General features: G+C 46.2%; 39 protein-coding genes (1 of these 39 running past the window's edge). 21 read left to right on the top strand and 18 right to left on the bottom strand.

All coding sequences use genetic code 11. The annotated features are described in order from the left end of the window. From elbB to R7E78_RS16920, 4 genes are all read left to right on the top strand, one after another. A protein-coding gene (elbB, locus tag R7E78_RS16935) for an isoprenoid biosynthesis glyoxalase ElbB (protein WP_154203939.1) crosses the window boundary here: on the top strand, nt 1–181 show its 3' portion. Its footprint begins 470 nt before the window's first position; the window shows 181 of its 651 coding nt (coding positions 471–651); the start codon falls outside the window, past its left edge; it ends in the stop codon at nt 179–181. A gap of 333 nt (nt 182–514) precedes the next feature. Next, nucleotides 515–1,663 (top strand): L-threonine dehydrogenase, encoded by a 1,149-nt coding sequence (gene yiaY, locus R7E78_RS16930; protein ID WP_042521463.1) that lies wholly within the window; start codon nt 515–517, stop codon nt 1,661–1,663. 149 nt (nt 1,664–1,812) lie between these two features. Beyond that, nucleotides 1,813–2,889: a PQQ-dependent sugar dehydrogenase gene (locus R7E78_RS16925; RefSeq protein ID WP_213899610.1), complete on the top strand. Its 1,077-nt coding sequence runs from the start codon at nt 1,813–1,815 to the stop codon at nt 2,887–2,889. Between the two features lie 142 nt (nt 2,890–3,031). Then, entirely contained in the window at nt 3,032–3,646 is a 615-nt protein-coding gene (locus R7E78_RS16920; protein ID WP_005388252.1) for an HAD family hydrolase, read from the top strand. A gap of 108 nt (nt 3,647–3,754) precedes the next feature. Here R7E78_RS16920 and R7E78_RS16915 read toward each other — a convergent pair whose 3' ends face one another. The 4 genes from R7E78_RS16915 to R7E78_RS16900 all read right to left on the bottom strand — a co-directional run bounded on the left by R7E78_RS16915 (nt 3,755) and on the right by R7E78_RS16900 (nt 27,267). Continuing rightward, entirely contained in the window at nt 3,755–4,234 is a 480-nt protein-coding gene (locus R7E78_RS16915) for a Dps family protein (RefSeq protein WP_005388254.1), read from the bottom strand. Nucleotides 4,235–4,532: 298 nt separating this feature from the next. Then, nucleotides 4,533–6,533: a methyl-accepting chemotaxis protein gene (locus R7E78_RS16910; RefSeq protein ID WP_151515434.1), complete on the bottom strand. Its 2,001-nt coding sequence runs from the start codon at nt 6,531–6,533 to the stop codon at nt 4,533–4,535. 121 nt (nt 6,534–6,654) lie between these two features. Further along, nucleotides 6,655–7,008 carry a hypothetical protein gene (locus R7E78_RS16905; protein ID WP_005388258.1) on the bottom strand — a complete coding sequence of 118 codons (354 nt, stop codon included), beginning with the start codon at nt 7,006–7,008 and terminating at the stop codon, nt 6,655–6,657. Nucleotides 7,009–7,440: 432 nt separating this feature from the next. After that, nucleotides 7,441–27,267 (bottom strand): tandem-95 repeat protein, encoded by a 19,827-nt coding sequence (locus R7E78_RS16900; RefSeq protein WP_318058083.1) that lies wholly within the window; start codon nt 27,265–27,267, stop codon nt 7,441–7,443. A 182-nt stretch (nt 27,268–27,449) separates the two neighbouring features. Here R7E78_RS16900 and R7E78_RS16895 point away from each other — a divergent pair, with 182 nt between their 5' ends. From R7E78_RS16895 to R7E78_RS16865, 7 genes are all read left to right on the top strand, one after another. After that, nucleotides 27,450–27,818: a hypothetical protein gene (locus R7E78_RS16895; protein ID WP_031777210.1), complete on the top strand. Its 369-nt coding sequence runs from the start codon at nt 27,450–27,452 to the stop codon at nt 27,816–27,818. 9 nt (nt 27,819–27,827) lie between these two features. Further along, complete coding sequence (locus R7E78_RS16890) at nt 27,828–29,177, top strand: HlyD family type I secretion periplasmic adaptor subunit (RefSeq protein WP_033906830.1); 1,350 nt, start codon at nt 27,828–27,830, stop codon at nt 29,175–29,177. 3 nt (nt 29,178–29,180) lie between these two features. After that, the gene (locus tag R7E78_RS16885; protein WP_318058082.1) at nt 29,181–31,412 is read left to right on the top strand and encodes a response regulator; all 2,232 of its coding nucleotides are present in this window, start codon (nt 29,181–29,183) and stop codon (nt 31,410–31,412) included. After that, nucleotides 31,387–32,811: a TolC family protein gene (locus R7E78_RS16880; RefSeq protein WP_258495341.1), complete on the top strand. Its 1,425-nt coding sequence runs from the start codon at nt 31,387–31,389 to the stop codon at nt 32,809–32,811. The genes R7E78_RS16885 and R7E78_RS16880 overlap by 26 nt, the downstream gene beginning before the upstream one ends. After that, nucleotides 32,801–34,387, top strand: coding sequence for an ATP-binding cassette domain-containing protein (locus tag R7E78_RS16875; RefSeq protein WP_318058081.1), 1,587 nt, complete (start codon nt 32,801–32,803; stop codon nt 34,385–34,387). The genes R7E78_RS16880 and R7E78_RS16875 overlap by 11 nt, the downstream gene beginning before the upstream one ends. Further along, nucleotides 34,384–36,522, top strand: a complete 2,139-nt coding sequence (locus tag R7E78_RS16870) for an ATP-binding cassette domain-containing protein (RefSeq protein ID WP_053350479.1) — start codon at nt 34,384–34,386, stop codon at nt 36,520–36,522. The genes R7E78_RS16875 and R7E78_RS16870 overlap by 4 nt, the downstream gene beginning before the upstream one ends. 105 nt (nt 36,523–36,627) lie before the next feature. Next, nucleotides 36,628–37,002, top strand: coding sequence for a hypothetical protein (locus tag R7E78_RS16865; protein WP_005375619.1), 375 nt, complete (start codon nt 36,628–36,630; stop codon nt 37,000–37,002). A gap of 26 nt (nt 37,003–37,028) precedes the next feature. Here the strand turns inward: R7E78_RS16865 and R7E78_RS16860 are convergent, their stop codons facing one another. The 3 genes from R7E78_RS16860 to R7E78_RS16850 all read right to left on the bottom strand — a co-directional run bounded on the left by R7E78_RS16860 (nt 37,029) and on the right by R7E78_RS16850 (nt 40,204). Beyond that, nucleotides 37,029–37,919, bottom strand: coding sequence for an RNA polymerase sigma factor RpoD/SigA (locus R7E78_RS16860; protein ID WP_262662051.1), 891 nt, complete (start codon nt 37,917–37,919; stop codon nt 37,029–37,031). A gap of 333 nt (nt 37,920–38,252) precedes the next feature. Beyond that, the gene (locus R7E78_RS16855; protein WP_318058080.1) at nt 38,253–39,695 is read right to left on the bottom strand and encodes a sensor domain-containing diguanylate cyclase; all 1,443 of its coding nucleotides are present in this window, start codon (nt 39,693–39,695) and stop codon (nt 38,253–38,255) included. A 272-nt stretch (nt 39,696–39,967) separates the two neighbouring features. After that, nucleotides 39,968–40,204, bottom strand: coding sequence for an alternative ribosome-rescue factor A (locus R7E78_RS16850; RefSeq protein WP_115386727.1), 237 nt, complete (start codon nt 40,202–40,204; stop codon nt 39,968–39,970). Between the two features lie 364 nt (nt 40,205–40,568). Here R7E78_RS16850 and R7E78_RS16845 point away from each other — a divergent pair, with 364 nt between their 5' ends. The 4 genes from R7E78_RS16845 (at nt 40,569) to R7E78_RS16830 (ending at nt 42,413) form a co-directional block, all read left to right on the top strand. Beyond that, nucleotides 40,569–40,778, top strand: a complete 210-nt coding sequence (locus tag R7E78_RS16845) for a cold-shock protein (RefSeq protein WP_005375625.1) — start codon at nt 40,569–40,571, stop codon at nt 40,776–40,778. A gap of 89 nt (nt 40,779–40,867) precedes the next feature. Then, nucleotides 40,868–41,413 (top strand): YaeQ family protein, encoded by a 546-nt coding sequence (locus R7E78_RS16840; protein ID WP_005375627.1) that lies wholly within the window; start codon nt 40,868–40,870, stop codon nt 41,411–41,413. Further along, nucleotides 41,400–41,942 (top strand): hypothetical protein, encoded by a 543-nt coding sequence (locus R7E78_RS16835; protein ID WP_115386728.1) that lies wholly within the window; start codon nt 41,400–41,402, stop codon nt 41,940–41,942. The genes R7E78_RS16840 and R7E78_RS16835 overlap by 14 nt, the downstream gene beginning before the upstream one ends. A 111-nt stretch (nt 41,943–42,053) precedes the next feature. Next, nucleotides 42,054–42,413: a glutaredoxin family protein gene (locus R7E78_RS16830; protein ID WP_053350481.1), complete on the top strand. Its 360-nt coding sequence runs from the start codon at nt 42,054–42,056 to the stop codon at nt 42,411–42,413. Nucleotides 42,414–42,604: 191 nt separating this feature from the next. Here the strand turns inward: R7E78_RS16830 and R7E78_RS16825 are convergent, their stop codons facing one another. Beyond that, on the bottom strand, nt 42,605–43,231 hold the full coding sequence (locus R7E78_RS16825; protein WP_025768460.1) for an OmpA family protein: 627 nt from the start codon (nt 43,229–43,231) through the stop codon (nt 42,605–42,607). Nucleotides 43,232–43,513: 282 nt separating this feature from the next. Between R7E78_RS16825 and R7E78_RS16820 the strand changes: the two genes are divergently transcribed. Both R7E78_RS16820 and R7E78_RS16815 read left to right on the top strand, forming a co-directional pair. Next, entirely contained in the window at nt 43,514–44,146 is a 633-nt protein-coding gene (locus tag R7E78_RS16820; RefSeq protein ID WP_115386729.1) for a thiol:disulfide interchange protein DsbA/DsbL, read from the top strand. Nucleotides 44,147–44,159: 13 nt separating this feature from the next. Then, nucleotides 44,160–44,633 (top strand): FKBP-type peptidyl-prolyl cis-trans isomerase, encoded by a 474-nt coding sequence (locus tag R7E78_RS16815; protein ID WP_115386730.1) that lies wholly within the window; start codon nt 44,160–44,162, stop codon nt 44,631–44,633. 82 nt (nt 44,634–44,715) lie between these two features. On the opposite strand, the gene cyoE is transcribed toward R7E78_RS16815, so the two are convergent. Genes cyoE through R7E78_RS16795 form a run of 4 tightly spaced genes read right to left on the bottom strand, consistent with a single transcriptional unit; the run spans nt 44,716 to nt 47,956 of the window. Continuing rightward, complete coding sequence (gene cyoE / locus R7E78_RS16810) at nt 44,716–45,615, bottom strand: heme o synthase (protein ID WP_042521489.1); 900 nt, start codon at nt 45,613–45,615, stop codon at nt 44,716–44,718. Further along, nucleotides 45,608–46,627, bottom strand: a complete 1,020-nt coding sequence (locus R7E78_RS16805; RefSeq protein ID WP_017635865.1) for a COX15/CtaA family protein — start codon at nt 46,625–46,627, stop codon at nt 45,608–45,610. Before R7E78_RS16805 ends, cyoE begins: the two co-directional genes overlap by 8 nt. Before the next feature lie 11 nt (nt 46,628–46,638). Beyond that, nucleotides 46,639–47,175, bottom strand: a complete 537-nt coding sequence (locus R7E78_RS16800) for a hypothetical protein (protein WP_033906820.1) — start codon at nt 47,173–47,175, stop codon at nt 46,639–46,641. Continuing rightward, nucleotides 47,165–47,956, bottom strand: coding sequence for an SURF1 family protein (locus R7E78_RS16795; protein WP_181881335.1), 792 nt, complete (start codon nt 47,954–47,956; stop codon nt 47,165–47,167). The genes R7E78_RS16800 and R7E78_RS16795 overlap by 11 nt, the downstream gene beginning before the upstream one ends. On the opposite strand from R7E78_RS16795, the gene R7E78_RS16790 reads away from it, so the two are divergent. Then, nucleotides 47,955–48,191 carry a DUF2909 domain-containing protein gene (locus R7E78_RS16790; RefSeq protein WP_181881324.1) on the top strand — a complete coding sequence of 79 codons (237 nt, stop codon included), beginning with the start codon at nt 47,955–47,957 and terminating at the stop codon, nt 48,189–48,191. The genes R7E78_RS16795 and R7E78_RS16790 overlap by 2 nt on opposite strands. A gap of 24 nt (nt 48,192–48,215) precedes the next feature. Here R7E78_RS16790 and R7E78_RS16785 read toward each other — a convergent pair whose 3' ends face one another. The 4 genes from R7E78_RS16785 to coxB are packed head-to-tail and all read right to left on the bottom strand — an operon-like array spanning nt 48,216 to nt 52,503. After that, nucleotides 48,216–49,100, bottom strand: a complete 885-nt coding sequence (locus R7E78_RS16785) for a cytochrome c oxidase subunit 3 (protein ID WP_005385214.1) — start codon at nt 49,098–49,100, stop codon at nt 48,216–48,218. Nucleotides 49,101–49,151: 51 nt separating this feature from the next. Then, entirely contained in the window at nt 49,152–49,691 is a 540-nt protein-coding gene (locus R7E78_RS16780; protein ID WP_017821600.1) for a cytochrome c oxidase assembly protein, read from the bottom strand. 20 nt (nt 49,692–49,711) lie between these two features. Beyond that, entirely contained in the window at nt 49,712–51,343 is a 1,632-nt protein-coding gene (gene ctaD / locus R7E78_RS16775; RefSeq protein WP_005375510.1) for a cytochrome c oxidase subunit I, read from the bottom strand. Beyond that, nucleotides 51,340–52,503 (bottom strand): cytochrome c oxidase subunit II, encoded by a 1,164-nt coding sequence (coxB, locus tag R7E78_RS16770; RefSeq protein WP_318058079.1) that lies wholly within the window; start codon nt 52,501–52,503, stop codon nt 51,340–51,342. The genes ctaD and coxB overlap by 4 nt, the downstream gene beginning before the upstream one ends. 330 nt (nt 52,504–52,833) lie before the next feature. On the opposite strand from coxB, the gene R7E78_RS16765 reads away from it, so the two are divergent. Next, on the top strand, nt 52,834–54,528 hold the full coding sequence (locus R7E78_RS16765) for a phospho-sugar mutase (RefSeq protein WP_171344123.1): 1,695 nt from the start codon (nt 52,834–52,836) through the stop codon (nt 54,526–54,528). A 99-nt stretch (nt 54,529–54,627) separates the two neighbouring features. Here R7E78_RS16765 and R7E78_RS16760 read toward each other — a convergent pair whose 3' ends face one another. Further along, entirely contained in the window at nt 54,628–55,050 is a 423-nt protein-coding gene (locus R7E78_RS16760) for a GNAT family N-acetyltransferase (RefSeq protein ID WP_005375519.1), read from the bottom strand. Between the two features lie 79 nt (nt 55,051–55,129). Further along, on the bottom strand, nt 55,130–55,762 hold the full coding sequence (locus tag R7E78_RS16755; protein ID WP_005375522.1) for a LysE family translocator: 633 nt from the start codon (nt 55,760–55,762) through the stop codon (nt 55,130–55,132). A gap of 229 nt (nt 55,763–55,991) precedes the next feature. Between R7E78_RS16755 and R7E78_RS16750 the strand changes: the two genes are divergently transcribed. Further along, nucleotides 55,992–56,819, top strand: coding sequence for an AraC family transcriptional regulator (locus tag R7E78_RS16750; RefSeq protein WP_005385198.1), 828 nt, complete (start codon nt 55,992–55,994; stop codon nt 56,817–56,819). A gap of 79 nt (nt 56,820–56,898) precedes the next feature. Then, nucleotides 56,899–57,606 (top strand): AzlC family ABC transporter permease, encoded by a 708-nt coding sequence (locus R7E78_RS16745; RefSeq protein ID WP_318058078.1) that lies wholly within the window; start codon nt 56,899–56,901, stop codon nt 57,604–57,606. Nucleotides 57,607–57,671 lie beyond the last annotated feature (65 nt).

Raw genomic sequence — 57,671 nt, 5'->3', positions numbered from 1 at the left:
GGCAGTCTCAATAGCATTTAATCAAATGGGCGGTGAACACACCACGTGCCCTGTCGAAGACATCGTTTTTGATGAAAAACACCTCGTACTTTCAACCCCTGCTTACATGTTGGCAGAAAATATCTCTCAAGCGGCCTCAGGTATCGAAAAGTTAGTATCAAAGCTGATTAAAATAGCTTAATTATTAGTAGTTAGCTTATAAAACACTTCCCTATCCCCATTGATAATTAAGTTATTAATGGGGGTTTTTTATACTTTAGTCGAATTTAGAGATATATCCGCGTCAGAAGTCAATTTTTGCCAATCGTTTGCGTCCATAGTTTCATATTTGTTCTACTTTATATCAGTGTTGCACTTATACGTAGTGCAACAAGATCACTGTCACAGTTTTTCTCTTGCAAGTACCTCTAAGTAGGTAAACTTGCTTCAGATCAACTTCAATCTGGAAACGAATGTGCGACAGTAAATGGCAAATTAAGAAAGATTATTAAAAATAACGACGGAGCTATCCAATATGACAAGTGCATTTTTTATCCCTACGGTAAACCTAATGGGCGCTGGTTGTTTGAAAGACGCAGCAGACAGCATCCAATCTCAAGGCTTTAAAAAAGGTTTGATCGTTACGGATAAGATCCTTAACCAAATCGGTGTAGTCAAACAAGTTCAAGACCTTCTCACTGAGCGCGATGTAGCAACCGTTGTGTTTGATGGCACTCAACCAAATCCAACTATCAGCAACGTTAACGACGGCTTAGCACTTCTTACTGATAACGAATGTGACTTCGTTGTCTCTCTAGGTGGTGGTTCACCACACGACTGTGCGAAAGGTATCGCGCTTGTTGCTTCTAACGGCGGCAAAATCGCAGATTACGAAGGCGTAGACCAGTCTGCAAAACCAATGATGCCACTTATCGCAATCAACACGACGGCAGGTACTGCATCTGAAATGACGCGTTTCTGCATCATCACTGACGAAGAGCGTCACATCAAGATGGCTATCGTTGATAAGCACACAACACCGCTTATCTCGGTAAACGATCCAGAGCTAATGCTCGCTAAGCCTGCTTCGCTAACTGCGGCAACAGGTATGGATGCCCTAACTCACGCGATTGAAGCTTACGTATCTATCGCGGCAACACCAATCACTGATGCGGTAGCAATTAAAGCGATTGAGCTTATCCAGGCTTATCTACGCACAGCAGTGAAAAACGGTGAAGATCTAGAAGCTCGTGAACAAATGGCATACGCGCAGTTCATGGCGGGTATGGCATTCAACAACGCGTCTCTAGGTTACGTACACGCAATGGCACACCAGCTAGGTGGTTTCTATGACCTTCCACACGGTGTTTGTAACGCGATTCTTCTACCTCACGTACAGCGTTACAACGCGCAAGTATGTCCTGAGCGTCTACGTGACGTAGCAAAAGCAATGGGCGTAAACGTAGAAGGCATGTCTGCTGAAGCAGGTGCAGCGGCAGCAATCGACGCTATCGTTACTCTAGCGAAAGATGTGGGTATCCCAGCAGGTATCAAAGAGCTTGGTGCGAAACTAGAAGACATCCCAACACTAGCAGACAACGCACTGAAAGACGCTTGTGGTTTCACTAACCCTAAACAAGCAACTCACGAAGAAATTTCTAAGATCTTCGAAGAAGCGATGTAATCTCGCTACATAAACAATTCTCTAGCCTTAATTCAATCCCCGATCTCGTATCGGGGATTTTTTACATTCATATACAAGTGAATCTCTGCCAAACATAGTCTTTTAGTGTTAGCTTCTAAGTATTAACACGATTCATATTGGAAGGAACCATGAGAACGATTGCTGCTGCCCTACTCACTTGTTTATCCTTTTCTGCCAACGCTGCCGAATACCGCGCGAACGAGGTGGCGAATGGATTTCAGATCCCTTGGGGGATCGAGTTTTTAGATAACCAACGCGTTATTGTCAATGAAAAGAACGGTACGGTTTCGTTGCTGGATATCAGCACAGGCAAACCTCAAAAGCTGTTTAACGTCCCCAATGTGAACACCAGTGGACAAGCCGGCTTATTGGATGTCGCGCGCGCACCGAATGCCGATAAGCAAAACCCGCAACTCTTCTTTACTTACAGCAAGCGCACGAGCAAAGGCAATACGGTGGCGTTAGCGACGGCGCAATTGCAAAACAATCAACTTGTGGGTTGGAACGATCTCTTTGTTGCTGATGCCATCACCGACACAGGGCGTCACTACGGCAGTCGACTTTCATTTGTAGACGACAAAGTTTACTTCTCAATCGGTGACCGTGGCGAACGTGATAATGGGCAAGACACTCAAACCCATGCTGGCAGTATTCTTCGCCTTAACCTTGATGGTTCGGTTCCACAAGACAACCCATTCAAACCTTCCGAAGCTCGTCCTGAGATATGGAGTTACGGGCACCGCAACCCACAAGGTATGTTTTACGACGAAGCAACTAAACAGCTGTGGTCGATTGAGCATGGACCACGCGGTGGCGATGAAATTAATCTAATCAAGAAAGGCGCAAACTACGGCTGGGCAAAAGTCTCTCATGGTAAAGAATATTGGGGACCGTTGGACGTTGGGGAAGCTAAGTCGTTACCGGGAATGGAAGATCCCAAGCTGGTATACATCCCTTCTATCGCACCCAGTAATATGATTTTGTACCGTGGTGATAAATACCCAGAATTGGACGGGAAAATCCTCGCAGGCGCATTGAAACTGGCGCACATCAACGTGGTTTCTATTGATAATGGCAAGCTCACCGAATCAAAAAGATTGATGGAGAGTCTTGGTGAACGAGTAAGAGATATAACCATCAGCCCCGATGGCTATATCTATTTTTCTACCGACAGCGGCAAAATCTTTCGTCTTGAGGAAAGGTAATCAAACACTAAAATCGTTAAGGCTATTTAATTTGTGACGTACTAGTGATTTATTTTCGTACAATCTAAGCAGAAGAATCTAAACTTAACAATAACCTTTTGTTTTTTAAAACGATAGTTCGGTTAAGTTGTACGAGGTCATTATGATTCCATTCCCTTTACAGCTCGATAAAATTAAAGCCGTGGTGTTTGATTTAGACAACACCTTGGTGAGTTCTGATATGAACTTCGGCGAATTGCGACAACAGCTTGGCTGTCCGCAGAGTGAAGATCTATTGGATTTTGTCGACGCACTTGAGCACCCTCATCATCGAGAGCACGCTCATAACGTGATATTTGATTACGAGATTTCTGATGCTGAGCAGTCTGCTCCAATGATTGGCTGCCATGAATTACTCGCCCACTTGCATCAAAATGAAATCAAAACCGCTATCGTGACGCGCAACTGCCAAATCGCCACGCAGCGCAAACTAGAGCACAACCAAATCTCTGTGGAGCGAGTCATCACTCGTGAATGCTTCCCGCCCAAGCCAGACCCATTGTCTTTACAGGTGTTGGCGAAAGAGTGGCGTTTGATGCCTGATGAAGTGCTTTATGTCGGCGATTACCTTTACGACTTACAGGCAGCGTATAACGCGCAGATGCCCTCTTGCCTTGTGCACCATGGGAATCAAGAAACCTTCAATGACTCAGCCTCGTTGGCGCTTAATGAACTCAGTGATTTATTGAGCCGTTTCGAATCCTTACCACGCAAATAAAGCACACACAAAAAATACGCAAACAAAAAAAGGGGCACCAACGTGCCCCTTATGACTTATTCCCGATTGTTTCATGCGTTCCCAAGGATTGCTTGGGTGATGCGCTGCTTAGCCTTGTAGGTAAGCGTTAAGCATCCACATTAATTTTTCTTGCTCACGGATGTAGTCACCCATCAATGCCGCTGTACCTTCGTCATCTGCTTCACCCGCGTTTTGTAGAATCTCACGCTGTTTTAGAAGTAGAACGCTAAAGCCTTGAACCAGACCTTGTACACACTCCTCACCAGAAGTCGCGTTTTGATGTTCTTTAATTTCACTTGCTTCCAAGTAGTTGCTGAATGCGTGCGCTGGCGTATGACCCAAAGTTAGAATACGCTCTGCAAGCTCATCGATTTTTGTTTGTAGATCAGTGTAGATCTCTTCAAATTTTACGTGCAGTTCGAAGAATTGCGCACCTTTAATATTCCAGTGGTAACCGCGAGAGTTCATGTACAACACTTGGTAATGCGCTAGCAGTTGATTTAACTGTTGAGCTAGTTGTGCTGATTGTTCGCTGTCTAGACCAATTAGGCTTACTTGTTTGTTCATAATCTTGCTCCTAGAAGGATGATACCAATCGTAGTAACTAACAATTCTCTTACTGGGATTGGTATAAAGTTTAAAAATTCTTTTGCAGTATTTGCTGCCGATGGAGTCATATTACGACTCCGGCTCGGTGAAGAGAATTTGGTTTTAACTATGATTTAAATAGCTAAATCCAATGAGCAAGTAGACGAATATCGGCGTATCATCCAACAAAAAGCCCAACCCTTTTTGTGTAAAAAGGATTGGGCTTTTTTACTATTTGGTTAACGTTCAAAAGTAGATGAACAGACGTAAACCTTATCTACGCCGTTTTAAAAGTTGCCATCTGTTGATTCAGCTCGGTAACTTGCTCTTTTACTTGCAATGATGTCTCTGATGCACGTTGGCTGTTATTCGAAACCTCATCCACTGATTGAGTAATACCGGACATCAATCCAGTGATCGAATTGGTCGCATGAGATTGCTGCTCTGCCGCTGCCGCAAGCTCTGCCATTTGTTCATTCAAGGAACCTATTTGCTCAGTAGTAACAAGCAAACGAGTTACCGCTTTTTCAATGTGCTCAGCGCCCTGCTCCGCAAGTGATTGACTGTGTTCAATCTCCTCAACCACAGAATTGGTCGAGCGTTGAATCGCATTGATGATGCCGTTGATTTCTGTCGTCGATTGAGTAGTGCGCGTCGCTAACATGCGTACTTCGTCCGCCACAACCGCAAAGCCTCGTCCTTGGTCACCCGCACGCGCTGCTTCTATCGCGGCATTCAATGCCAGTAAGTTAGTTTGTTCTGCTAAGCCTTCAATCACCTCTGTAACTCGGCCAATGGCTTCGCTCTCTTTGCTTAACTGTGTTACTTGCGTACTCGCGGTTTCAATGCTGCCGTGCAAGCTTTCCATGGTGACTTTGTTTTGCTCTAAAGCATCACGACCTTGTTCAATCTCGCCTTTTGAGTCAGAAAGCTTCTGCACCGATTGATTGGCTTGATCTAGGGTGTTACGCGCGGCTAAAGCGATTTCATCCAATTGGCTTCCCATTTCAACAATGCTGGTCTGTTGCTGTTCAACATTCGATGAGGTGACTTGCGCCGATTCCAACAAAGCTCCCATGCTGGTATCCACTTGGTGCGCTTTCTCACTCACCCCTGCCACGATGCTCGCTAACGATTGGTTCATGCGGTTAATCGAATCGGTAAGGTCTGCCAATTCATCTTTCCCAACAACAGTGAGCGGAGGCTGAGAAACGTCTCCTGAAGCGATCGTCTTTGCACGCTCCGATAAGTTTTTCACTCGGCGACCAATGGTGTTGCCCATGTATTTTGAAATCGCTACTGCGGCAAACAAAACTAATGCTGCTGCAATCAACATAGTGGTCAGTACGTTCTTGATCGACTGATTAATACCCTGTCCACTTTGATCAGCACGACTTTGCTGAGCCAATACGATCGTTTCTAAACTTTGGTCTAGTGCATCCGCTGCTGGCAACAGTTCATTCGCCATTAACAAGTTTGATTCGTTCCATTCTGGCGATTGACGCAATGCAATCACCTGCTCTGCTAAAGGAAAGTACAGTTGCTGCATTTCTTTAAACAGTGACCACAGTGATTGGTCGTTATCGGTAAGTCTGTCGAGTTTGCTGTCGATTTCCGCCACGGACTGATTGTGGTACTTAATCAAGTCGTGGTATTTGTCCAAATGATCTTGCTGCCCGTACAACAGGAAATCTCGCAAAGCAGACAGTGCATTGGCGAGGGAGGTATAGCTGTCGGCGTAGACTTTAAACAAACGCTTTCTGTCCCCACCAAATGGGTTCCCTGACTCTTCGTTGATTAAGCTTTGAAGCTGATCAAGTGCCACTTCTGCAATGGGTGCCGCTTCGTTAATAAAGAGGTTATGCGCGGGTAAGTTCTCATCACTGTGGCTAAGTTCAATCAACTTGTTTAGAGAAACTTTTACCGCATCCCACTGGGTTTGAATCGCTTGAAAATCCTGTTCAGAGATCAAAGCCTGCAACGTTGGAAGCGACTCGTCTGTAGATGCCATGATATTGCGTACGTCCTCACTCAGACGTGCGCTCGCCTCTTCATCGCCACCTAGCAACATGTAGGCTCGAATAGAAGACAGCGACGCTTGAACGGACTGTTGGATACCGCGACTGGTGTCGACGGTCGGTAAATCGGATTTAAGTAACGAAGAGGCGTATTGCTCTACGGTAGTGACGTTGCGATACGTGAATACCGCTGATGCCATAAAAAGTACGGCTAGCAGCACAAAACTGAGCTGCAACTTCCCTGATATCGTAAGGTTCATCCATAAACTCCTGACAACGATGAGCCTTAAATATAACGATGTTTACAAAAATGTTAAATACTGGTATCAAAAGTTACTAAGAAAACCATGTAAATCACTATTTTAAGCCGATAAATAGGGCTTATTTGAAGTATGGTATGCGCTCACTACGTAAAATCAGATAATTAACGTAAGTCGTTTCTAAGCAGTCTTGATCCCACAACGAAAGAATCCGCTTAGTGGCGAAGTAGTAATCTTTATTACGCAGTAGCACACCCACCGTGCGGCTGAGCTGCTTAAAGCGCTGTTGCTCATTAGCAGAGATGTAATTGTCTTCATTTTGAATGATCGGCGCCAATCCATCGGCAAACCAATTGTTCAGAATTTCACGCATCTCTAGTTCTGACTCCGGCACATCCATACACGACAACTCACGATGCAGTGGCGGCGGTACTATGTACTTTGACGCTTTTGGCGAACTGACATAACGGTACATGTCGCTCCTCCTTGTAAATGACTCTTATACCCAAGTGACTTCAAGATGCAGGATTCAGAGCGTTGTCATTGATTCGGGGTCAAGGAAAACAACGCAGCGTAATAGTCAGCTCTTTCCAAGTTGTTTGACACAGAAGCCGAGTCAATGACACGCTCCCGAAGGGCGAGCTGTCTTGGTTTGTATACTTTGTTGTCGATTCTTGATTTAGACCCACTAGACCTTTAAATCGCCGCTGCGTCTACAAACCAAGCCATTCTCGCTGAACCTAACATCTCGAGGTTACTTGGGTATAAACTAGCTAAGAATACTTTTTTCAATTTCCAAGTTTTTTTCTAGAGCTCATAGAAAGAAGACCAACAAAAAAGCCATGCAAAGTAGGCTCTGCATGGCTTTGGTTCGGGCAGCAATGACACTGCCCTCGTCTAGGACTGGTTACATTGAGCTTTGATCGAAATCGTTGCCTTGGTCAGTACCCGTTTGAGTATCCGAGTCGAAGCTGCCAGAGTCATCCGTGAAGTCAACACCTTGATCTTGACCTCCCGCACTTGTCCAGTCGCTGCCGCCAGATTCCATACCCGCCATATCTGGTTGCTGATCTTGAGCAGAACTTTGCATGGTGTATTGATCATCGACTTCAACTTCAACTGTACCACTCGCACCTTCTACTGCGCTGCCCAATTCGTCGTAACCTTGGAATTGGATTTCGCTCGTACCTTCGTAACCTTCTGGTAGGTCAACCGATACTGGTTGGTTCAGGTTGCCACTTAATGTGAAGCTGCCATCGCCATTATCCAGTGCGTTGCTTACTGATGCACCATCAGGTAGACCGGACATTTCTGCATAATCCACCGATTCGTTACCACTGACCTCATCTGGAACCGAGATAGAAATGGTATCGCCTGGTGCTGCAGTCACATCAGCTGCGCTCTCCTCTTCACTGTCTGCACCGTTTGCTGCTTGCTCTTCAGGCTGTTGCGCTTCGCCGACTTGCTGCTCTGATGATGCTTGAGCAGTTTGGATTTGTGGCTCCTCGCTTTGCGCTGAGTCGTCCGCAACTTGGATGCTCAGATTCTGAGTCGATACCTCACCGTTGTCGTTGACCTGAACATCCATAGCCAAATTGCCATCGAAGTCATCGTTCGGCCAGTATGTCCACTCTTCATCACCTGATTTCGCGAAGAAACCTGCATCGTTTGCATCGGCGACATCCAACACTTCTGCTGAAGGGCTAATGCCAAGCTCATCAATCAACTGTGCTTCCGTTAGTGTTAGTGAACCATCATCAGCCAGTGCGTAGCCTTCGCTAGTTGTGGTTTCACTCTCACCTTGGATGTCGACATTAAAGAAGCTCTCAATGCGGTTTTCACCGTCAGTTGCAATAAAGCCAACTTGAACATCTCCGGTGTAGCCTTCTGCTGGTGTGAATTGGTAGTTACCTTGATTATCGGTCTCTATCACACCTTGACCTTCCATTAGGCTCACTGACTCAATGCTCAAGCTGTCGCCTTCTGCATCGCTCAAGGTCGATAGCATGTCATCGTTGGTGAACGACAAGGTGCCATCCGCTGCCATCTCTGTGGTAGAAATGCTGTCGATTTCTGGAGAAGCATTCTCTTGTGGTGCGTCTTCTTTCACGACCACGCCTGTTTGCTCATCATGAAGCACACCGTCTTTATCAATCACGTAAGCGATATCCGCTTCACCAGTAAAGCCTGGTGCTGGATTGAATGTCCATGTGCCATCACCGTTATCGACTATCTCACCTTGGCTGCGATCAGCTAGGTGAACGAATTTCACTTCATCACCCGCGTCAGCGTCTACGTTTTCTGCCAATCCGATTAGGTCATCAGCGGTTAGGATAACGGGTTCACCCGCTAGGGTTTCGAAGTCACCTGAATCGATACCATCTTCGAACTCTTCTGGCTCGTCACCATAATCCACCGTTGTTGCGGTCACGGTTACGAAGAACTCGCCATTAAAGTCAGCCGGAGGCGTCATTTGCAAGTCTGAAATATCCCACTCGTTCAAGTCGATGCATTGACCCGGTTCCGTAATGGTAATGGTGTTCACACCATCCGTAACTTCGAAGCCAACAGGGAAACCAGTCATCACTAGGTTACTTAGCGTTTCTGAATCGTCGATTAGACCGACATTCAAGCCTAGGTGACCCGTTTCGTCCTCACCGAAGACTAACGGACCATCATGGTCGGTTGTGATGACCGCGCCATCCGCAACAGGGCGAACAAACACTGGTACATCAAGTACTGTTTCAAACTCACCGTCACTTACCACAACTTGCAAGTCAGAAACCCCTGCAAAATCGCCAGTCGGTGTGAATGTCCAAGTACCATCACCGTTGTCTGTTACCTCACCACCATCTTCACCTTCTGCGGTGATAATGCGTGATACGACTAGGTTTTCAGTATCGATATCGCCGAACAAGTTCATCAGGTCGCCAGCGTCGAAGGTGAATGCGCCATCTTCGTCGGTTGCCATAAAGGCATTACCCACATTGAATGGAGCATCGTTGACTGGAATAACATCCACATTCAACGAGCCTTCAACCACTTCTTCACCATCCGTCGCGGTGTAGCCCAGTTCCACCAAACCATTAAAGTCTTGAGTGGTCACCAAGTGGTACATACCATCTGGTTGCTGAGTTAATGTCGCGCTTGCAGGAGCACGAACCGTGATGCTTTCTACGCTGATTTCGTCACCATCAAAATCCGTAACTTGATCAGCGATGTAAGCTGGGTCAATCACCATGACCACATCTTCTTCGCCTTGCATCTGGATGGTTGGCGCTTCTGGTGCATCGTTAACCGCTTCGACGTTTAGATTGCCTTCAACCGGCGTAACTAAATCACCATCGCTGACGCCGAACGACATTGGCACATCACCATTGAAGTTCTCTTCCGGAGTGAATGACCAAGTGCCATCACCGTTGTCTAGCAAGTCACCGTATTGCTCATCAATCACTAGGTCGACAGCAGACAGTTCATCGTAGGTGTTATCGATGTCTGTCGCGTTAGCAAGCAACATGTCCTGCGTGATAAGAATGGTGGTATCTTCGGTGCCAGCAATATTCACTGGCGTTGATTGCGGCGCATCGTTAACTGGGTTCACCGTTAGGTCAACGCCCACTTCCACGCTCGCACCATCGTTATCAATCAAGTCGAAGCTTAGGTCGATATCGCCATTGAAGTTCGCATCAGGCGTAATCGTAAAGCTACCATCTTGGTTCTCAACAACGGTTGCATTGGCAACCGCGGTTAAGTTCACCGCTTCTAGATTATCGCTGTCTACGTCACCCGCTTGAGCCAGTAACTGCTCTTGACTCAATGTGATTGAACCGTCTTCATCGACGCTGTATGCCAAATCGCCAGATACCGGAGCATCGTTGACTGGCAATACATCAATGTTCGCGTTGGTTGTCGCAGTTGCACCGTCTTCATCAGCCACTACTACGTCTAGGCTTACGCCACCGTTGAAGTTTTCATTTGGTGCGAAGCTATAAGTGCCATCGTCATTCGCCGTTAGAATGCCGTCGCTACCACTGTAAGAGACGCTTTCTAGGCTCACGTCGCCTTCCACATCGCTTGATTGCGCTAGCAGTTGCTCTTCCGTGAAGATAATGACTTCGTCTTCATTGACAGAGTAACTTGTCGCACCTGCGATTGGTGGATCGTTCACCTCAAGAACGGTAATACCCGCAGTGGTTGAGTCTGCCGCACCCTCTTCATCGACAACTACAACGTCTAGGCTAACCTCGCCATTGAAGTTCTCGTTTGGAGAGAAGGTATACGTACCATCGCCATTGTCTTGGAAGACGCCATCATTGCCACTGTAAGTCACACTACTGATGTCTACGTCGCCTTCAATATCCGACGAATTAGCCAGTAGTTGCTCGTCACTGATGGTGATCGAGTTGTCTTCATGTACGGTGTAAGACGTGCTGCCCGCCACAGGTGGATCGTTCTCCGGCGTCACACTCACATCGATATTCGCGGTCACGGTATCCGTGCCATCAGAAACATCGAAGGTAAAGTTCACATCACCATTGAAGTTCTCGTTTGGAGCAAAGCTGTAGGTCCCATCACCGTTATCGGTTAGGACACCATCAGCGCCAGTGTAAGTGACACCTTCTACCGATAGGTCATCACCATCGATATCCGTTGCGCCATCAAGCAGATCTTGGTCAGTGAAGGTCAACACACCATCTTCACCAATAGTGAACGCTTGATCTTCTGGCTGCGGTAAGTCATTAACTGGGTTAACCGTTAGGTCAGCCGTTGCAACGATAGTATCGCTGCCATCGTTGATATCGAACGTGATATCAATGTCGCCATTGAAGTTCGCGTCAGGCGTAATGGTAAAGCTACCATCGTCATTAGCCGTAACCGTCGCATCACCGTCAACCACTAGGTTAGAAGCGGTTAGTGCATCACCTTCTACATCCGTTGCTTGTGCCAACAATTGTTCTTGGCTTAGCGTGATTGAGTTGTCTTCGTCGACACTGTAAGCCAAGTCACCCGATACTGGAGCATCATTGATTGGCAGAACATCAATGTTTGCCGTCGTCGAAGCGGTCGCACCATCTTCGTCCACGACTACAACATCAAGATTCACTTCACCATTGAAGTTTTGGTTTGGTGCAAAGCTGAACGTACCATCACCATTGTCGGTAAAGATACCTTCGCTGCCACTGTAGCTCACGCTATCTAGTGCTACCTCACCTTCAATATCGGAAGAGTTTGCCAACAACTGTTCTGCACTGATGGTGATGACTTCATCTTCATCAATGGTGTAACTGGTTGTGCCTGCGATTGGCGGATCGTTCACCTCAAGTACCGTGATACCTGCGGTAGTTGAATCCGTCGCGCCATCTTCGTCGATTACAACAACATCTAGGCTCACTTCGCCATTGAAGTTCTCGTTTGGCGAGAAGGTGTACGTGCCATCACCGTTGATTTCCAGCACACCATCGTTACCGCTATAGCTCACGCTATCAATCGATACATCACCTTCAATATCCGATGAGTTCGCTAGTAGCTGTTCATCACTGATGGTGATCGAGTTATCTTCATGCACTGTGTAAGACGTGCTGCCTGCCACTGGTGGATCATTCTCTGGCGTCACACTCACATCGATATTCGCGGTCACGGTGTCCGTGCCATCGGAAACATCGAAGGTAAAGTTTACGTCGCCATTGAAGTTTTCGTTCGGTGCGAAGCTGTATGTGCCATCGCCATTGTCAGTAAGAACACCGTCCGCGCCAGTGTATGTGACACCTTCTACCGATAGGTCATCGCCATCGATATCGGTTGCACCATCCAACAGGTCTTGATCAGTAAAGGTCAACACGCCATCTTCACCAATGGTGAACGCTTGATCTTCTGGCTGTGGTAGGTCGTTAACTGGATTAACCGTTAGATCTGCCGTCGCGACCAAGGTGTCAGAACCATCACTGATATCAAACGTGATATCAATGTCGCCATTGAAGTTCGCGTCGGGCGTAATGGTAAAGCTACCATCGTCATTAGCCGTAACCGTCGCATCACCGTCAACCACTAGGTTAGAAGCGGTTAGTGCATCACCTTCTACATCCGTTGCTTGTGCCAACAATTGTTCTTGGCTTAGCGTGATTGAGTTGTCTTCGTCGACACTGTAAGCCAAGTCACCCGATACTGGAGCATCATTGATTGGCAGAACATCAATGTTTGCCGTCGTCGAAGCGGTCGCACCATCTTCGTCCACGACTACAACATCAAGATTCACTTCACCATTGAAGTTTTGGTTTGGTGCAAAGCTGAACGTACCATCACCATTGTCGGTAAAGATACCTTCGCTGCCACTGTAGCTTACGCTATCTAGTGCTACCTCACCTTCAATATCGGAAGAGTTTGCCAACAACTGTTCTGCACTGATGGTAATGACTTCATCTTCATCAATGGTGTAACTGGTTACGCCTGCGATTGGTGGATCGTTCACTTCAAGAACGGTAATTCCCGCTGTTGTTGTATCAACCGCGCCGTCCTCGTCAACCACGACAACATCAAGGCTAACATCGCCTGTAAAGTTTTCGTTTGGTGAGAAGGTGTAAGTACCATCGCCATTAATTTCGAGCACACCGTCGTTGCCACTGTAACTCACGCTACTGATCGCAACATCACCCTCGATATCAGACGAATTAGCCAGTAGTTGCTCATCACTGATGGTGATCGAGTTGTCTTCATGTACGGTGTAAGACGTGCTGCCTGCAACTGGCGGATCGTTCTCTGGCGTCACACTCACATCAATGTTGGCAGAGGTTGTATCCGTACCGTCTGATACATCAAACGTGAAGTTCACATCGCCATTGAAGTTCTCGTTAGGCGCGAAGCTGTACGTGCCATCGCCATTGTCGGTTAGGACACCGTCCGTGCCAGTGTAAGTCACGCCTTCAACTGTTAGGTTGTCACCTTCTACATCCGTCGCGCCTGTTAACAAGTCTGCGTCTGTGAAGGTAAGAAGACCATCCTCACCCACGGTGAACGCTTGATCTTGTGGCTCTGGAGCGTCATTGACTGGTGTAACGGTTAGGTCAAGACCTGCCGCGACCACTTCCTCCCCGTCTGTCACATCGTAGGTGAACTCGATATCACCGTAGAAGTTCTCGCTTGGAGTAATGGTGAAACTGCCATCCTCATTCATTTCAACCGTGGCATTTGCATCGTTGGTGCTCAGGTTGATTGCGCTTAGGTCATCGCCATCGATATCAACAGCGTGCTCAAGTAACTGCTCTTGAGTTAGCGTAATGCTGTTGTCTTCGGCAGTGACTGCGCTGATATCACCCGTCACTTCTGGTGCATCATTGGTTGGCGAGATATGAATTGTCACATCTTGCGTCGCTGTCGCCGTGGTTCCGGTATCCACATCTGTAGAGGTTGCGTTCACGATTAGCGTCACATCGCCGTTGAAGTCCGCAGAAGGAATAAACTCTAGTCCTTCTAGCTCGCCTGGTTGTAGTGACCAAGTGCCGTCCCCGTTATCAACACCCGCTGATAGCGCGCTGCCTTCTGGCACATCTTCAATCAAGATAGCGAGGTTTTCTGAACCATCTGTATCGGTTAACGCTGCATCGATATCAAGTGGCACTGGTGTATCTTCGGTACCAATGATTTGGTAATCCGCGTCCGCTACCGTGATTTCGATGTTGTCGATACCAAACGATTCATCCCAAGCGTCTTGATTCAAGGTTGAACCGAAGCCGAGTTGCAGTTCACCATCCTCGACAGGAACCGTCAGGTTGATTTGGTGAGCTTGGTCGTTCCAACCACTGAAGCCTTCACGTTGAGAGGCTCCGTGGATCACTTCACCCACTTCATTACCATCTGAGTCGTAAAGCGTTGTCGTGCCATCTTGAGTACGGAACGCGGAGTTTTCCAAGGTGGTTAGCTGTTCACCGCCCACAAAGATTTGGAACGACTCGCCATCCCAAGAATCGATTTCGTAGAAGCTAAACGAGATATTCACTTCATTAACATCGCTTGGGATCTCGTAGGTTTTGCTGACCGCTTCATTACCGCCAGTGCCACCAATACGACCCAACATGTCGCCCGTTTCGAAGCCTTGTGAGCTCTCAGTGTTCGCGTTCCAACCGTTCGAGCCAGACTCGAAGTTATCAGACGCAATCACCAAGTCCGAAGCAATCGAAAGCTCTGGCATATCAACCACAGATTGAACATCAATGTTCGCTTCTGCTGGCACGGTAGCGGTTCCATCATTGACATCAAACGTTACGTTCACGTTGCCATCGAAGTTTTCATTCGGAGCGAAGGTGTACGTGCCGTCACCGTTGTCGACTAACGTACCACTGTCAGAAGCAACGTTCTCAACCGTTAGGTTATCACTATCGATATCACCTGCATTTTGCAGCAGTTGCTCTTCGGTGAAGGTGAAACTGGTGTCTTCTTGCGTAACAAACTGTGGTTGACCAACCGTTGGTAGGTCGTTCACTGGGTTCACAGTCAGATCGGCAGTGGCTTGAATGGTCGCATCGCCGTCCGTAATGTCGAAGCTCAGATCAATGTCGCCATTGAAGTCCGCATCTGGTGTGATAATGAAGCTGCCATCGTCATTCGCAACAACGGTCGCATTGCCGTCAACAGTGAGGTTCGCCGCGGTTAGGTCATCACCATCCACGTCGCCTGCTTGTGCAAGAAGTTGCTCTTGGCTGAGAGTGATAGAACCATCTTCATCCACGCTGTAAGCCAAATCACCTGATACCGGAGCATCATTGACTGGCAATACATCAATGTTCGCGTTGGTTGTCGCAGTTGCGCCATCTTCATCGGTCACGACAACATCTAGGCTGACATCACCGTTGAAGTTTTCGTTTGGTGCGAAGCTGAATGTGCCATCGCCGTTGTCAGTAAAGATACCGTCGGAGCCGCTGTAGCTGACGCTATCAATCGCCACCTCACCTTCAACATCAGAAGCATTCGCCAATAGCTGCTCAGAGCTAATGGTGATGACTTCATCTTCGTTAACGGAGTAGCTGGTCGCGCCTGCGATTGGTGGGTCGTTCACCTCAAGAACAGTAATGCCAGCGGTGGTTGAGTCCGTCGCACCGTCTTCATCTACCACGACAACATCTAGGCTCACTTCACCATTGAAGTTCTCGTTTGGCGAGAAGGTGTAAGTACCGTCACCATTGTCTTGGAACACGCCATCTGCGCCACTGTAGCTGACGGTGTCGATTGCTACTTCACCTTCTACGTCAGATGAGTTAGCCAATAACTGCTCGTTACTGATGGTGATCGAATTGTCTTCATGCACCGTGTAAGACGTGCTGCCTGCCACTGGTGGATCGTTCTCTGGCGTCACGCTTACATCGATATTTGCGGTCACGGTATCCGTGCCATCGGAAACATCGAAGGTAAAGTTCACGTCGCCATTGAAGTTTTCGTTTGGCGCGAAGCTGTAAGTGCCATCACCATTGTCGGTTAGAACACCATCAGCGCCTGTGTAGCTCACGCCTTCAACCGATAGGTCATCGCCATCGATATCTGTTGCGCCATCAAGCAGATCCTCATCAGTGAACAACAAGACGCCATCTTCACCAATGGTGAACGCTTGATCTTCTGGCTGTGGTAGGTCGTTAACTGGATTAACCGTCAGGTCAGCTGTTGCAACAATAGCGTCGGTGCCGTCGTTGATGTCGAACGTGATATCAATGTCGCCATTGAAGTTCGCATCAGGCGTGATGGTGAAGCTACCATCATCGTTTGCCGTGACCGTTGCATCACCGTCAACCACTAGGTTAGTCGCGGTTAGCGCGTCACCTTCTACATCCGATGCTTGAGCAAGAAGCTGTTCTTGGCTTAGCGTAATTGAATTGTCTTCATCGACACTGTAAGCCAAGTTGCCCGATACTGGCGCATCGTTGATTGGCAATACATCGATGTTTGCGTTAGTTGCCGCAGTTGCACCGTCTTCATCAACAACCACAACATCTAGGCTGACATCGCCATCGAAGTTGGCGTTTGGTGCGAAGCTGAATGTACCGTCACCGTTATCGGTAAAGATACCGTCGGAGCCGCTGTAGCTGACGCTATCAATCGCAACTTCACCTTCAACATCAGAAGCGTTCGCCAATAGCTGTTCAGAGCTAATGGTGATGACTTCGTCTTCGTTCACTGAGTAGCTGGTCGCACCTGCGATTGGTGGATCGTTCACCTCAAGTACTGTAATACCTGCGGTAGTTGAATCCGTCGCACCGTCTTCATCGACCACGACAACATCTAGGCTCACTTCACCATTGAAGTTCTCGTTTGGCGAGAAGGTGTACGTACCGTCACCATTGTCTTGGAACACACCATCTGTGCCGCTGTAGCTGACGCTATCAATCGCCACTTCGCCTTCTATATCAGACGAGTTAGCCAACAGCTGTTCGTTACTAATGGTGATCGAATTGTCTTCATCAACGCTGTACGCCAAGTTACCAGATACAGGTGCATCATTGATTGGTAAGACATCGACTGTGATGTAAGTATCAACCTCTGCGCCATCTTCATCGCGAATGGTCACATCCAACTGTACTTGACCGTTGAAGTTTTCATTCGGTGCAAAGCTACAAGTGCCATCACCGTTTACTGAGAAGATACCATCTGGACCGTCGTAGCTGATGCCTACTAGCTCAACGTCGCCTTCAACATCCGAAGCATTCAGTAGCACTTGCGATTCACTAAAGGTTAGAACTTGGTCTTCATCGATAGTGTATGCGGTAGGACCTGCGATTGGTGGGTCATTTACCTCAATCACAGTAATGCCAGCAGTGGTAGAGTCCGTTGCACCTTCTTCATCGACAACGACAACATCTAGGCTCACCTCGCCGCTGAAGTTCTCGTTTGGTGAGAAGGTGTAAGTACCGTCACCGTTGATTTCTAACACACCATCGTTACCGCTGTAGCTCACGCTATCAATCAACACATCGCCTTCAATATCCGATGAGTTCGCTAATAGCTGTTCGTCACTGATGGTAATCGAATTGTCTTCATGAACGGTGTAAGCCGTGCTGCCTGCAACCGGTGGATCGTTCTCTGGCGTCACTGTTACATCGATATTCGCGGTCACAGTATCCGTTCCATCGGAAACATCGAAAGTGAAGTTCACGTCGCCATTGAAGTTCTCGTTTGGTGCGAAGCTGTAAGTACCATCACCATTGTCAGTAAGAACGCCGTCTGCGCCTGTGTAAGTGACGCCCTCAACAGATAGATCATCCCCTTCAATATCGGTAGCGCCTGTTAGCAGATCCGCATCAGTAAAGGTCAGCACACCATCTTCACCAACAGTGAACGCTTGATCTTGTGGTTCAGGCGCATCGTTAACTGGTGACACCAATAACTCAAGGTTGGTAGAGACAACATCATCGCCGTCAGACACATCGAACGTAAAGGTGATATCACCATTAAAGTCCGCATCTGGCGTTAAGGTGTAAGTACCGTCGCCATTGTCTGTGATGGTGATGTTTTCATCATCCGTTGCCAAATTCAGCGCTGTCAGTTGGTCTCCATCCAAGTCACGCGCATTAGCAAGCAAATCTTCTTGCGTAATTAGGATTGAACCATCTTCTTCAACCATCGCTGAAACAGGCAATGCTTCAGGCGCATGTTCAATGTGGGCACCTGTTGCATTGACATAGATGGTTTGAGAAACGGTTTCAGAATCATTATTTGATAGCTCTGTTGCCGTTGCCGTTACATTGATTTCTAGCTGTTGGTTAAAGTCTTCTGGCAATTGAATCTGTAGCTCTTGTTCAATTGCTGTGGTTGGAAGCGTTACAGAACCATCTGGACCGACTGTCACTTCACCGCTGTAGATCTGGCTGTTCACTTCACCTACATCAATGGTGAAGTTGAAGTCGGTGTAATCGGCATCGCCGCCACCGTAGAGATCTTCAAAGCCGTAAACCAGTTCACCGTCTTCGTTCACAGTAGTTCGGGTATGTTCAATACCATCTTGGTTCAGCTCTGAGCTTGAACCACCATGGAAGACAGCATCACCGAATTGGCTTTGAATCACGGTTTCAGAACCATCAGCGCCAACAAACACGAGTTGTGGGTCAACTGTATCCATGTTCGCAGGAGAGCCATCTGCTGCACGGAACTCGTACTGACCATCTTGCATGGACGCAAAGTCATTGAAGTTATGACCGTTAGGAATCAAGAATAGGTTGAAGCTTTCCCCTTCCGAGATTTGGAAGCTGAATTGATCTTGTCCCGGAACTAGGTCACCACCTCCGCCAACTTGAGAGGCGTTTTCGTACACCACTTCAACGCCCGTGATGTTGCCATCTTCATCGACTTTGTAGTAACCCGCTGTGTTTTGGTAACCCGCGGTTTCACCTTCAAACGTAACCGTGATTTCAGTATCGTTGAAACTGGTGATACCGTTGTCTTGATCGTTAAGCACCCCTTCGTTGTCGTAGCTGATCACCGAACCTTCAGGAACGCCATCCACGGTCACAGTCAGCGTTTCTGACAAGTCTTGGTCAACCAATGCTGCGGCAATGTTCACTTCAACAATACCGCCTGGCTCAACCAAGATCGCTTGGTCATCCACGTTTCGACCGTCGCCATCAGTGATGACTAGGTCTGGCGCATCTGCCACGGCTTCGATATGGACATTAATGTCTTGCTCAACTTCATCAGTGCCGTCAGAAACCGTAAAGCTGAACTGCAAGTCACCACTGAAGTGCTCTTCTGGTACGAAGCTAAATGTACCGTCACCGTTGTCCGTTACAGTACCTTCATCACCCGAGTAGTTAATGCTCGTAACAGTGAGGTTATCACCATCGATATCAATCGCACCGCTTAGAAGATCTTCTTGCGTGAACAGGATGCTGCCATCCTCTTCAATGTGGTACATGCCAGGCGCAACAATTGGAATGTCATTGACTGGGTTCACCGTCAACGTCATTTCATTGGCAACACTCAATTCACCGTCGCTCACTTCATAAGTAAACTCGATCTCTCCGTTGAAGTGCTGTGAAGGCGTAACGGTAAAGGTGCCGTCGCCGTTATCCACGATAGAGGCATTCGGGTCATTGGTTTCTAGTGCCGTTGCGTATAGGTCATCACCATCTTGATCGCTGGCGTTTTCAAGCAGCATTTCTTGTGTCACGAGGATAGAGCCATCCTCGTCAACGTCTGCCACGATTGGCGCTGCTTCTGGTGCATCGTTGACGAACTCAACTTTCAAGTCGATGTTTGCCGCCACCACATCGGTGCCATCGCTCACATCAAACGTGAGGTCAACATTACCAAAGAAGCCTTGCTCTGGCGTTAACGTGTAAGTGCCATCGCCATTGTCTGTTACTTGAACCGTATCGCTTAAACTCGTCACGTTAACAACAGACAGGTCATCGCCTTCGATGTCCGTTGCTTGAGCCAGCAGCTCTGCTTCAGTAATCGTGATAGCTTCGCCGTCTTCTGTGGTGAAGGACAAATCAGGCACATCTGGTAGGTCGTTCACTGGGTTAACGGTGAGGTTTAGATCCGCGGCGACGGTTTCAATCGCGTCAGTTACGTCATAAGTAAATTCGATTTCACCAAAGAAGTTTTCACTCGGTGTAATCGTGAAGCTACCATCAGCGTTCTCAACGATGGTTGCATTAGGATCGTTGGTCGACAGGTTCACCGCTTCAAGGTTGTCACCATCCACGTCCGTCGCGTTCGCTAACAAGTCTTCTTGAGTGATGGTAATTGAGCCATCTTCATCGACGACCGCATCAACAGGGCCGCTGACCTCTGGACCTTCGTTGACGATCTCAACATCGATCTTCGCTGTGCTTGGTGCGCTTGCTTGACCATCGCTGATGTCGAAGGTCAGGTTCACTTCGCCGTAGAAGTTCGAAGTTGGCTCGAAGGTAAAGGTGTTGTCGCCGTTGTCTGTCAACGTACCTTGTGACTGATCAACAAGCAGCAGGTTCTCGATATGCAGAATGTCGCCATCCACATCGGTCGCACCTGATAACAGGTCTTTTGCTTCGATGATGATGGTGCCGTTTTCTAGCATTTGAGTATGCAGCGGCGCACCAGGAACTGGCACATCGTTGACTGGAATAACGGTCAGATCTAGATGGGTATCGACTTCATCGGTGCCATCGAAGACTTTGTAATCGATGTCGACTTCACCATTGAAGTTTTCATTCGGCATAAAGGTGTAAGTGCCGTCGCCATTGTCGACAAGCTCACCGTTGTCACCGCTGTAAGAGATATCAGAGATAGACAACGCATCGCCTTCCACATCACTTGCATTGGCAAGCAAATCGTCCGCGCTAAACGTAATGCCCACATCCTCATCAGTCGACAACACAATCGGACCAGAAACGATTGGCGCATCATTTACTGCTTCGAAGTTGATGTTGATGATGTTGTCGTCGGTTAGCTCACCATCCGTAACTTGGTAGCCAAGCTCAATCTCACCGTAGAAGTTCTCATCTGGTGTGACTGTCCACGTACCATCGCCGTTGTCGGTTAACGTAGCGTGCTCCGCGTTATCCCCCACCAGCTCTAGGTTTTGAATATCAAGAACATCGCTATCGATATCACTCGCTTGTGCTAAAAGCTGTTCTTCTGTGATTACCACAGAGGCAAACTGCGTAGAACCTTCGGTATCGATGGTCACATTTGGCAGGTCAGCGGTCAGTTCGATTTCACTGTCACCTTCACGGATATTCAGTTCTACCGTTTCCGTGATTTCCGTGCCGTCCACGCCAATAGATGTGAACACCGCTTCATCATGACAAGTTTGCGAAACCGTCATGTTTTGAACCACGTAAGTACCGTTACCTTGAATCGTACCTAGCTCAAAGTAAGATACCGGTTCGTTCACCGTTAGGGTGTAATCCGTCTCATAGCTACCACGATCTTCTTTGTGGTAAGTCATCGAGTCGATCAAGTCACCATCAGAGTTAAAGGCGCGAATTTCGACTTCCGTAAAGTGGCGAGACTCTTCCATAAACCAGCCGCCTAGACCATCTAGGTGGAAGCTGATTTCGTTGATGTCTTGGCCTTCAACGGTCACAGTCAGTTTTTCATCACCGCTCAAGCCTTGGCGGTCAGTATCGCCAATACCGTGACCGATGTGTGTTTTACCATTCCACGCACCGAGTGGGTCGTCATTACTTTGAACGGTAACTTTCAAATCACCATCAACAAACTCACGTGTGTAAGGGTCAACAGCAGTCCCCCAATCATCGAGGCTAGCGTTGTCATCAAAGGTACCAATTTTACTCGTATGCGTACCGTTCGCCAATGCATCATCGTTTGGAATGAAGCGCACTTCCGTGTCTGCAGGCACCTCCTGCCCGACTTCTAGCTGTACCCATTCGTCATTTAGATTTGCTTCAATGATGCCGTTTTCAGGGGCTTGGTCGAGACGTAACGCAGGCTCTTCACGCAGAGAAACACCCACTGTTTGGTCTTCTTCTGCTTGAATAAAGATCTCGTCGCCCGCTTCTGGCGCATCGTTGACAGGATTAACGGTCAGATCCAACGTGGTCAGAACATCATTTTCGCCATCGCTGATGTTATAAGTGAAGTCCAACTCACCGTTAAAGTTTTCCGTATGCGTAATGGTGAATGAACCATCATCGTTGGCTACGATCGTCGCATCTGGGTCATTGGTTTGTAGATTGCTGGCAACAAGGTCATCACCTTCAATGTCTGTCGCATTCGCAAGCAACTGTTCTTGCGTGATGGTGATGGCGTTATCTTCATCCACTTCAGCTTGAATGCCTGATGTTTCAGGAGCGTCGTTCACCGCGATAACATCGATGCCTGCGGTTGTCGTATCCGTTGCACCATCTTGGTCGATGACCGTAACGTCGAGCGAAATGTTACCGTCAAAGTTCTCATTTGGTGTGAAGGTATATGTGCCGTCGCCATTGTCCACGAAGCTACCGTCGTTACCAGAGTAGCTAACATTCGCCAAGGCTACGTCGCCTTCCACATCAGAAGAGTTGGCTAACAACTGCTCGTCACTGATGGTGATTTGACCGTCTTCTTGAACCGTGTAAGACGTAGAACCTGCCACCGGCGGATCGTTCACTGGTGTCACGCTGACATCAATGAATGCTGGTGTTGAACCTGTGCCGTCAGACACATCGAATGTGAACTGAACATCACCGTTGAAGTTCTCATTCGGCGCGAAGCTGTAGGTGCCATCGCCATTGTCGGTAAGCACACCATCTGCACCTGTGTAGAGAACGTTTTCGATAGACAGATCATCGCCATCAATATCCGATGCGCCTTCCAATAGGTCTGCATCCGTGAACAGCAAGGTGCCATCTTCTTCTACCGTGAACTGTTGATCTTGCGCTTGTGGCAAGTCATTCACAGGATTAACCGTAATGTCCAGACCAACTTGTACCGAGCCACCATCGTTATCAATGATATCGAAGGTCAGATCTAGGTCGCCGTTGTAGTTTTCATCCGGTGTGATGGTGTAACTGCCATCATCGTTGTATTGAATCGTTGCGTTGTCATCTGTCGATAGATTGATGGCTTCAAGGTTCTCGCTATCAATATCGCCCGCTTGGGCAAGCAGCTGCTCTTGGCTTAGCGTGATTGAGCTGTCTTCGTTGATGGTGTAAGCCAAATCACCCGATACTGGTGGATCGTTGATTGGCAATACATCGACATTGATGTGCGTATCAACGGTTGCCCCATTCTCATCTTGAATGGTCACATCCAACTGAACTTGACCATTGAAGTTCTCGTTTGGTGCAAAGCTACAAGTACCATCGCCATTGACGGTAAAGATACCATCCGAGCCTTCATAGCTGATGCCAACAAGCTCTACATCGCCCTCGATATCAGATGCGTTAGCAAGAATTTGTGACTCACTGAATGTCAGTACTGAATCTTCGTCAATCGTGTAAGACGTTGGACCGGCAACTGGAGGGTCATTCACTTCAATGACGGTAATGCCTGCAGTCGTTTCGTCAATCGCACCTTGCTCATCCGCCACAATCACATCAAGGCTGATATCACCGCTGAAGTTCTCATTCGGCATGAAGGTGTAAGTGCCGTCACCGTTGTCTTGGAATACGCCATCGGTGCCTGAATAGGTCACGCTATCGATGGACACTGCGCCTTCCACATCCGAAGAGTTAGCCAGAAGCTGCTCGTCGGAAATGGTAATCGCGTTGTCTTCATCAACCATGTAAGACGTTGCACCCGCAACCGGAGGATCGTTGACTGGAGTGACGCTCACGTCCACATTTGCTGGTACGGTCTCAGTGCCGTCAGAAACACCAAAGCTAAAGCTGACATCACCGTTGAAGTTTTCGTTTGGTGCAAAGGTGTAAGTACCATCACCGTGGTCAGTCAGCACACCATCGCTGCCTGTGTAGCTAATGCCATCAACCGTTAAGTTATCGCCATCGATGTCGGTCGCGCCAGCAAGCAAGTCTGCGTCAGTAAACTGAAGCGTGCCGTCTTCTTCAACACTAAACTGCTGGTCTTGAGGAACAGGAAGATCGTTAACCGGATTAACCGTTAGATCCGCCGTTGCTTGGATAGTGTCTGTGCCGTCCGTAATGTTGAATTGGATATCAATGTCACCATTAAAGTCCGCATCTGGCGTAATCGTGAAGCTGCCATCGTCGTTCGCTGTGACGGTTGCGTTTCCATCTACAGTCAAATCGCTAGCAGTCAGACCATCTCCCTCAATATCAGACGCTTGAGAAAGAAGCTGTTCTTGGCTGAGTGTAATCGCACCGTCTTCATTAACGCTGTAAGCCAAACCACCCGATACTGGCGCATCATTGATTGGCAATACATTCACATTAATGACGGTATCAACTTCTGCTCCATCTTCATCTCGAATGGTCACATCAAGTTGAACTTGCCCGTTAAAGTTCTCGTTTGGCGCGAAGCTGCACGTGCCATCATCGTTAACGGTGAAAATGCCATCCGGACCATCGTAACTAATGCCAACAAGCTCTACATCGCCTTCCACATCAGAGGCATTCAGCAGCACTTGCGATTCACTGAAGGTCAGAACTGAATCTTCATCAATGGTGTAAGAAGTTGGTCCTGCGACTGGTGGATCGTTCACTTCCAGCACCGTAATGCCAGCAGTGGTGGCATCCGTTGCGCCTTCTTCATCAGCGACGACAACATCAAGCGTCACTTCACCATTAAAGTTTTCATTTGGAGAGAAGGTGTACGTACCGTCACCATTGATTTGCAACACACCATCGCTGCCAGAGTAGCTCACGCTATCAATCGAGACATCCCCTTCTAAATCCGAAGAGTTTGCCAACAGCTGCGCGTCAGAAATGGTAATAGAGTTGTCTTCGTGAACCGTGTAAGACGTTGAGCCTGCCACCGGAGGATCATTCACCGGCGTAACGCTCACATCTACATTCGCTGAAACCGTATCTGTGCCATCAGACACGTCGAAGCTGAAGTTTACATCGCCATTGAAGTTCTCATTTGGCGCAAAGCTATACGTGCCATCGCCATTGTCAGTTAGAACGCCGTCGGTGCCTTCATAGCTGATTCCCGTTACAGAAAGGTCATCGCCTTCAATGTCGGTCGCACCAGCAAGCAGATCCGCTTCAGTAAATTGCAGCGTGCCGTCCTCTTCCACACTAAACTGTTGGTCTTGAGGAACAGGCAGATCGTTGATTGGATTAACGGTTAGGTCAGCGGTTGCTTGAACGGTATTCGTGCCATCTGAAATATCAAAGCTAATGTCGATATCACCGTTGAAATCTGCGTCCGGCGTGATGGTGAAGCTACCATCGTCATTTTGAGTCACCGTCGCGTTGCCATCTACCGAAAGGTTAGAAGCCGTCAGTGCATCGCCTTCCACGTCAGAAGCTTGCGACAACAACTGCTCTTGGCTTAAACGAATCGAGCCATCTTCGTCCACCGAGTAAGCAAGATTGCCAGACACTGGCGCATCATCGACTGGTGTGACGCTTACATCAATGTTGGCAGAAACCGTATCTGTGCCATCGGATACATCAAAGCTGAAGTTCACATCACCATTGAAATTTTCATTTGGCGCAAAAGTGTAAGTCCCATTGCCGTTGTCGGTCAGGATGCCATCGCTACCGTCGTAGCTCACACCTTCAACTGTTAGGTTATCGCCTTCAATATCCGTTGCACCACTGAGCAGGTCTGCGTCCGTAAAGATCAGCGTGCCATCTTCTTCCACGCTGAACTGCTGGTCTTGAGGAACAGGCAAATCGTTGATTGGATTAACCGTTAGATCAGCGGTTGCTTGAACGGTGTTCGTGCCATCGGAAATATCGAAGCTGATGTCGATATCACCGTTGAAATCTGCGTCCGGCGTGATAGTGAAGCTACCATCGTCGTTTTGAGTCACCGTCGCGTTGCCATCTACCGAAAGATTAGATGCCGTCAGTGCATCGCCTTCCACATCGGAAGCTTGCGACAACAACTGCTCTTGGCTCAAACGAATCGAGCCATCTTCATCCACCGAGTAAGCAAGATTGCCAGATACTGGTGCGTCATCGACAGGCGTAACACTGACATCAATGTTGGCAGAAACCGTATCTGTGCCGTCGGAAACATCAAAGCTGAAGTTTACATCACCATTGAAGTTTTCATTTGGCGCAAAACTATAAGTCCCATTACCGTTATCGGTCAGGATGCCGTCGCCACCATCGTAACTCACACCTTCAACTGTGAGGTTATCGCCTTCAATATCCGTTGCGCCAGCAAGCAGGTCAGCATCGGTGAAGATCAGCGTACCATCCTCTTCAATCTCAAAGGTTTTATCTTCCGGCACTGGTGCGTCATTGATTGGACGAACAGTTAAATCAATCGAGCTAGAAATGGTTTCTTGACCATCACTGATATCAAACGTTAAGTCGAGTTCACCATTAAAATCTGTATCAGGTGTGACGGTATAAGTGCCATCACCATTATCCACAACCGATGCATTAGCACCCACTTGCACGTTGAATGCGGCAAGATTATCGCCATCAACATCACTCGCGTACCCGAGAAGTTGTTCTTGCGTGAAGGTAATAGTGCCATCTTCATCCATGATGTATGCCAGATCTTGCCCTACTTCTGGCGCGTCATTTTCACCTTCGACTTTAATTTGGAACGTTTCGCTCGTAGTTTCGGAGTCAAAATCGTCTTCTACTTGCGTCGTGGTTTCTTCGCTAGTGTCTTGTACATCCACCGCGAAGCTCTCTTCAGTGGTTTCTGAATCTAGCTCGTCACCACCTTGAGAACCTTCAGAGTCTGAAGAAGCACTTGGCGCAGATGAAGTTTGTACCGCTTGTCCTTGCGCTTCATTGCCTTCTGCGTCCGAACCACCTTCAGAGCCAGAGGCATCACCACCACCGACCGCTTGAGCACCCGCCCCAGAATCCGAACCATCGCTGCCCAGAGCCTCGTCACCTGATTCTCCGCTAGAAGCTACACTATCAACAACATTGGATTGTGCAGCGTCAGAGTCGCTGCTACTTTCAGTATCCTCTTCTTGAACTGCGCCACCCGAGCTCACTGCTTCTTCTTCCGTACCCGCGCCACTAGGATTTTCTTCCATCGCACGATTGGCTTCATCAACAGCATCTGCACTTTCAGCACCAGTCGCTACAGTCGAAGAGACGGTCGACTGCTGTTTTTCTTCTTTTGTCCCCGTATCCTTCGTTTCTGTTTGCTCTACCGCATCGTTAAGCTTTTCATTGTCTTTTTCTTGATTAGTGTCGCCTGCCATTACAGCCTCCGTTGCTTTTAGCTAACTGATCGTATTTAGAGGCAGTAAAGGACACCATTTTTAGAAACCAACTTTTTTATACAACTTTTTTCATACCTTTCGAGTTCCATAAAAACAAAAAAATTTGAAAACCCAGTATAAAGATCCTTACTTGTTGTCATTAAAGCAATTAGTGCGGTGGGATAATGATAAATATGACAAATCTGTTGCGCTCAGTCGACAACAGCCATAAGGGGCTGCAATTGCTATTAGGCGATTTTTACCAAGATTTCAGTGATGCAGGGATTGATATTGAGATGCTGCATAAACAAAACCGTTTTGAAGCACTCAGATGTTATTCAAAAAGGCTAAAGACCATTCTCGTCTTGTTATGTGATGATGACTTACCACCAAAATTGGCAAAGCTTGAACACTTAAACAAACACCATTTCCCTGCTCCTAATGAATTGATCGAGGACGTTAAAACCGAGCTTAACAACGTAAACAAACAAATTAGCCAGCTGTTAAAAATCGAAAATTCAATCGATAGCCGCACAGGTAGTGAATCGTAGGGGTGGCTCATGAGTAATAAGCAAATAGAACATCACCTCAAAAAGGCGCTTGTTTCGAACAACGAAGCTTCGAAGGTAACAGCAGACGATACAATCGTGCTAGCAAGTGCAATGACCAGTGTACACAAAACCTTGCTGGTTATCTTTTTGCTTTCCATGGTGGCTATCGCCGTGGCATCTCAGGCTCGTATCGACATTGTGGTGTCGGTGCGCGGTGAGCTATTGCTCGAATCTGACATCGAAAAAGTGCAACACCTTGAAGGCGGTATTCTAGAAGAAATGCTAGTGCGCAAAGGCGAAGTGGTTTACGAAGGTCAGCCTATTGCACGCCTTCGCTCTCTGGATAGAAACACTCAACTCGATACGGTAAACACAGAGATCATTCAGCTAGAGCTAGACAAGATTCGTTACGAAAGCCTGCGCGATATGGTGGAACCCGATTTTTCTGCCTACATCGAAAAGTACCCAGAATTAGTGCAAGTCAACATGAATACCTGGCAGCAAGAATTTTCTAAAAACCGTTCCAATGAAGAGTTGATCACTCACGATATCCAACATAAGAATTCGCTTATTGATTCAATGCTCAAGCGCCGTAAAAGCTCCGAGAACCAGCTCTCCTTGATACGCAAGCAGCTCAATATTAAGAACACCTTGTACAAAGAGGAAATGGCGTCTTACGTCGATGTTCTGAATATGCAGGTTCAAGAGTCAAACATGGTGCGTGAGATTGAAAACCTTGATGAGTCGGTCATGAATGAGCGCTTCCAACTCGACAAACTAGAGAAGCAGTACCGAGACTTGGTGGAGAATCGTAATGCCGAGTATCAAGCGCAAATCATTCAAGCAAACAAGGACTTAAAGTTGAAACGTATATTGCGTCCTCAACACTCAGATAAAGTGGATCGCCTCGTGGTTTACGCCCCTATTGACGGTGTAGTAGATAAAGTGCACTTCAACTTCCGCTCCGCTGTGATACCGCCAGGTGAAAGCATCGCGGACATTGCACCGATCAATAACGCCCTTCATGGAGAGGCGAAGATCCCGCGTAAAGACATGGGTTTTGTAGAAATCGGACAAGCGGTCAAAGTGAAGATGGATACCTACAACTTTGCCAAATACGGATTTTTGGAAGGTCGAATTGCATCGATCAGCCGTTCTTCTTATGAAGAAGAAGACGCTGAATTCTACCTCGCGGAAATCCAAATCAGTCAAAACTATCTAGAGCGCGGAGGCACACAATACAAGCTATCCCCTTATATGGAGTTTACCGCAGACGTGAAAACAGGTTCACGCCGGGTGATCGAATACGCAGCGAAGCCGGTTATGTCGGCTATCGAAGACGCATTCGATGAGAGGTGATGGATGAGTAGCAAACCTTCTTACAATATTTCCGTTCCTGTTATGCGCCTAAGCATTGCTTTCAGCTTGATGCTGGCTGCCCTCGCCTTTTATTTGTATATCTCTTGGGAAAAAGTGGATTCAGTCGAGAAAGTGCAAAACGCGCCTCTTTTGGTTCAAGCTCAACAGCTCAACCAAACTATCGAGTTTGATATTCAAACGCTTCAACGCTGTTTAAGCGCACGTTATTGCAGTACAACAGAGCTTGATTTTGAGGTTCTGAAAGACGAAATTGACCAATTTAAGTCGCTCGCGTCACTCAACAAAACCGAGTTTAGCTTGGTGGGCGCGACCGAATACACGCAGCTTGAACTGGCAATCAATCGCTTCTCAGACAGCCAAAAAACACGCGACGATGTGTTGGCACTGTACCTCTCGCTCACCAATAACTACCTACAAATGGACGACAACTACCGGACCATATTTAACAACCATGCGAGCGACCTAATGATGGAGAAAAACGAGTTCTTCATTTGGTTGTTTGTGGTCGTTGTCGTACTGGTTGGTATCGCAGTGCTATCGAACTTGGTGGCAATCCTTAAACTGAAAAAATCCAGCTCGAATGAGCGTGACATTGACCAAGAATTCGATGAGCTTTATCAAGAGCTCAAACAACTGGATTTACAAAGGTTGGAAGAATTGCTGAATGAAGTGAGCATCAATCCGAAGCAGCGTCAGATCTACTCTCACCTAAAACTGATTTTCAGCAAACTCGAAGAACAAAAACGCAATAACGATCTCTACAAGCAGCTCTATGCTCTGATTGGTTACGAGATTCGTGGCATCACCAACACCATTAACGGCGGCGTGCAATATCTCGTTCAAGAGACCGATGAGAGCGGAGTGTTGATGGCGCAAGATATAACCTCGGCTGCCAATACCCTGTCTGAATTGGCAGAGAACTACAACCGACTCATTTCACAAGGGACCGAGAGCAAATCGAAAGAGTTTTCACTGCTGAATGTACTGTCTGAATTGATGATTCACATCAGTTCAAAAGTGCAGCGAAATGAAGGTGAGCTAGACTGCTTTATCTCAGATAACTTACCAAACCGTGTTGAAGGACAATCCACCAGCTTATTCTGGGTGTTGTTCCTTCAGCTATCAAATGCCATCCAACTCAAAGCCGACAAGAAACTGTTTGTCACCATTGAATCAGGTGCGGCGTCAGACATTGAAAATACCCGCCTGACCATCAATCTAAACTTCTTAACCACGCTGGATGTGCCGCTTGCCAAGCTCAATACCCTACACTGGAGCGACCATAAACAGCACACTGCAACCAAAGACGATTTGGCGAAAAGCGTGTTGAAAGATTATGGCTATTACGAGAGCCATTGGTATCAATCGGGCAATCAGGAACGTTTTCAAATTCAGCTCGATTTGAAAGCCAAAAGCTTCCACACCGAGAAAACTCGCTTCGACAATAAGCGCCTATTACTGTGTGCCAACTCTCAGCTGCACATTGATGTGATGAGCAAAATGTTAGTCAACTTGGGCTTAGAGATTACGCCAATTCGAACGCCGAACGAACTCTTCTCTGCGGCAAAAACCTTTGGCGAATACGATGCCATCATGCTGACCGACACGTTCGAGCCAAACAAGCTGCCCTCACTGAGCAAAACGGTGAAATCGCAACTGCGCAATCACCCGAACACCAAGTTGCTGCTCTCGGTCACTAGCACTCAGCAAGCGCAAGAGAGCCATACCTTTGTCGACAAGATTCTGAACTCCCCTGCGATTCCGTATGAGTTTATCCCCAATCTTTTAGCAATCATGGAAGCGGAAGCCTCAGAAGATCAGATGGAGAACAGCTCATTCCTGATTGTGGAAGATGACCGTGTTCAACAGATTCTACTCAAACGTATTTTGAGCAAGCAAGAATACGAAGCCGACACCGTTGGCGATGGCGCAGACGCTGTTCAGCACTTCATGAATCAGCGCTCGGACATCATTTTTATGGACTGCATCATGCCTGGCATGGGCGGTATTGAAGCAACCAAACGCATTCGACAATACGAACAAGAGAGCGGACAAAACCCTTGCACCATCATAGGCGCGACAGCATTGACCAGCAGTAATGAACACCAAGCTTGTATCGAAGCTGGAATGGATTACGTGATCAGCAAACCTTATAAAAACGACGAAATCATCAAGGTGATCAACAAGTATGTGGCGGTACAGAAACTTAACTAGCTGCGTATTGGCAGCGCTTACATTGAGCAATGCTCCTTCGGCAATGGCGACCACCTTGCTTGAGGCGGTCAAACTCGGCTTGGAAAACAATTTATCTCTGCGCGCTAGTGACAAAGGCGTGGAAGAAAACGAATACAACATCGACATTAGCCGTTCTAAGTTCCTGCCTTCTTTAAACGGTGCCGCTGATACAACATGGAATGAAAACGAGACCATATTAACGGGAACACCAGATAAACGTTCAAGCTACAACTCAAATAGCTACAGCGTGTCTTTATCGCAATCGGTGTTTAACCTTGGCGACATCTTCAAATACGGCACCGCGAAGCTGGATTTCAACATTGAGGAAATCAAACACGAGAACAAAATCCAGAGCACCATTTCTGAAATCGCGACGCAATATTTCGAATACCTCAAAAACAACGCGCAAATCAAAGCCACCCAAGTAGAACTTAAATCGTCTGAAACACGTGAGCGCCAAATGCGTCGCAACGTGGAACTTGGCAACACTGCGGCGAGCGAGTTGTATGAGGTAATCGCCCAGAAAGAAGGCATTGCCAATCGCTTAAGAACCTTAGAGAAAGACCGGCGCGTAATTTTGAACGGTTTAGAGATTCAAGTTCAATACCCAGTCACCCCATCACAAGACATCTACGAAAGTGTTCCCTTGGAGGAAATCAGCGAATCCGAACAACGTGAGATTCTTGAACAAGCTTTGAAGCTCAATAACGACTTATTGGTTGCGAAGAAAACCGTCGAGCGCAGCCGAAGAGGCTTGAAAGAAAGCGGTTCAAACTTTGTGCCGACCGTATCGCTCTCTGCCAGTTACCGTTACGACGATGCGAACAACTATGACCGAACCGACCCAACCGCAACAGGGGACAGTAACTCGACGAGCGTCGGGTTGAACTTGAATGTGCCAATTTTCTCCGGCGGTTCGGATTACTACGGTTATCAAAAATCGTCGACTGCCATCGAGCGAACCGAGCTGCTGTACCAAGATTCATTGTTCGCGACGCGCAATAGCGTTAACACCTCAGTACTCAACATTAACGACTTCTCCCGAGCTATTAGCAGTTACGAGAACATCATCCGTGCCAACTACGCTTCCTACAAAGGCATTCAACGCGCCTATCAGCTTGGTACGCGAACCATTACCGACTTACTGGCAGCGGAAAGTAAACTGTTTAGCGCGCTACGTGATTACGAGAGCGCGCGTTATGACTACATCATTGAATCGATCAATCTTGAGCAAATCAAAGGCATGCTGTCGGTGCAATCCATCGAAAGCATCATGCAGTTGATGGGCGATATCGAAGGCAGAAGCAATCAAGACTTAGTTCCAAAACACCTTCTCTCTAAACCATCGATTAAGAAAGGAGGTAGCAATGCAAACTGAGCATTTTTCCCAGAAGATTAACTTTGCTGACAAGTGTTACCTGACTTTCTCCACGGTGATCTCAACACTGTTTGGTTTAGTGCTGCCCTTTTCGATTCTGATTATCTTTGACCGAGTTTTACCTAACCAAGCCAAAGACACGCTGTTTCTTCTGTTTGCCATTATCTTGATCACCATCTTCCTCGACTATCACTTAAAGAATCAGGAAGAGAAGATTTCGTCGGTGATCATGAAGCAATTCGAAACCAACTTAACCAACAAGGTGTTTCAATCCATCTGTTTGGCTGAGATATCGAAGTTTCGTCGCCTAGAACCCGGTGAATACTTAGAGCGTATTGCCACCATTCCCGAGATTAAATCCTTCTTTGGCGGAGAATCTGTACGGGCATTGATCAACCTTGCCGTCAGCATACTGACCATTCTGATTATCGGTGTGATCAACATTTGGGCGGGAGTGACCATCTTGCTCGCCTCCATCATTTTGGCGGTGTTCGCACTGAGCCTATCTAAGCAGAAAATCAACAGCTTAGAAAACAAATCCGACATCGAAGGCTTAACTACTTCTAAAATCATCGAGATCATCTCTAGCCCACTCGATATCAAAGCGCGCAATATGGAATATCGCGTTGAGAGCTTGATGACACAAATGGTGGAAGAACGTGAAGTCGAGAACATCAAATACGAGCAAATTGAATCAAACTTCAACCTTATCTTGTCGCTCATACAACAGCTCTCCATCGCTTGTGTGGTGGTGGTTTTGGCAACGGCAGTTATCAACATGCAATCGAGCCAAGGCATCATGGCTGCCATCATCATGCTTACCAACCGCTACTTCGCGCCATACCAGCAAGTAATGCGCACGGTGAGTCGATGGGAGTTGAACAAGCTTCATATTCAACGTATCGCCGAGCTGCTTGAGCTTGCTGCATCTATAGAACAACAAAACGACACGACAGAAGTCGAGCGCATCTCGGTGAAGTATTCGGAAAAACAACGCATTGAGTTTGAACGCGGTCAGGCTTACTTGCTGACGGGAAAAAGCGGCGCAGGTAAAACCCACCTCGCCAATTGCATTACGCGGCAAAACACCGACAGCAAGCTCGATATCCAAATCAACGAGACACCGCTCGATGACGTCAACTACAACGTCTGGCGTAATAGCGTGCTCATGGTCGACAAAACCAGTTCGTTCGTCGAAGGCACCATCATCGACAACTTGACTTGTTTCCGCCCGAGCTTAAATAACACGGCATTTGCGCTTTGCGAAACCATGAACATCAAGGCACAAATCGATGCCCTTCCCACTGGTTTTTACACCGAGCTTAAAGGACATTTACGCAACCCATTCTCGCGCCAAGTCGCTTATGCCTTGTTGTTAGTGCGTGCCTTACTCGCGAACAAACGTGTGTTGATCTTCGACGACATCGACTGTGTTTATGATGACGACTTTGCTCGATTGGTTTTGACCAGCACCGCCTATCGCGCCAACGACAAAATCCTCATCATCGTCAGCAACAAGATGGACAAACTCAATCATCGCCTCAAACGCGTCAAACTTACCGGAGGTGACCAATGAGTATTTTGGTTGATTTTAATAATGTCCCTCAGCGCTTGTTGGACTTTGAGGCTCGCAGTTATGACGAGCGATACAATGAGTCACCTTTGATTCGTGGTTTAGCTTACACCCTCATAGCGCTTGAATGGGAAGGCACACCTTCTATCCTCAGCGACGCTTTTATCCCTAAACCAAAAGACAGCGACAGTTTTATCGCTACGATTGAACGCCTTGGTTACCGTTGTGACGTCACCAAACTAAAAACGTTGGAGCACATCGAGGGGCATCCTCATCCTTGTTTTATCGAGATAGAAAACCTCACTGCGATTTTCTTGGGCACTAAAGACGGCAAACTGATCCTGTTTGATTACACAAATAACAACACCATTGAATACCCGCTCTGCAAGAAGCCGTGCTTGTTGGTCTCGATCAGCGAATACTCCCGCTTATTCCGAGAACCTCCACCTGAATCTCAAGACCGCAGTAACTGGATTAAATACGCGTTTTATCGCTACAACAATGAACTCAAAAGCCTGATTATTCTCAGCTTCGTGGTCAGCATTCTCGGCGCACTCCAGCCCTTTTTTATTATGAGTGTGTACAACTTCGCCTTAACCTCTAGCTCGCAAGCCACGCTTTATTGGCTCACGTTATTTGCTGTGATTGTTGGGTTCTCGGAATACTTTTTCAAGAAAATGCGGGTCAACATCATCGCCACATCAGGAAAGGATTTGGCGGTGCATATTTCTCAAAACGTAATATCCAAACTGTTGTGGCTTCCTTATTCGATGACATCTACCGCTGGTGTCTCTTCTCAGTTAGCACGATTGAAGGACATCGACACTTTCCGCCGTTTGGTAACCGCAGAGTCAACATTAAGCTACTTCGACATGCCGTTTGTTATCGTATTCATTATTGCCATTGCTCTTATGTCTGGTACCGCAGCGCTAGTCGTTATGGCGGGGTTGATTCTAATGTTGGTGTTCTGTGTTTATTCTCGTTACATCTACTCGCAAGCCACGTCCAAGAGCTCTCGCGCCAACGCCATGGTTTCTTACCAATGGAATGAGATTCTTCGTGGTATAAAAACCATCCAAGGCTTGCCATTATTGCGTGTTATCCAGTCCCGCTTTAGCGCATCGCATTTACAAAGCACCAACGATGCAGAACATGTTTCAGTGACTAATAGCAGGGTTCAGGCAGCAGGCGGGAGTTTGATTCAGGTTATTGGTACCGCAAGTATCGTCGCGGCCGTTATCGGCGTGATGGACGGCACCTCCGATGCAGGTGCAATGCTTGCTACCGTAATTTTAGTCTGGAAGGCGTTGGGGCCTATTATGGGCATCTACAACTCTATTTCTAAGTTCCAATCCATTAAGGCGTCTTCTGCGCAAATCAACAACCTTATGGCGATGAATGACGATAAGCTAACGTTAGAGAAAAGCCCCCCTATTCGCCTATTTCAAGGTAGTATCGTCGGCTCTGGTGTGAGCCATCGTTATAGTGGTGCGGCAACAGGCTTAACTAATCTTGGTTTTAAAATTCCACCGGGCGCAAAAGTTGTGATTTGTGGACCAACAGGTTGCGGTAAAACGACGCTCATTTCTATTATCGCTGGGCTAGAGGAACGCTATCAAGGCTCAGTTTCGGTGGACGGTTATAACATCAAACAATTCAACAGTTACCGCTATCGAACCTCGATTAACTACATCCCGTTTAACCTGCATATTTTTGAAGGCTCCTTGGAGACTAACTTCATCTTGCATAATGGGTTAATCCCAACAGAAAAAATGCGTGAAATGGTGAGTTTCTTTGAGCTCGATACATGGTTGCCACAAGGCCTGGACACTCAATTGAGCGTTGATATCTGTAAAAGTTTACCAAATGGTATTCAACAAAGACTGCGGCTCGCATTAGGGCTAGGTAACTGCGAACAATCTTTGATTATCATTGACGAGCCATTTAATGGTGCTGAGCAAGAAAACTCGCACTACTTCAAGCGGTTATTCAGCGACAAACTACTCAATAAGACCGTTATTTTCTCAACGAATGATCCGGGCATGATCTCTACATCCAACATGAGCTTAGTCTTGGAGCCAGATGGCAACCTGAAATATTTCGGGTTAACCGATAAGTACTTAAAAAGTCTAAGTTAAGTTCGGAATGTGGTGTGGTTCATCATTCATACTTGAGCACGGTCATTGACAAAAATGTAAACGATGAGACTATTTACTCTGTAAGCGCGTACACTAAGGAATCCGATGTATACATTTGTTGCAGACAAATTGGATGTGGTTTATTTATCAACAATACCAGAAAACTACCAGTTACAAGACTTCGATGTGCCTGAAGAAGAACTCGAAATTCGTGAAATTGTAGAGGTATGGTATGAGTGTGCGTTTCTTCCTGACTTTAACCTTCAACACATCGACATCGAAAACAAAACCGCATTAGTCGAGACACAAGCGCAAGTCGTAAACAACTACACAAGTACGCTCGCTTTTTTACTCAAAAGTCGTACTTATCGCGCAGCACTTAACCGATTATTGAGTGTATGGAGATTGGAGGCAGCAGCTAAAGCACAGCTTGAGCTGCTGTTACTTACGGAAGAACAGAGTAGCAAGCCAGTAAATTAATCGGCTAGGATAAGGGGCCAAAAACCTTAAACCCAACCATCGAATCGGAGACGTTTCTGCACGCGTTCAACCGCCTCTATCTGCATCTGACGAACACGCTCGTTAGACACGTTTAACAACAGGCCTATTTCCGACAAGGTTTTCACTCTCTGGTCAAATAATCCGAATCGATGGATCAAGACTTTCTGCAACTTAGTTGGCAAAGTTTTAATAATATTTTCAATGGCTTTAGTAAAGCACTGGTTTTCACAGTCTTGTTGTGGATCTGGCGTGTACTCACTTTCACACAGTTCAAGAACAAATGGAACACGATGTAGGTCCGCAGTGGTCGATACATCAATAAAACCACTTAGAGCAACAAGTTCATCTATACGTTCTGCTTTCACCCCTGAGCAGCGTGAGAGTTCAGAAATAGACAACTCCTTGCTCTCACTTTTTGACGCATCTAGCTTTTTTAAAGCCAGGCTATTTATCTCTTTGCACACATGAGCAGGTAAACGTACCGTGCGGCCATTGTTCATTAATGCCGCTTCTATATTCTCGCGAATCCACCATACCGCATAAGTAGAAAAACGGTAGCCTGGCTCAGGATCGAACTTATCGACCGCTTTTATCAAACCAATGTTACCTTCTTCTATTAAATCGAGCAGAGTAAAGTTATTACCTGGCCGTTTGAGGTAACCTTTTGCGATTTTCACAACAAGTCGAAGATTAGACTCAATCAACATTTCGCGCGCTTCTTCATCACCAGCTCGATTAAGTTTGGCGTAATGCAACTCCTCTTCACGAGACAACAAATCAATCCCCACAATATCTTTGAGATAGTGAGCATAAGGGTCTTTCCCAACTGACAACGATTCTTTCATTGACAGTTCATCCGTGACAGCTCGGAACCTAGCAAAGCATTCGTTGTTCATTCCCCGTCCTTCTCAAGCCAACTTATTTCTTATCTTCTTTAATTGTTTTTGTACAACACTGTATGCATCATGCTTTATATGCATTACTTTACACTGAGTGTAGACAGGGGTTCTGATCTTTACCAAGAAATCACTTATCACTTTAAAACAATTACTGCTTCTATGATAAAAACGTGAGCAGGCGGGGGTTTATATATATGAAAGTGATAGTATTTGTACGCAAATTGGCCTCAAAGAAAACAACGCAACGTGATCGTCAACGCTTACCACGTTACTCTGACTAAACCTTTGAGGCTTGAGGATGCTTTGAAGTATCAGTTGAATTAGCGAGACCTAATTCACTTGACGAAGCGCAGGTTGAAGCTGACAGTCTGTTATGACTTGGAAAACTGCACGATTCTTTCCTTCATACTTACCTTGATACATCAACTCGTCAGCATCTTGCAAGCTCACGATGTGGGTAAACTCAGGATAGTAAGCACAGCCCAAACTGATACTCAAATGAATTGCTTGTCCGCCCAGTATAACAGGCTGATCGTAAACGGCTTTACAAAGCATATTGGCAAAATTGAGCGCTTCTCGCTCTGACAGAGAAGACGTAACGAGTGCGAACTCTTCTCCTCCAATTCTCGCCAATGTCATTCGGTCATCAGTCATCGACTTAGCGGCTTCTGCGATGGCAACTATTGCTCGGTCTCCAGCAAGGTGGCCATATCGATCATTGATTGATTTAAAATCATCAATATCAAACACCATCACCGTTAAGTTTCGCTTCAAATGATTCAGTAGCGCCAATTGCTCAATCAGGTGTCTACGGTTGTATAGCTTTGTGAGAGAATCCGTCAACGTCATCTCTAGCAATTGCTGATTGGCAATCGTTAACTGCCTTGTCCGAAGAGCAACCATACGTTTGAGGGCAAAAATATGATAAAGCGTTGCAACCGCCATAATGAAAATAGCAATAGGGAAAAGATAAAGTGGATAAACCGTTTTCACCACACTCCAACGGGTGAGGATCCGCTCACGATCCGTATCGATGACTTTTTCAAACGCTCTTGATACCTCTAAAATGGAAGTTGCACTGTGCATTCCTGCTGCAATCCGAAGATCTTTACTATATAAGCTAATTGTCGGGACAAACATACCCGCTCCCGGCGTGGTTGCCATATAAAAGTTAGCAACTTGCAGGTCTGCAACAAAGTACAGCACCTTTTTATCGACGGCGGCTTGTATCATCGAATCATTGTTAATGTATTCTGCGATAGGTGCATTCGGATAATTCGTCTGAACAAACTCAGACTCGTAACTTCCTTTAACAACGCCAATTGGCAGCGTCATTTCGCCAGTTAAAACACTCCTGATATCAACCGAAAGTACATCTTTATTTACGTACAGTTTGGTTTGGATAGGCATTATGACTGCGCCAAAGTCCATATACTTCGCTCTTTCGGGCGAGTAGACAAGTCCTCCGTGAAAGTCAGCCTTACCCTCTTTTACGGCTTGTAAAGAAGCATCCCAATCCAAAAGGAGAAACTGAACGTCGATTTGGTTGTTCGCCGCGTACTCTTTCCAAAAGTCGATTAAAATACCTTTAGGTTCACCATCTGGGCTAAGGTAAGAGAACGGCTTCCACGCTTTGGAGTTAGCAACAATTAAAGAATGAGACTCTGACTTGTGTGCATGCGCCATCGGACAAATGGACAGCCACAGTAGTAATAAAGAAGCACACGCTTTTTTACATTTGCAACCATAAGTACCATAACTCGTCGATGACATGCCTACTTCTCACCAGTCTTTTTAAACCATAATCTCGGCTGTTTGATTAGACTAAAGATATAGTAGAGTTGCATAAGACAGGAAGTGACGCTTATTGATATGAATCTAACTTAGTAAGTTTTAGTACTTAATTGGTACTTTCAACGCCTAGTTCGCTGAAGCAGTTGAAGCAGTTGAAGCAGTTGAAGCAGTTGAAGCAGTACATGATAAATTAGGAAAACTTATCTGGTACTAAAAAATTGAATATCATCAGTTTTGCAAACACCTAGTACCTATAAAAAAGCCCTATTCAAAATCCACCTTGGGGAGAACTTTGAATAGGACTCTTTGCCTCTATGCTTCATCTTACGGCTGAAGCTACCTTTACCTTTTTTCGCTTTAACGACTCGTGTTTGGAACAGCTGACTGGTAACAACCGCTTTTAACGCGTTGTCTTTGATTTCACCTCTGCCGAAGTCGGTCTCATGTTGTGAGCCACTCGGTTGAGGACTGATTTTACGCTTTGCCATAAATCCTCCTTAATGGTCGAACCAGATTGGACAATAATTATATAAATAAGTCAAATTTATAGATTTAGTTGAATTTTATGCTAAAAACTTCACATCACCGTCATTTATTTGAAATTTAATCAAAAACATGCTGGTTAAATAGTGACTAAATACAAATATTTGTCCATAAAGCACTAATATATGTTGACTCTTCGTGGAATTAACCTAGACTCAAACACGGCTAGAAAGAAAGTTCTTTGTTTTCACATTTCGTTGGATTACTTGTAACCCGTCGTCCTGTGGTACGCAATAGCAATTTATTTTTCCACGCTATAAGCGCCGTTGAGGCGAAAGATTACATTATTTAGATATTTAGGAAATAGACATGTCTAACACAGCTACTGGCACAGTTAAGTGGTTCAACGAAACTAAAGGCTTCGGTTTCATTCAACAAGAAAACGGTCCTGACGTATTTGCTCACTTCTCTGCAATCACTGGTGACGGCTTCCGTACTCTAGTTGAAGGCCAGAAAGTAGAATTTGTTATCTCTCAAGGTCAAAAAGGCCCTCAAGCAGAGCAAATCAAAGTACTTTAATTCTTAAAGAATTTGATACGATAGCCAGCTTTTAAAGCTGGCTATTTTTTTGCCTAAAACTTATTTTGCCAACAAAAAGATATAAATCTATGGCTCTTAAACCAACCATTTACAAATTTCGTATCGCCATTTCCGATATGAATAATGACTATTACGATTCTAAAAATCTAACTATCGCCCTCCACCCTTCTGAAAAGCCGCAACGAATGTTGGCTCGCATTCTAGCTTACTGTTTAAATGCTCAAAGCAATCTGGAGTTTACAAAAGGACTCTCTACGATTGAAGAGCCTGATTTATGGCATGTTGGCGATGATCAAAGCATTACTCACTGGATTGAAATTGGCGAACCAGAACCAGACAGAATTAAGAAAGCTTCTCGCCTCGCAAAGCATGTAAAAGTTTACACTTATAACACCAAAGCGGCTGTCTGGTGGGACAAAATGTCAGGAAAGTTCTCAATGCTTCCCGTCAACGTAGAGAGCTTTGACTATGACGCTATCGACTTGATTTGTCAGCACCTTGACCGAGGTACTAGCCTTTCTGTTATGATTACTGGTAGCTCAATTTTTGTTGATATCAATGATCAACATATCGAAGTAACGGTGAAGGAACTAAAAAACCATGACGTCTCTTAGTGAACTGAGTCAAGAGATGGGATTTGAAGAAATCCCCTTTGTTAAAGAACATAAAGCAGCAAAGCGACGTTGGTTAAAAGAACAGTCACAACTATTTACAAAAGTTTGTGAGAACAAACCCACAACAGCACCTACTCTTCACCTGCTTGGCCTTTTGACCAAATCACATATTGAAGCAAGTGCTAACTACGAGCAACATGCTCACTCTACCCAGCGTATGCAGCAAGTTCTGACTGACTCCTTGGGTAATGAGCACGCGGATAAGTTTACTAACCAATCTGCTGAAAACCTAATCTTAGTCACCCACCTTTGGTTATACACGCAAGGCTATTTAAATATGGATTTCAGCTTGGCGCACGATCATGCCGAGCAGACTCAAAATACATTGCAGCATGAGCTTGTCATAAAACGCATGGACGTTGATGCATTCAGAACCGAACTCATGCAAAGTTTTTATCAAGGTAAAGAAGCCCGTCCGGCTTCAGCAAGTGGCTTTTGGGGTTGGTTTAAACGTCTATTTTCCTCATAAAATACATGGTTTTATCCATTTCAAACAACTGATAGACTTCACGGTCAGTGCAACAAGCATCATGATTGCATTCTTAAAGGACAATTACCCAATGAACATCAAGGGATCATTATGAAGTTTATCCGTTGGATTTTAGGCAAGGTTATCTTATTGCTGAACGTGGTGTTCTCACCTCGTGGTATTAAGCGCACCGCAGAAGAACAGCAACGTATTGATAAAAAAGCGAAACAATACGCACTTTACCAATTTGAAGCCTGCCCTTTTTGCGTAAAGGTCCGCCGTGCAATGAAGCGTCAATCGGTGAACATTGAGCTACGTGATGCAAAAAATAACCCGACTCATCGAGCTGAACTAGAGCAAGGTGGTGGGCGAGTTAAAGTCCCTTGTCTGCGTATCGAAAAAGATGGCGAGACACAGTGGTTATACGAGTCATCTGACATCGTCGCTTACGTTGAAAAAGAATTTGCCTAAGTTCCCCCTATGAACATTGGCGGATGTAAAAGAGGCACCTAACGGTGCCTCTTTTCTATTTTTTCTAGCTAGATGTTGCCGTGCGAGCTTTCCTTATTCAGTCTTCTTGCTCAACTCCGAACTTAAACTCCACTAAGCAAATAACGGGTATGCAAGAACAACACAACGAAGATTACCACCCAACGTCTGCGTTATTCATCCACGATCAATGTTAGCTCTACGCGCCGATTGCAAGCTTTACCACTCGCTGTCGCATTGCTGCACTTCGGTACATACTCTCCGAAGCCTCTAGAAAACACTCGTTGACGTGGAATACTCGTCGCCAATAGTTGTTTTTCTACTTCACGAGCTCGCTTTTCAGATAGCGTGTCGTTGAAGCTTTCAGCTCCCGTACTATCCGCATGACCATCAATCACGACATCAACATCAGTTCTTCCAGCCAGATAGTGACCAATGTTTCGAATCCAGTCTTGAGATTGAGCAGATAACCGTGCAGAACCCGTTTGAAAATGCACTTGCTCTTTCAAACGTATCATCAGGTGACCACCACTGAGCGTCTCGTGAGGAATGTTATGCCTGCTCAGGAACATTTCCAGAGAGGTCACGTTTTGCGACTTTTTTACTGACGCCCTCGCCGTTTGATATGAACGAGGGGAAGAAGCCACATTGGATGCGCTCGGGTATCCCCACTCTGGGTGTCTCAGCTCAGTGTTTGATTTAGGAGCTGTATCTAAAATGTTCCCACCTGGGACCATATCTTGATCGAGGCTGCTGCACCCGGCCAGAATGCCACAAACAATTAAAAACCAATGCTTCATACCATTACCAACGTAGAAAAACTCTTGTTCATTGTGTCGACAAAACACGCCGAATCTTTAGCGCTTTTGTTCACCGATTGGTTTGTCTATGCAGCGTTCATGCCACTGGAGTCAATGCAAAATCATCTCTCAAATAAAAAGCAACACTAAAATACCCTACCCTTGCAGCCCATACGTCAGGCAAAGTCTGTTACCAATGGTCTCACTTTATTGTTATTTAATGGTTTTAGTCACTATCGTTAACCGATAAACTAACGCAAATTTCTCATTTAGAGCACTACTATGTTAAAAACCATATCGAAAGGCTTTGCTGTTGTTGTTGCCGTAATGGCTTTGTCGGCATGCGATAGCGGCAAGAGTCAGCCTCAGCAAGGCAAACAATACGAAGTTTTGCCAGTATCCCTTGAAGAATATGATTTAGCTCCCCTGACTGAAGCATTCTCTTTAACTTGTGGCCACTGCCGCTCAATGGAAGAGTTTGTCCCTCAAATTGAATCATTGACCGATCAAAGCGTTGAAAAAATGCATGTAACGTTCAATGAAAGTGCACAAGTGAGCGCCATCATCTTCTATACTGCCGTAATGCAGCTTGAATCAACACCAGATAAAGCGTTTATGGCGGATCTTTTTACTGCTGTGCAAATGGGTGCCGATGCAACGGCTGAGGAACGCCAAATCGCCGTAGAGAAAGCCTTTGAGTCTCTCAACCTTATCAGCCCTTACCATTTAGATGAAGCACAGCAAAAAACGCTGTTTGAGTACATCACTAAGGCAGAAGCGATCACGACTCGCGGCCAAATTAACTCCGTTCCAGCCTTTATCGTAAACGGAAAATATCAAGTGATTACTGGTGGTCATGACAGCGTTGAAGCCATGGCAGAAACCATCAACTTTTTGCTAAAACAACCTAAATAGACAAGGAGATTACGTGTCTAAATTTTTGTTTCCTCTTATTATTTTTATTTTGGCGGGCTTTTTCATTTACCGTACTTGGACAAACCCTAAAGTAGCAGATGAAAACTTTGCCAAAGGCCAAGCATTCTTACTAGAAAATGCGAAAAAAGAAGGCGTCATCACAACAGAAAGTGGCCTTCAATACATGGTTCTTGAAAAAGGCGAAGGTGAGGTTCACCCAACTGCAACAAGTAAAGTAAAAGTACACTACCACGGCACCTTGATTGATGGCACGGTATTCGATAGCTCTGTTAATCGTGGTGAGCCGATTTCATTTGGTCTTAACCAAGTCATTAAAGGCTGGCAAGAAGGTCTACAATACATGGTAGAAGGTGAGAAAATCCGCCTTTTCGTACCAAGCACGCTTGGCTATGGTAAGAGTGGCTCTGGCCCAATTCCACCAGCAAGTGTTTTGATCTTTGATGTTGAACTGCTAGAAATTCAATAAATCTAGAAAGCTTTGTCTTAAAGCCAAAGTATCAAAACCAAAAACGCCGCGAACCACGCGGCGTTTTCTGTTTTAAGAAAGGTTAAAAACCAATATAGTGATCCGAAAGCAATGCAATGAACAACGCCAAAAGATGATAGATAGAGAATTTAAACGTCTCCATCGCGGTATTTGGCTCTGGTGCATATTTTAGCTTCCATGCATGGTACATAAAGCCTGCATTGAGGAGTAGCGAGGCAAAAAGATACACCACGCCGACCATACCAACCAAAACCGGTAGGACACAAACCAAAGTCAATAGCACCGTATACAACAGAATAGAAGTTTTGGTGTACTCAATGCCGTGTGTCACTGGCAGCATGGGAATATCTACCTTGCGGTAATCCTCGACACGATGAATAGCCAGAGCCCAAAAATGTGGTGGCGTCCAGATAAAAATGATCATTACGAGCAGCCAAGCATTCGCATGTAATTGCCCTGTTACAGCAGTCCAACCGAGAAGAGGCGGCATCGCACCGGCAATCCCTGCAATGACGATATTTTGGGGCGTAGCACGTTTGAGGTACATTGTGTATACCATCGCATAGCCGAGCAAACTCATCAAAGTCAACCATGCCGTCAGCGGGTTGACTATCGCATAGAGAAGTACAAACCCTAAGACACCTAAAACTGTAGCGAAGGCTATCACCGATGATGGTTTAGTCTCACCCGATGGCAATGGTCGTTTGTGTGTACGTGCCATTCTCGCATCAATTCGGCGGTCAATTAGATGATTAAACGCTGCCGCAGACCCTGCCATCAGACCAATCCCCGTTAGGCCAACTACCGCCTGCAACCAGGGGAAATCATCAACCGGGGCTAAGCTCATACCTACTACTGCCGTCACCAACATTAACGCCACCACTTTAGGTTTCGTTAACTTCAAATAAACGGAACTTAGTCGCTTTCGCCCATTTAACGACAGCGCGATTTCTTTACTCATAGCGAACTCCTTTCGCGGTGTAATTCCAAGCCGTTTTACCCTGCCACAAGTAAAACTGGCTAACACAAACGAGACTCAACATAACAGCGGCACCAAGGTTGTGCGCCACCGCGACATAGATAGGAAGTTGAAATACTACGTTGCTTACACCCAGCATAATTTGGCACACCAGAGTGAATAACAACCACCCTCCAATTCTCTGTGAATGATGAGAATCTTGCCTCATAAGCCCAATACTATAAGCCAATACCACGGTGGCGGTAACAATAGCGCCTATACGATGAGTGACGTGTATAGTCATTCTTGCCGGATACTCCAAGACACCAAATTCATAATTCTCGAATCCAGTTTGCCAGAAAGAAAACGCTTCTTTCCATGAGAGATGGCTCATCCAGTCTCCCTCACAAATCGGCAGTGTGGTACACATCAGCGCAGCATAATTTGACGAAGTCCATCCTCCAAGGAGCACTTGCACCAAAACAACCAGAAAAACCAACAATGAAAAGCCTCTCAGAGAGCTAGAAGATGGAGAGAAATAGAGATTGTTTTGCGCTTTTAATTGGCAGTAAAAAATCGCCTGTAACGCCAATAAAACAAAACCACCGAGCAAGTGAAGCATCACGATGACGGGCATTAATTTAAGAGTAACTGTCCACATTCCCAAAAGTGCCTGCCCAATCACCAACACGCTTAGCAACATCGGAATGGTTGAATTTACACGCTCAGACCTTACTGATATCGCTGCCATCGCAAAAATGACTAAACCTAACGTTCCCGCAAAATAGCGATGAATCATCTCAAGCCATGCTTTCTCATGCTCTACTGCCCGCTCGGGGAAGTTCAGGTTAGCACGTATGACGTCTTCTTCTTGATGCGGTACAGAAAAGTGCCCATAACAACCAGGCCAGTCCGGGCAACCTAACCCTGCATCTGAAAGGCGAGTATATGCCCCTAACATGATCACCACGAGAGTTAGCAGCAAACTGAATCTAACCAACTGAATTAATTTCATATGCACTTCCTCTAACCGACTCGTGACAGTTTTAAGAGCTTGCGTAAGTCCGCCAACATACCTTTATTCATTAGGACTAAGTCCTCATTTGGTTTCGGCGAGTAAGACATCACCAGTTGCCCAAGAGGATCAACGATCAACATTTGCCCAGGTTTCACTTTAGCGGTAACCAATTCATTCATTTGCATCGCTAACATCGATACTTCCATGGGATCCGAATGCTCAGTCTGCCAAACGACTGGCACTACTCGCTCTTGATACTTACCTAAAGCAACATGGCTTTGCTGAAGCAGGTAAAGCTGCTGTTTACACTGTTCAGTGCATTCGTTAGGCAATACATAAGCGAGTTGCCAACCATGGTCTTTGAGAGGTGACTCTTGACCAAGCTGCTCTAACGTCGTGTATGGTTCGACTAACTCGCCTCTATTGGTCACTCCGCTTTGATACCACCCTTGTGTGAGAATGACTTTTGCAATGACAGCGGGAAGCGCGAACGTACAAACCAGCGCAATCAACATTAGTCGTCCTTTGGTTACTTTAGATGTCATGCTTCACCTCCATGTGACGCAACTTTTTTTGCCAACGAACAAAAACAATTAAAGTCAGTAATAAGAAAACACCTGCCATCGAAAACCATTGAATCGAATAGCCAAAATGTTTGGCACTATTGAGTGGCAATGGATTCCAAGGAAAGTCATAGGGCCAACGAGTTAAATTGTCTGGCTGCAAGACTGCGGGCATAAGTTCAATATTCAGTAGCTGATTCAATTGCGCGATGTTTAGGTTTTGCACGCGAATAACATCGCCAACTTCCGGCATTAACTCTGAACTCAGTGGATTAGTAGATTTTCGGTACAGGCGTCCTGTGATGAAAGTCGAATTATCGAGTTTGGTGACCGTTGGTAACACTGAGCGTTCTGCTCTTCCCTCGACAAAACCAAGCTCCAATAACGCATAGGCACTAGGCTCATCGCTCGTCAATACAATCTGAAATGCTAAATATCCCACACTGCCTTTATGCGTTTGGTTGTCTAACAAAATTACGGAAAACGCCTGAGGAACAACATTAACTTCCACTTTTTTCCCGAGGATACTTTCCTCTCGCCAGTCGTTGTCTTCAAGAACGACGCTTAGTGCTTGGTACGCACTATCCGCACGCGCGAGAATGGCTTGTTCCAATGCTTGTTTTTCCTGCCCTCTCTCAAACTGCCAAAAACCCAGTTTGACCAAAAGAGAAAACACAACCACAGTTAAACCAACTGCAACCCAAAACCGTTTCGATAGCCATAATTGTCTTGATAACAACAATGATGAAACCGGAGGTGCCATGTCCACCGTATTTCTATTCAAACTGACGCTTGTCCTTTTGCTGCTTTTCATTATCTTCAACCTCGCAAAAGCGCTTATCGAAATGGTTCGTGAAGACCCAGATAATCCTGAAAAAAGAGACAACCCCATGAGTCATTACTTAGGCCGTCGAGTCATGTTCTCCGCTTTGGTGGTCGTCCTTTTGCTTATTGCGCTCAGCTCGGGTTGGCTAGCACCAAACCCTCGCCCTTATTAGTCGAACCAAGAGTTCACAGTGCGCCTAAAGTACGTAAACAAACACAAACAGACATAACCAAACCACATCCACGAAATGCCAATACCAGCTGCCCGCTTGAAAGGCAAAATGGTTCTTTGGCGAAAAGTGATCTTTAGCGATTCTGAACAGCAGCACGATCAAGAAGATAGTCCCAAGACAAACGTGTAAACCGTGGAACCCCGTCAACATGAAGAACGTGTTACCGTAAATACCGGACTGCAACGTGAGCCCTATGTCTTGATAAGCATGAACATACTCAACCGCTTGGTAATATAGGAAAAAACCAGCAAGTACGATGGTTATCTCTAACCAAACAATCAGTGCCGTTCTTTTGTCTTGTTCAAGGCTTATATGCGCCATATGTAGCGTAATAGACGACAATAGCAGCAAGATAGTATTGGTAAGGGGTATGCCCTGCCACGGCATAGCTTGTGTTGTTTCTCCCCCCGGTGTCAGTGTGAGTGGCCACATCGCTTCGAAGGTTGGCCACAGGACTTCGTTAGTCATGAAGTTATTATCTGCCCCACCTAACCAAGGCACAGAAATCATTCTGGCGTAGAACAAGGCACCAAAAAAGGCACCAAAAAACATCACTTCAGAAAAGATAAACCAGCTCATTCCTTGGCGAAAAGAACGAGTAATTTGCGAGCTGTATTTTCCACTCAGTGATTCAGTAATCACATTACTAAACCAACCCGCCAACATGTAAAGCAAGAACAAGAAGCCCACCGCTAGCACAATGCCACCAATGGTTCCCACTGCACCGTCACTTTGTGTCCCCTGGACGGTCATGCCTGCGCCAACAGCAACCAAAAACAGAGCAAATGCACCGATGATCGGCCAGCTACTTTGAGCGGGAACATAATATGTTCCTGGCTTGTTACTCATAATTTCTCTCCTTACTGACCAACCTTGGTCTGTATCTCTCTCCCTGAGTGGCTAAGAGCCTGTAGGAGGGGGAAGTTTATAGAGTGTGTAAGACAGCGTTAACGTGTGTATAGACTCCGGCAAGTCCGGTTCGATATAAAAAATCAACGGCATTTGAGCTTGCTGTTTACCATCCAGAGGCTGCTGGTTAAAACAAAAACACTCAATCTTATTGAAGTAAGCAGCTCCAGTCCCGGGAGAAACAGAAGGAACGGCTTGCCCCACCAACTTCTGCCCGCTTTCATTAAATGCAAGGTATTCGGTTTGCACGACTTCACCTGGGTGAACATCCATCGAAATCACTTTGGGTCTAAACTCCCAAGGCATATCTGGGCTGACATGCGCCATAAACTCCACGCGAATAGTTCGGCTCATGTCCGGTTGCATACCTGTCGGTTGAATGGCGGCTACTTCACTTGTCTTTCCATTGATTCCCAGTGCGTCGCACATCACGTCATAAAGTGGGACCAGTGCATAGCCGAAGCCAAACATTAACAGGGTCGCCAAAAGCAACTTCACTGTGAGCTTCTTGTTTGATGGATTCGGTTTCATGTCACTCACCCCACTCTTTGCTAGTCAATCTTAGGCGGTGTAGTAAACGTATGATGCGGCGCAGGGCTTGGCACTGTCCACTCTAAGCCTTCCGCACGTTCCCACGGTTTTGCAGAAGCCTTCTCCCCGCCACGAATACACTTGATCACCAACCATAAGAAGATCAGTTGTGACAACCCAAATGCAAACCCACCAATTGATACTATTTGATTAACATCAGCAAACTGAATGGCGTAATCCGGTATGCGCCTTGGCATGCCTGCTAAGCCTAGGAAGTGCATTGGGAAAAACAGGACATTGACGGAAATAATTGAGCACCAGAAATGCCATAAACTCAGCTTGTGGTCGTACATATTGCCCGTCCACTTAGGTAGCCAGTAGTATGCCGCTGCCATGATCGAGAATACCGCACCAGATACCAACACATAATGGAAATGGGCAACTACGAAGTAAGTGTCATGATATTGGAAGTCCGCCGGCACAATCGCCAACATTAGTCCCGAGAAGCCACCAATGGTAAAAAGCACAATAAAGGCAATGGCAAACAACATTGGCGTTTCAAATGTCAGAGCTCCACGCCACATGGTGGCAACCCAGTTAAAGACTTTCACCCCCGTTGGTACCGCAATCAGCATAGTGCAATACATGAAGAAGAGCTCAGCAAAAACTGGCATCCCCGTGGTAAACATGTGGTGCGCCCACACAAGGAAAGATAACAATGCAATGCTGCACGTCGCGTAAACCATCGAATGATAACCAAACAGCTTCTTACCACTGAAAGCAGGCAGAATGGCGGAAATGATTCCAAACGACGGTAAAATCATGATGTACACTTCTGGGTGACCAAAGAACCAAAAGATGTGTTGGAACATTACCGGGTCACCACCACCAGCTGCGTCAAAGAAGCTAGTCCCGAAATATTTGTCAGTAAGAACCATGGTCACCGCACCCGCTAGTACCGGCATAACCGCGATCAACAAGAAAGCGGTAATTAACCAAGTCCAAACAAACATTGGTAACTTGAACCAAGTCATTCCCGGAGCTCGCATATTTACGATCGTCACGATAACGTTGATCGCGCCCATAATGGAGCTGATACCCATGATATGCACAGAGAATACAAACAGCGCAGTGCTATCTGGTCCATAAGTCGTGGACAGCGGAGCATAAAAAGTCCAACCAAAATCAGGACCGCCGCCAGGTAAAAACAACGAGCTCAACAAAATAAGAAATGCAAAAGGTAAGATCCAAAAGCTCAAGTTGTTCATGCGCGGCAGCGCCATATCAGGAGCGCCGATCATCATCGGGATCATCCAGTTAGCAAGACCCGTAAATGCTGGCATCACCGCACCAAATACCATCACTAAACCGTGTACCGTGGTCATTTGATTAAAAAACTGCGGATCGACTAGCTGTAGCCCTGGCTGGAACAGTTCGGCACGAATGATCATAGCCATCGCACCACCTGTTAGAAACATCGCAAAGCTAAACCAAAGGTAGAGGGTGCCTATGTCTTTATGGCTTGTAGAATACAACCAACGAGTGATGCCCTGGGGTGCATGATGCTCGTGACCATCATCGATCGCAATGGTACTGTTCGCACTGGCTTCTGCTGGCGCAGACTTCACTGCCTTATCTATTGGCTTACTCATATTTCCTCCTTAGCACTGCCTTGTGCCTTAAAGGCATTCACATCGGATGCTTGCACTGTATCGCCAGTATCGTTGCCCCATGCATTTCGTTGATATGTGATAACCGCGCCAATTTCTTTGTCACTTAACTGATTAGAAAAAGCCTGCATTGCGGTGCCCGGGCGACCGTTGACAATAATATCTATGTGCTCTGTAACATCTCCGGTTGCAATAGGACTGCCTTTAATCGCGGGAAATGCACCCGGAATCCCCTCACCATTTGCCTGATGACACACAGCGCAACGCGCCGTGTATATCGATTCGCCTTGCGACATCAATTCGTCCATAGATAAGTCTTGAGAGAGCGCTTCTTGTGCCGCCGCTTTTTGAAGCGCGAGTTCTTCCTTCTTACTCGCTAGCCATTCATCGAACTTTTCTTCTTCCATCGCATGCACCACCACTGGCATAAATCCGTGTGCACGACCACATAGCTCCGCACATTGGCCGCGATATACGCCTGGCTCATCAATTCTTGTCCATGCTTCATTAATAAAACCTGGAATGGTGTCTTTCTTGACGGCAAAGTCCGGTACCCACCAAGAGTGAATGACATCATCAGAAGTCATCAAAAAACGCACTTTGCGATTCACAGGCAACACCAAAGGGTTGTCTACTTCCAGTAAGTAATGTGCGCCTTTAGCTTCGATTCCATCAATTTGTTTTTGGCTGGTGGCAAGCAAACTAAAAAACTCAACATCTTCGCCAAAATAGCTGTAATGCCATTTCCATTGCGAGCCTGTGATCTTGACCGTGATATCTGATTGGCTTGTGTCTTCCATTGCTACTAGAGTTTTTGTTGCGGGAATCGCCATAGAGACAAGAATGATGATGGGTATGACCGTCCAAATAATTTCCACTTTTGTACTTTCATGGAAATGTGCGGCAACTGCTCCTTTTGACTTGCGATGACGGAAGATGGAATAGAACATCACACCAAAAACAATCAAAGCAATTACACAGCAGATATAGAAAATCAGCATATGTAATTCATACACTTGCCCACTTATCTCTGTGACCCCTTTTGTCATGTTGTAGTCATTTTCCTTTGACCAACCAAAAGAGGAAAATGTGATTAAGATCACATTCAGTGATAAGGCTAGAGTAGTCGTTAATCTTTTCAAAAGATCTCTCCTCTGCTCAGCCGCTACGCCTACGCGAGCTTCCTTGCGTCCCGATGCAAATATCGAACAACTTTACGAAAAATCACAAAAACTACGATTTCGACACGGTTTGTTATATTTATGTTAAAAGGCTAGTTATAGTTCCAAGGTTCTTCAAGAAATTAAATATGATTAAATTTTGTTCGGATAAGAAAAATTAATTCGGTTTATCGATTGCCCTCTTTGAAATGTAATTGAGAACCATTTAGATTGATTTAAAAGAAAACATTGAGATACTTACCAAACGAAGTGTCCAAGAAAGTAGGCTCCCCCTACTAAGGAATGACTGATATGACAGCACTAATTACGCAATGGCTAGAACGAGACCCTGATCCTAAGACTCGTGAAGAGCTACAACACCTCGTCGATACAAACAATGAACAAGAACTTACTGATCGCTTTGGCTCACGCCTTGCCTTTGGGACTGCAGGCTTACGTGGCAAAGTGGGCGCAGGTCCAAACCGAATGAACCGCTTGGTGATTCAAGAGACCGCCACTGGTTTAGGGAACTATTTGCTTGAGCAAGTCAAAGATGCCGCGAGTCGTGGTGTCGTTATTGGCTACGACGGTCGTCCCGATTCAAAACAATTCGCGCATGATACCGCATCCGTACTGACGGCCCTTGGTATCAAGGTTTACCTAACGTATGAAGTTGCAGCAACCCCAATTGTTGCGTTTGGTGTCCGTACATTGAATGCTGCGGCCGCTGTTGTTGTTACTGCCAGCCACAATCCACCAGAATACAATGGCTTTAAAGTATATTGGGAAAATGGCGCACAGATTATTCCTCCGCACGACTCTGGAATCGCAGCGAAAATTGATGACGCAACAACGAAGCCATTACCTTTAATGTCTCTCGATGATGCAAAACAGCACGGTTTGTTAGTTTGGTTGGAAGACGACTACTACCAAACTTACCGTAAGACAATGAATGAAAACGCGCTGCTTACTCCTGACAACAATACCGATATATCTATTGCTTACACCGCAATGCATGGCGTTGGCGCGAATATGGCGGAAACGCTACTTGCCGACGCAGGCTTCCAAAAAGTGGCAAGTGTTAAGGAACAGCGCGAACCTGATGGAAGCTTCCCAACCGTCAACTTCCCAAACCCTGAAGAAGCCGGTGCAATGGATATGGTGATGGCATTAGGTAAGTCCGTAGATGCCGATATCGCTTGCGCGAACGATCCAGATGCGGACCGTTTTGCCGTGGCAGTTAAACGCCCAGATGGCGAGTATCAAATGCTAACGGGTGATCAGGTGGGCTCACTGTTTGGCGATTACTTGCTGGAACAGCAACCTAACGCTTTGGTTGGCAACACCATCGTATCCTCAAGAATGCTGAGCAGCATCGCTAAGGCGCATGGCGCACAATACTATCAAACATTAACTGGCTTTAAATGGCTTACTAACGTTGCCATGGAACAAGAGACAGAAACCAACCCATTCTTGTTTGCTTATGAGGAAGCGCTCGGTTATACCGTGGGTAACAAGGTGTGGGATAAAGATGGTTTATCTGCAATCGTCGCGTTTTCACAGCTAACAGGCAAGCTTAAAGCGCAAGGCAAAACACTGTGGGATAAACTGGAAGAGCTGTACCGCGAGCACGGTTTCTACTTCAACGCACAACGCAGCATCGCTCTCGACCCGAACTCTCCACCAATCGGCGACAAACTCCGAGCCAATCCACCAACAGAGATTGCTGGTAAAAAAGTTGCAGTAACCGAAGATCTTAAAACATCGGTTCGCATGTTTGACGACGGCTCTGAAGAATCCATTGACTTACCGGCAAGTGACGTATTGATTTATCACCTAGAAGATCAATCACGCGTGATTGTTCGTCCTTCTGGTACTGAGCCAAAACTAAAATGTTACTACGAAGTCATCAACCTCTTCCCTGCGGATATGAGCTATGAACAAGCACAGCAAGCAGCAGAAGCGAAGATGAACGAACTTATCGACGCGCACCAGCAAAGTTTGTAAGTCAAAGAGAAACATAGATATTTGATACAACAAGAGGCGCAAATTCGCGCCTCTTTTTTTGATTTTAACGAGAACAAGTCAAGCTAACCCGTGCTTTCCCTAGCCTACAATTTCCTTTTGTAGAAAGTACTTGTGGATCCCCTCTGCAGGATAGCCTGAGTACTGCCCCACTTTCTCAAAACCCAATTTGAGATAGAACTCAAGAGCTTGAAAGCTGTAGGTATCCAAATAAACATGGGTAACCCCATGAGGCTTTACTTTTTGTTCTAGCATCGACATTAATTGGCTACCGAGACCAGAGGTTCGACTTTCAGCGTCTACCCACAAAAACTCAACAAATACCGTATTTTTAAACATTTCGCCAGTCAAGCCACCCATGATCTTGCCATTCTCATCTTTTGCGAAACAGCCTACAGCATGCACTTCCCCTTCAGGTAAATGCAGTCGGTTATAAGATCGAATACCTTCACGAACAAAATCAAGGTCTGTTTGATCTGGATTTAAACAAAATTCAAGCTTCATATACCCTCTCCTTAGGAAACACCAATATCCTAAAACAAAAAGCCAGCAATTGCTGGCTTTCTGATGGAATATGATAACTTTACAAGGCGAAACTACTCAGCATCCACAACGCCAGAATAACAAACACTAACCCCATTAGTTTATGTTGATACGTGCGGAATTTTTCGTTCTCGAGCAGCCCTTTGCCCAATGTGCCTGCTAACCCAACAAGTAATAAATTGAATGACAAGCCAAGAACGTTCAACAATAACCCTAGCGCTAGCATCTGCTCACCAGAAGATGCCGTGATATTGCTTGAGACAAACTGCGGCAAAAACATCACAAAAAAGACTAAGGCTTTAGGGTTGAGCAAATTACTCATCAAAGCACGTTGATAATAAGTTGATGCCATTTTGTTTTGACCATCAAGCTCTGGAGCCGAAGATGCCTCAGCTCGTAAGCAGTCCCAACCCATTTTTAACAAGTAAGCGCCACCTAGTAGATGAAGGACTTTAAGGGCTATTGGGCTCATGGCAATCAGGGTAGATACGCCCATCGCAGCAAGCAAAGTAAGAATAACACCAGACGTCGCATTGCCTAAGCTAGCAAAAAGACCGACCTTCTTACCGTAACTCATACTTGAGCTCGCTATCAGCAACATATCGGGCCCTGGTAACAGCAACAAAGCCACTACTGCGGTGAGATAAACAGGAAGTACAGATAAATCAATCATGATGGAACCGCTTTTCTACAACAAGGCGGCGAATGTTATACCAACAAAATGACATCATCCAGCCCAAAATAGCCAAGATAACTCAAAAAATAAAAATCATAGTTTGCCCATATGAGAAATAGCAATCAATTCGCCTGTTTATCAAAATCGAATAGCAATTTTGTACAAAAATAAGCACGATGGATCCGTTACACTTCTAAAATGATTTTCTTGAGCAGACCGGATAAAGATGAAAGAAAAGAATAAGGAAATCGCTACCTTCAAGATAGCTCAAGAGCTCGGCGGTTTAGAACTTCTCGATGCAAAGTATGAGAAGCAGAATTTTTCACGCCATAGCCACGAAGGTTACACTATTGGTGTCATCGAAAAAGGGGCACAACAATTTTTTAGGACGGGCGGGAATCATATCGCGCCACAGGACAGCATCATCCTTGTTAATGCAGATGAAGTACACAACGGGCATTCAGCCTCGGAAGGCGGCTGGGAATACAAAGCAATGTACCCCGTACCTCAGCAGTTTCAAACTTTAGGACAAGAGCTTGGCTCACCAAATGTAGCTCTACCCTATTTCCCTCAACCTGTGGTTTACGATCCTGAGCTGGCTAGTCAGTTACGACTGGTATTTGAAACACTAGAAAAATCAGACAACCGTTTATTGAGAGAAACTTTGGTTTACGGCACGTTGATCAAGCTAGCCAGTAAACACAGCACTCATCGGGCACCACTGAAAGAGTCAACCAGAGCTCAGCGACAAGTGCAGCTCGTCAGAGAATTTTTGGAAGACTTTCCACAAACGGACGTCTCACTAGAAGAACTCGCGAAACTGTCTGGATTAAGCCCTTTTCATCTGCTGAGAGAGTTTCAAAAGCAATTTGGCTTTCCGCCTCATGCCTATCAAATTCAGCAACGTTTACGTATGGCGAAGAAGCTACTAAAAATGGGACAAAAAATTTCAGACGTGGCACAAGAATGTGGCTTCCATGATCAGAGCCATCTGCATCGACACTTTAAAAAAGCCATGGGCGTCACTCCCGGCCAATACGTCCGTCACAGCTAAAGCAGCAATATTGTACAAGGCGTTATGCGACTACCGAGCTATCTTGGTAATCTGATTTAGGAATAAATAAGAAGAAACTATGGACCACACTTTGCCGTTACAAAAAGAATCAAAAGCCACGCTATTTTGGCAAGGTACACTTGCGATGATGCCTTTGAGTATCGCAGTGCTCCCTTGGGGCTTACTCGCAGGCTCATTCGCAATTGATACTGGGCTTCACCCTTTGGAAGGACAAGCACTATCCGCCATTTTGTTCGCAGGTTCTGCACAGCTCGTCGCGATGGGAATGATTAAAACGGGAGCAGGTCTAGTGACCATGTTACTGACAACGTTTTTTATCACCTCTCGACACTTCCTCTACAGTGTATCGATGCGCAGTAAAATTGCACCGCTCCCTCTAAAATGGCGATTATCACTCGGCTTCTTACTTACTGACGAGCTGTTTGCGATTGTAGGCCACCATTCCGATAAACAATTTAATCGCTGGTATGCACTTGGGGCTGGTCTGAGTTTTTACCTGTTTTGGAATGTCGCGACATTGACGGGCATTATTGCGGGAAGTCTAATCCCTGAACTGAACGAAATGGGTTTGGAATTTGCTGTGGCCGCAACTTTTATCGCGATAGTAGTACCCACCATTAAAAATGCAGCGGTGCTCGCGAGTGTTATTGTGGCTTTGGTGAGCTCAGTTGCCCTAACCTATTATCAAATTGAGGGAAGTTTGATGATTTCAAGCATTTTAGCCATGCTTACTGGTTACTTTGTGGAACAAGTAAAGGAGAAATGATATGAACGTTTCCCCAACCCTCGGAGACTGACGATGATTCGTTTGATTAGGAAGGATACTCCCTG

It is taken from the genome of Vibrio sp. YT-19(2023), assembly GCF_033337395.1.
Note: the sequence above shows the minus strand (reverse complement) of the source record. Positions and strands in the feature narration are given on the sequence as shown.

Bases quoted from the DNA above. Each gene is read 5' to 3' on its own strand.
- yiaY (WP_042521463.1), top strand. From the start codon at position 515: ATGACAAGTGCATTTTTTATCCCTACGGTAAACCTAATGGGCGCTGGT.
- R7E78_RS16925 (WP_213899610.1), top strand. From the start codon at position 1,813: ATGAGAACGATTGCTGCTGCCCTACTCACTTGTTTATCCTTTTCTGCC.
- R7E78_RS16920 (WP_005388252.1), top strand. From the start codon at position 3,032: ATGATTCCATTCCCTTTACAGCTCGATAAAATTAAAGCCGTGGTGTTT.
- R7E78_RS16915 (WP_005388254.1), bottom strand. From the start codon at position 4,234: ATGAACAAACAAGTAAGCCTAATTGGTCTAGACAGCGAACAATCAGCA.
- R7E78_RS16910 (WP_151515434.1), bottom strand. From the start codon at position 6,533: ATGAACCTTACGATATCAGGGAAGTTGCAGCTCAGTTTTGTGCTGCTA.
- R7E78_RS16905 (WP_005388258.1), bottom strand. From the start codon at position 7,008: ATGTACCGTTATGTCAGTTCGCCAAAAGCGTCAAAGTACATAGTACCG.
- R7E78_RS16900 (WP_318058083.1), bottom strand. From the start codon at position 27,267: ATGGCAGGCGACACTAATCAAGAAAAAGACAATGAAAAGCTTAACGAT.
- R7E78_RS16890 (WP_033906830.1), top strand. From the start codon at position 27,828: ATGAGTAATAAGCAAATAGAACATCACCTCAAAAAGGCGCTTGTTTCG.
- R7E78_RS16885 (WP_318058082.1), top strand. From the start codon at position 29,181: ATGAGTAGCAAACCTTCTTACAATATTTCCGTTCCTGTTATGCGCCTA.
- R7E78_RS16880 (WP_258495341.1), top strand. From the start codon at position 31,387: ATGTGGCGGTACAGAAACTTAACTAGCTGCGTATTGGCAGCGCTTACA.
- R7E78_RS16875 (WP_318058081.1), top strand. From the start codon at position 32,801: ATGCAAACTGAGCATTTTTCCCAGAAGATTAACTTTGCTGACAAGTGT.
- R7E78_RS16870 (WP_053350479.1), top strand. From the start codon at position 34,384: ATGAGTATTTTGGTTGATTTTAATAATGTCCCTCAGCGCTTGTTGGAC.
- R7E78_RS16865 (WP_005375619.1), top strand. From the start codon at position 36,628: ATGTATACATTTGTTGCAGACAAATTGGATGTGGTTTATTTATCAACA.
- R7E78_RS16860 (WP_262662051.1), bottom strand. From the start codon at position 37,919: ATGAACAACGAATGCTTTGCTAGGTTCCGAGCTGTCACGGATGAACTG.
- R7E78_RS16855 (WP_318058080.1), bottom strand. From the start codon at position 39,695: ATGTCATCGACGAGTTATGGTACTTATGGTTGCAAATGTAAAAAAGCG.
- R7E78_RS16850 (WP_115386727.1), bottom strand. From the start codon at position 40,204: ATGGCAAAGCGTAAAATCAGTCCTCAACCGAGTGGCTCACAACATGAG.
- R7E78_RS16845 (WP_005375625.1), top strand. From the start codon at position 40,569: ATGTCTAACACAGCTACTGGCACAGTTAAGTGGTTCAACGAAACTAAA.
- R7E78_RS16840 (WP_005375627.1), top strand. From the start codon at position 40,868: ATGGCTCTTAAACCAACCATTTACAAATTTCGTATCGCCATTTCCGAT.
- R7E78_RS16835 (WP_115386728.1), top strand. From the start codon at position 41,400: ATGACGTCTCTTAGTGAACTGAGTCAAGAGATGGGATTTGAAGAAATC.
- R7E78_RS16830 (WP_053350481.1), top strand. From the start codon at position 42,054: ATGAAGTTTATCCGTTGGATTTTAGGCAAGGTTATCTTATTGCTGAAC.
- R7E78_RS16825 (WP_025768460.1), bottom strand. From the start codon at position 43,231: ATGAAGCATTGGTTTTTAATTGTTTGTGGCATTCTGGCCGGGTGCAGC.
- R7E78_RS16820 (WP_115386729.1), top strand. From the start codon at position 43,514: ATGTTAAAAACCATATCGAAAGGCTTTGCTGTTGTTGTTGCCGTAATG.
- cyoE (WP_042521489.1), bottom strand. From the start codon at position 45,615: ATGAGTAAAGAAATCGCGCTGTCGTTAAATGGGCGAAAGCGACTAAGT.
- R7E78_RS16805 (WP_017635865.1), bottom strand. From the start codon at position 46,627: ATGAAATTAATTCAGTTGGTTAGATTCAGTTTGCTGCTAACTCTCGTG.
- R7E78_RS16800 (WP_033906820.1), bottom strand. From the start codon at position 47,175: ATGACATCTAAAGTAACCAAAGGACGACTAATGTTGATTGCGCTGGTT.
- R7E78_RS16790 (WP_181881324.1), top strand. From the start codon at position 47,955: ATGTCCACCGTATTTCTATTCAAACTGACGCTTGTCCTTTTGCTGCTT.
- R7E78_RS16795 (WP_181881335.1), bottom strand. From the start codon at position 47,956: ATGGCACCTCCGGTTTCATCATTGTTGTTATCAAGACAATTATGGCTA.
- R7E78_RS16785 (WP_005385214.1), bottom strand. From the start codon at position 49,100: ATGAGTAACAAGCCAGGAACATATTATGTTCCCGCTCAAAGTAGCTGG.
- R7E78_RS16780 (WP_017821600.1), bottom strand. From the start codon at position 49,691: ATGAAACCGAATCCATCAAACAAGAAGCTCACAGTGAAGTTGCTTTTG.
- ctaD (WP_005375510.1), bottom strand. From the start codon at position 51,343: ATGAGTAAGCCAATAGATAAGGCAGTGAAGTCTGCGCCAGCAGAAGCC.
- R7E78_RS16765 (WP_171344123.1), top strand. From the start codon at position 52,834: ATGACAGCACTAATTACGCAATGGCTAGAACGAGACCCTGATCCTAAG.
- R7E78_RS16760 (WP_005375519.1), bottom strand. From the start codon at position 55,050: ATGAAGCTTGAATTTTGTTTAAATCCAGATCAAACAGACCTTGATTTT.
- R7E78_RS16755 (WP_005375522.1), bottom strand. From the start codon at position 55,762: ATGATTGATTTATCTGTACTTCCTGTTTATCTCACCGCAGTAGTGGCT.
- R7E78_RS16750 (WP_005385198.1), top strand. From the start codon at position 55,992: ATGAAAGAAAAGAATAAGGAAATCGCTACCTTCAAGATAGCTCAAGAG.
- R7E78_RS16745 (WP_318058078.1), top strand. From the start codon at position 56,899: ATGGACCACACTTTGCCGTTACAAAAAGAATCAAAAGCCACGCTATTT.